The sequence below is a fragment of the Paraglaciecola sp. genome, from assembly GCF_039964565.1.
In the GTDB taxonomy this organism is placed as follows: Bacteria; Pseudomonadota; Gammaproteobacteria; order Enterobacterales; family Alteromonadaceae; genus Paraglaciecola.
On sequence record NZ_JBDVXF010000043.1, the window covers coordinates 230,686 to 288,356 of the forward strand.

The following is a 57,671-nucleotide window of genomic DNA, read 5'->3' on the forward strand; positions in this document are numbered from 1 at the left end:
TTAGGGTGCAACAACACTAAGTTACTCATTTCATCACTACCACCCTTTACCTTTTCAACAATATGGTGAATATTCCATTCTGTTGTCTTCGTAATTGGGTGGCGGCACATGGCACAACATTGCTGCTGTCTGAGCCAAAGCATTAACAAAATTCGTTTACCTTGCATTGAATCTCTCCAAATTCGCTCTTGGCGCTTTTCAAAGTATTCCTCAAATGCTAAATCATACGGATTTGCTTCTGCTTTCATCTTAATGTGTCGCTTTATCGGTATATCATTGGTGTACGTTAACCTAACAACTCTATCGTCAGGAACAATACCCGAAAACGTCCAGTTTCTTGGTCCCACTGATTTAAAGTACTTAGCTTTAATCCAGCGTTTCTGACGATTATTATGTCGTCGTCGGCACCATTGCCACAGAAGTTTCCACACCCGATAATCCACATAATTAAAAGTTTCCTTCGCCACAATATGACGATGGTAGTTAGCCCAACCCCGAAGAATTGGATTTAACTGACTAATAAGCAACCCTGCTGTAATAGTCTTTTGCCTTTTAACTATATCGCGAACCTTCCCAAGCACACTTTTTACGCTTTTACGGCTAGGCTTGATTAACATCTTGCCATTGCTGTATTTTCGTAAATTCTGCCCAAGAAAATCAAACCCATCATTGATATGCGTTATCACCGTTTTCTCTGGTGACAACGTAAGCCCACGTTCCGCCATAAAGGCTTCAACAATGGGCTTAACTTCATTTTCTAATATCTCTTTCGAGATACCTGTAATAATAAAGTCATCCGCGTACCTCACATAATTGACCTTGGTCTTGTAGGCGGCTTTAGTATTCTTCCTCCCAAAGTGGGAATACAACACCTCTTCCAAACCATCAAGCGCCAAATTAGCCAATACAGGAGAAATAATTCCCCCTTGTGGCGTACCTGCATTCGTTGGGTTTAACTTACCGAATTCAATAAATCCCGATTTCAGCCATTTACTAAGTACTTGTTTATCCAACATTACGTTGGCAAGTAACCAGTCGTGACTGATGTTATCAAAGCAGCCCTTGATATCTCCCTCTAACACCCACTCTGCCGAGCTTTTACGACTTAAATTGACAAAACATTGTTCTATCGCATCAGCCGTAGAGCGCATTGGTCGAAAGCCATAGCTATTTCGATCTGCGGTGGTTTCCGACACTGGTTCCAAAGCTAACAGAAATAACGCCTGCATAGCCCTATCTAACATTGTCGGTATTCCTAAAGGGCGACGTTTACCGTTACTCTTTGGAATGTAAATCCTTCGCAGCGGCTTAGGTTTATACCCATGCCGTTTTAACCGAAAAATAGCCTGCCATTTACAATTTGGCGTACCCCATAACTCCCTATCAACACCAGCAGTCCTTTTGCCTCGATTCTCAGTTACCCGTTTAACAGCTAAACATTTAGCCGCAAACGAGCGCACCAACATGCGTTGTAAGGCTTTCACCCTACGCCACTGTTGTTGCTTAGTCGCCTTCGCGATCCGTACTTGTAGCCCTCTCACCTGAAGCTCAACTGAGTACCAATTAATGGTATGCCAGCTTTGCGCCTGATGGGAGAACGCAGGTACAACAAATGCCGTACTCATCTTGCTTTTCTCCTGTTAGTTATAATCCAACAAGAACAAGACGTAATTATCCCCTAACGGGAAGAATTATTTCTTATCCCGTTAGGATCAAATTAAAGACGGCTTTACACGTCTATCTCACGATTAAAGACCAGTTGAAAGTCAGCACCATTTCTGGCTAGTGCATTTCGCACCTATCTAAATCATTACAATTTAGCATTCGCTTTTTCCAACCTCCTTTACCCACTTACTCAACAGTTCACCTTACGGATCCCCTGCTCAATAATGTTTAAACTACAAACATATTAAGCGAATAATTGGGCTTACCGAGTTCCATCAAAGTTACATAAACAACTTAGGCTCTGCCTGTCCACCGACGACTGTATGACGACGTATTTCCAGATGTAAAAGAAATAACCAGCCGCGCACCTTTTGGTTTAAGCGTATCAATAACATTTCGCTTATTGCGGTTGACGGTGTTTATCAGCAGTTCACGTACGTTAACCCTATTGTTTAGCCTAGCTCTCAGCCCGTTTATTATTAACAGACTATATTAACTCTCACGAGTTTAAATACTGCTTTCACAGAGATACATTGTTAGGAAGCTTCGCACAAAACCGTTACCAGTAATGCACTATCCCTAGGCTACAACCTGTCGTAAGGTTGGTCTCACTAACATATAAATGAATATGCTGAGACAATAACTCTAATGGCTTACGCCAGTAGGTCTACTTTAATCGAAACTGAAAACGTTTCTTTCAATAACAATAACGAATCAATACTCCTAAGGAGAAACTGATACAAATTGCTTTCAATTTTGACGCGAAAAATTACATATAAACCGATTTTCTACTTAGTAAACTGATGAAGATCAGTTATTTTACTCTATAGTTCGCTGATAGAAATCGCGATTTACTGACGGTAAAATCAGTTTGGCTTATACTAAACTCTTGCTTTTTTGATCGATGACTGAATGTCTCGTTTACAATTGTAAAACACAATTGCACGACCACTTCTAAAAGAAGTGTCCGGCATTTGGTCTTACCCCCGAATGCCGGAGTCGATTACTATATTTGCAGGTAGGTGAGTGAATGTGTTAGCATTCACTTACGGTGTAGCCTGCTAGGTTAGTGACCTACACGACTCTCGTCGCACTACATCATGCCGCCCATGCCACCCATTCCGCCCATGCCGCCCATATCAGGCATTGCAGGAGCAGCTGCTTCATCTTTAGGTGCGTCAGCAATCATCGCTTCTGTAGTAATCATCAAGCTTGCGATTGATGCAGCAAACTGAAGAGCTGAACGAGTCACCTTAGTTGGGTCAAGAATACCCATGTCTAACATGTCACCGTAGGTATCGTTGCCGGCATTGTAACCGTAGTTACCTTCACCATTTTTAACTGCGTTAGTCACTACAGATGCTTCTGCACCGGCGTTAGCAGCGATTTGACGAAGCGGTGCTTCCATCGCACGTAGTGCTAATTTGATACCGTGAGTTTGGTCTTCGTTGTCGCCTTCTAGATCGCCTACTTTAGCTGCAGCGCGAACCAATGCTACGCCACCACCTGCTACTACGCCTTCTTCAACGGCAGCGCGAGTTGCGTGAAGTGCATCTTCAACACGGTCTTTTTTCTCTTTCATTTCAACTTCAGTGGCAGCACCTACTTTGATGACTGCTACACCGCCAGCTAGTTTAGCTAGGCGCTCTTGAAGTTTTTCTTTGTCATAGTCAGAAGTAGACTCTTCGATTTGACCACGGATTTGCGCAACGCGACCTTTGATTGCGTCTTCGTCGCCAGCACCGTCAACAACAGTAGTGTTGTCTTTGTTGATAACAACACGTTTAGCCGTACCTAGGTCTTCTAGGGTCACTTTTTCAAGCTCAAGACCGATTTCTTCAGAAATCACTGTACCACCAGTTAGTGTAGCGATGTCTTGAAGCATAGCTTTACGACGGTCACCAAAACCAGGTGCTTTAACAGCAGCCACTTTAACTATGCCACGCATGTTGTTTACTACTAGTGTTGCTAGGGCTTCGCCTTCAACGTCTTCAGCAATAATTAACAAAGGCTTAGAGGCTTTTGCTACTGCTTCAAGAGTGGGCAACAATTCACGAATGTTAGAGACTTTTTTGTCTACTAAAAGCATGAAAGGGTTGTCTAGTTCAACCGTGCCATTTTCTTGGTTGTTCATGAAATAAGGTGATAAGTAACCACGGTCGAATTGCATACCTTCAACAACGTCTAATTCGTTTTGTAAAGATTGACCTTCTTCAACAGTGATAACGCCTTCTTTGCCTACTTTGTCCATTGCTTCAGCGATTAGGTCGCCTACTTCTGAATCAGAGTTAGCAGAGATAGTCCCTACTTGAGCGATAGCTTTGCTGTCGGCACAAGGTACAGAAAGGGCTTTTAGTTCTTCAACTGCAACAGTAACCGCTTTATCGATACCGCGCTTAAGATCCATTGGGTTCATGCCCGCAGCAACTGATTTTAAACCTTCAGCAACAATGGCTTGAGCTAGAACAGTTGCAGTAGTGGTTCCGTCACCGGCTTCGTCATTTGCTTTAGACGCCACTTCTTTCACCATTTGTGCGCCCATGTTTTCGAACTTATCTTCTAATTCGATTTCTTTGGCTACTGATACACCATCTTTAGTGATAGTTGGGGCACCAAATGATTTGTCTAGTACTACGTTGCGGCCTTTAGGACCTAGGGTAACTTTTACTGCGTTAGCAAGAACGTTAACGCCTGCTAACATTTTTACGCGAGCGTCATCAGAAAAACGTACTTCTTTAGCTGCCATGATAATTATTCCTCTAAAATTCTGTTAATGGATGGAGTTATTCAACTACTGCTAGAATGTCGCTTTCGCTAAGGATAAGCACTTCTTCGCCGTCTAACTTTTCAGTTTTCACGCCATATCCATCGTTAAAGATTACGATGTCGCCAATTTTTACGTCGACTGCTTTTACGTCGCCGTTGTCTAGCACACGACCATTACCCACAGCGATAACTTCACCGCGAGTTGATTTTTCTGCTGCAGAGCCTGTCAATACGATGCCACCTGCAGATTTGCTTTCTTGTTCGTGACGCTTAACGATAACGCGATCGTTTAAAGGACGAATTGCCATTTTCAAATCTCCTGAAAATTCCAATGTTAATGATATTTTATGCCTTCTATTTAAAGGCGCTGATTAAGCAGAAGACTCATCGTCTGCTTAGAATTCTGTTGTAATAGAACTTTGTTCTGCGTCCAGAGATGGGGTTGGTAGAAGTGATCTCAAGGCTTTTTTTATAAAAAAGTGAAATAAATGCGATGTTTTCTAGCATAAATTTGACATAGGATAGGAAGCCTATCCGTTTAGTATTAATAGCGCTTATTTTAAGGATTAATTTTGGCAGTAGAACATAGTCGACTTTGTTTAGTGAAATATTGGCTTGTTATAGCGATCGTTACCTTAAGTGGCAACGTCAAAGCACAACAAGAAATTTCTCTAGAAGATGATATGCGCCCTGTTTGGGAAGCGGGTATATTCGCAGCGGCGTTTAATGCGCCAGAATATCCAGGGGCAAATAAAAACCAGACGAACGTGATCCCTTCTCCATATTTTGTATACCGTGGCAAAACCTTACGCATTGGTGATGGTTCTATCGCTAGGGCTGTGGCCGTTGATAAAAGTTGGTATGAATTGGATTTGTCGTTGTCTGCGTCGTTTGGCGCTGACTCTGATGAAAACCTAGCGCGCAGCGGCATGCCAGACTTAGATTTTATTTTTGAACTTGGGCCGCAGCTTAAAATGCGTTTGTCCAAGTTTGATTTTGCGGATCACGGCCGAGGTGAGTTATTTGTTAATTTGCAAACTCGTGCAGCGTTTTCTACTGACTTTTCTAGTATTAACAAGCGAGGGTATGTATTTCAGCCAGAGTTTATTTATCGCCAAAAGGGCTGGTTAAGCGAAAAAACTGCTTTATCCATCGGTTTATCACCTACTTGGGCCAGCGAAAAATTACATGACTATTTCTATCAAGTTGACCAAGAGTTTGCGACTGAGCAACGCCCTGCCTATGATGCAAAAGGTGGCTACTTAGGTACACGTTTATTGCTTAGTGTATCTTTCAACGCCACAGAAAACATCAGGATGTTTGTTGGCACTAGTACATCAATGCATACAGGAGCGGCGAATGAAGATAGTCCATTATTTTTAGATAAAAACACTTACTCAGTGGGTGTTGGTTTGGTGTGGAGGTTGTTAGAAAGTGAAGAGAAGGTGTCGGGCAGATAGTTAAGGCGAGGCGTATTAAGGTTTTCAATATGCCTCACCGAAAATAATTGGGGGATGTTTTTAGTTTGTTTTAGAGTAACTCAAGATCACTCAATGTATAGTTTGCTGCATCACATGCCTCAGTACCCGCATCAATAAAGTATTGTTCAAACATCCCGGAATCATTAAAGGTTGGTAATTTAGTAGGCTCACCGCTACTTAAGCCCGCTGCCACTGGCATGAGTTTTAACCTTAGCTGCAAATCAGTGAACAGTTCATCTAAGGTATGATAATCCGCAATGTTACTTAAAAAAGTGTCGTTGTCTAAGTCGTAAACAGAATTAATTGCGTCATCTACTACCTTAATAGTGACCGTTGGAGTAGGGGCAAAAGTCGGGCAATCACTAAAATTCATGTGAAATCGAAATTGATAACTCGCAGTTTTATTGGCTTGCCAAATAGTCGACTGCTCATCCAGTTGGTTAAGTAGTCCATTCTTTTTTGAATCCGAAATCACATCATATTCGCAATGCTCGTCAAATTGAGCGTCTGGCAGAGTAGATAATCTTGAAAAGCCTAGCGATTCTGCCGAAGATAAATCCTTAAAATGAATGGTAAAGATATTTATAGAGCCTGTTTGCGCCCCGCACGACTGAATATAATTCATACCATCACTTCCCTTTTGGGCGCAGTGCAATTCGATGTCTTCATCAATTAACAATTTTCCGTGGGTTTTTACAGAAATTGCGCTGCTATCTTCGCAACTAATGGCTTGATCGTCTTGGAATACGCGTACGTGATGTTCGCCGTTAAGGAGAAAGATCTCGTCGTTACAGCCCGTTAAACTCGCACACATGAACGCGGCTGTTAATGCAGATAGTGCAGAAAATGCAGATTGTTTTGTCATTGGTATTCCTATTAGGTAAAAAGTAGCGACCTAAATAGTAATCACCCTAACTCAGTATTTCTGCTGCGATTTGATACCTATTGTAAACAAATGCAACTCGCTGCAGCTCGGTTGTTATAAAGCATGTAGTTATGCTTACAAGAATATCGATAGCGGTTCTATCTTAGTAGGCTGGTTTAAACTTTAGAATGGTTATGGCTGTCATTTCGGGTGAAAATCTCGCAGCGTGACTCGTTGATTAGTAGCCGTTTAAAAAATAACCAAAAGTAACAATGTAATGTTTGCCTTGGCTTTGCCAAGAAAACTAAGGAATTTATTTAATTTTATTTTGATTTAGGAATAGTGCTGGAACAAGACTAAAGTTATGCTAATATCCTTCGCTCATCTGCATAGCGCCTATAGCTCAGCTGGATAGAGTAACTGGCTTCGAACCAGTTGGTCGGGAGTTCGAATCTCTCTGGGCGCACCAGTTTTCCCTATATAACAACGATTTAACCTTTCTGTGTTTCAATCAATATTTACTTCTGAATGATCAAGGGTGTCTTGATTATCAGGTCTTTTGATTAAGTCGCGAATCATCACTATGCCTTTCAAGATCTCGATGCAAACAAAATCTAGCTGACTGGTTATTGTTGCGTTGACATATGAAATTCTAGTTTATCTTCATCATAAACTGTGAAACCCAAACGTTCATAAAGGTGTTTTGCGGGATTGGCTTTTAGTACGTGAAGTTCCACATGTTTTGAATTGGTATTGGCTAACTCAATAAGATATTCAACTACTTCTCGACCAATGCCTTGCCTTTGATATTTAGCTTGAATTTGCAATTGCATCACAAAAATTTTATCTACTTGGTTGAGGTATTTCACCATCCCAACTATTTCTTCGCCGACTTTGATCAGATGACAATCTTCAAAATGGATCAATACACGTTCTAAATGCCCAGAGTCGTCCATAAACCAGCCTGCCTCATCAAGGTGTTCGCTCATGGTTTGCTTTCGTAAACGCATTAGGAAATCTATGTCATCGTCGGTGGCGCTTCTTAATTTAAAAGTCATCGGAGTTCGTTATTGTTGGCTATGTTTTCATTCTATCGTAACGGGGTTAATAAACAAAAAAGCCAAGGTATTTCGATTTAAACACTTTGTAATCGATGATGCATAATGTGCCATGAAAATAGAATTAAGATGTGTGTCCTATTAAAGGTTTCCTTCATCCAATTATTTGCTCATTAATGGAATGCTAAATATGCGTTTGCATAATTAATTACAATTGAATGTCTGTACCAAAAATGGTACTTTTTTTTGTAATGAAGAAAAAAGCACTAGAGCGAGTTGAAGATAAATTTTACAAGAATAAGGTGGGTAATGAGCCTGTTCGCGATTGGCTACTTGGTTTAGATAAGAAAGATAGAGTGAGTATTGGAGCCGATATCCAGACAACTGAATATGGTTGGCCAATAGGAATGCCTACTTGTAGACCTATGGGAAATGGACTTCATGAAGTTAGAACCAGTTTAACGAACAATCGTATTGCTCGTGTTCTTTTTATTATTTATAGAAACAATTTAATTTTATTACACGGATTTATCAAGAAAACTGAAGCTACCTCAAAAGCAGATTTGGACTTGGCAAAAACGCGTAAGAAGGAAGTAGAAAAATGACAGTAAATAATCATGTAGGCTCAACGTTCGATGATTTTCTAGAAGAGACTGGTGAATTAGTCGAAGTTAATGCTATTGCTATAAAGCGTGTCATTGCTTGGGAAATCAGCGAAAAAATGCGAATAGAGCATATATCTAAAATAAAAATGGCTGAAAAATTAGAAACTAGTCGTTCTGCGCTTGATCGTTTATTAGATCCTACCAACACATCCATAACCTTGAATACTCTAGATAATGCTGCTAGAGCTATTGGTAAAAAAATCAATATTCAATTAGTGTCTGTATAAAATAGTTGAATGGTGCGTAGTCAGGGACTCTATAGAGACACGCACGTTAATTATTGTCGAAGCCATTCAAAACTCTTAGTCGGTAAAGCGCATGTCGCGCGGCCGGTGCTCTTGATCTACTCTCGACTGTATGTTCGCCAATTATCTGTTCACTTTTGACACATCATGAGGGCACTGATACTGACTGATGTAAATACTCCAAGTTGATCAATCACACGTCCTTGATGATAGGCACCCAAGCTCGACGTCCTTGTCGAGCTGTTCAACTGGACGAAGCTGTGCTTCTAAAAAGTCCAGTTTCACCCTAAAAAAGCGAACAACATATCTTGGAGAGAGGCCTCTTTCTTGGCTGTTGACCAAAAATTTAAAATTAACGTGCGTGTCCTGCTAATTTTCACTGCTAATTCTCAAAGGCATGCGCTAGCGCTTACTGACATCCTTGTCAGTTTTTGACTCGAATCCCTTCGAGCCAGTTACTCTTTTTATAAAGTGCATCCTTGCACTTTACCTTCAGGCCAGCTAAAGCTGTTCCCTATTTATCCCGTAAATAGGGTCAACAGCAAAAAAGAGTAACCAGACAAAATGGTCTGGAACCATTTTGAACATCTGCAAGATGGCCCGAAGGGCTAAGTACAGGACGTTCTTTGTAAAATGCCGCTCGCTACCAAAGTTCTTAACCGCACAAAAAGACTTATTTTAGGGCGCCAACCGCGTTGTCGCTACAAATGTGTCCATCCAACTTTCGCTCAAATGGCATCCCGCGCGGCGTCCGCATGCCATTTGCCCCTAAAATAAGCCTTTTTGTGCTGAAACTTTAAATGCGGGAGCCACAGCAGTGGCGGCGCCACCTAAGAAAAAAGCACCGGCTTTGCCGACAGAGAATTTTGGATGGCTTTGCCATTAATTAACATGCGTGTCCTGTTAATTTTCTGTTAATTTTCTGCTGTATAAAGATTGACTTGCCCTAAGTGATTATAAATTATCGTATCTTTTTGAGCGCTTGAATAAGTTGCAATAAATCATCAGCTCGATTGAATACTTGAGGGGTGATCCTTATGCATGCACCACTATATAAGCCTTTGCGTATTACTGTAAAAATACCAAAATCATGTTCAAGTTTTTGCTGAAGTTGTTGAACCTCGGCTATCGACGTTTTACCCGCGAGTCGAAATGAACTCATGCCAGTCGCAGACGCATTATCTTTTCCGCCAAGAACTTCTATATGTGACAAGTTTTGTGCTTCAGAAAACCAGATGTTACGCAGATATTTTAATCGTTCTTGTTTATTTTGTTCACCGATTGCTTGATGAAAATCAAGGGCAGCAGGTATAGCAAGCATGGCCGCAAAGTTAGATGTGGCCGTGTGAATGCGAGTATAGGCCTTATTATTATCAGGATCTTTTTCGCCTGGATACGGCGCTATTTTACCTAATGAACCTCGGCGCATGTATAAGGCCCCCACCCCAACAGGTGAACCTATCCACTTGTGTAAGTTAAAACCTGCCCAGTCAACATTTAAATCGTTGATTTTATAATCTATTAATCCCCATGATTGAGCACAGTCACAGATAACATCAATTCCACGCTTTTTAGCTTCGTTGACTACTTCTTTGACTGGTATGATTAAGCCATGTTGATTACTGACATGTGTGATAAGCATCAGTTTTAAATTAGGGTTAGCATCAAACGCATTGAAATATAGCTGTTTAATTTGCTGCTGATTAGCAAAAGTAGGTAATACTATTTCGACAGGTTGTACTGCTTGATCTTGCTCTAACCATTGCATGGCTGTTTTGAAACTCGGGTAATCGACATCAGCGATTAATATCGCATCGTTAGGTTTTAAGCCTTGATATTGTCTTATCAGATTGTGCACGGCTTCAGTTGCGTTTCGGGTTAATATAATCTCTCCATCTTCTGTCCCTAATGCCTGCGACACCCGCTCAATAGCATGTTTTACATCACCATAAAAGTCTTTACGGGCATAAAAAGAATTTTGCTGATTGACCATTTTTGTTGCTTTAATATAAGCATCTTGTACTGGTTTGGCCATTTTTCCCCAATAACCATGTTCTAAATTAATAATTCCTTGAGTGCGATCATAGTAATTGGCGATTTCCTGCCAAAACTTTTCATCACTTGCTAGAGAGTGGGCAGAGGTGTTTTCAGGAATACTCGGCATATTTTTTGTTGATTGAGCCAACCCTTTTGTAGAGATAACAGCGATGCCCGCAGCCAAACCTGTTAACACCGAACGACGAGAAACAATGGGCGAATGTGACATAATATGATTCCTAGAATGATCGAATAATTTAAGTAATCTGAACTCGGGTTAACAAGTGTCGTAGTAGTTAAATTTATACTTAAAATTCAATTTGTTACAAATAAACGTTTATTTTAATTTACTTTAACGCTTACTCGATGACGAAATTTCTCGTGGATAGCAAGGCAGTTTTTCGTACGCAATAGCTTGCTATTGTTAGAAAATCCAACGCCGCTAGGCGCAAAAAAAAGCGTTATTGAGAGGCTCGGCTTATCCCGAGCTCAGGTTAAGTATAAAGCTGACTATTAAATAACATTATGATGGATGGATATGATTGTTTAATGAATAAAATGTGTCATCTAAATTATCAGGTATGAATGTTTGATGATGTCTTAAATACTTCATTAACTTGTCATTTAGAACTGACAGAGTGCGCCCTCAATTTAAATATTTAATCTATTTTTAATAGGGTCGTATATGTTTGTTCCAAAAAATATTTCTCGTTTAGTACATTTATGCTGTGGGCTAACTACTGTTTTTCCGGCAGTGTCTTATGCTCAAGCAAATGAAGAGTCATTGGTTATGGAAAGCCTTATTGTAACAGGGACACGTAGAGCAGAAAGAACATTATTTGATTCAAGTGCGCCGATCGATGTACTTGAATCACAAGCTATAACGAATACAGTGTCAGAAGATTTAACCGATACGTTAGCACAGCTTATCCCTTCTTATAAAGTACAGCGGTTACCTATGGCTGATGGACAGGTTTTTGTACGCCCAGCTACGCTGCGTGGTTTATCTCCTGATCATACTTTAGTGATGATTAATGGTAAGCGTCGCCATCGTTCTGCTTTGTTAGGAGGTAACGGTGCCCAAGGACCAGATTTAGCTCAGATACCTAGTTCAGCAATTAAACGTATTGAAGTTTTACGTGACGGCGCCTCAGCACAATATGGTTCGGATGCTATTGCGGGGGTGATTAATATTATCTTAGATGACAGCGCTAACCTTAGTGGTTTTGGCCAATATTCACAGTACAGTGAAGGTGACGGAGAAAACACTCGATTAGGGATTAAAGGTGGAACAGCATTAGGTGATGATGGTTTTATGACCGCCACTTTTGAATATACTGATGCGAATAAAACGTCTCGTAGTCGTCAGCGCCCAGATGCCATTGAATTTGTAACTAATCATCCTGAAGTTGATGTACCTAACCCAGTGCAAAATTGGGGGCAACCTGAAAGCGAGTCTATTCGATTTATGTTTAACTCTGGCTTGGGGTTAACTAAATCAGTCTTAGCTTATTTGTTTGGCTCTTATGGCTCAGGTGAAGGTGTGTCAGATTTTAACTGGCGAAATCCTGACTCAACCAGTGCTTTTAATCTTACTGATGTTTTTCCTGATTTTGATCTTCGTGACACCTATCCTGCTGGTTTTTCTCCCCAATTTGGGCAAGAAGATACTGACAGCTCGTTAACCGGAGGCGTTAAAGGTGAATGGTCAAATGGCCTGCGCTGGGATTTGAGCGCAGGCTATGGCAGCAATGAGATAGCATACAATATGTCTAATAGTATTAATGCTTCATTAGGCCCAAACAGCCCAACCAGTTTTGATATTGGGACTTTAAGTCAAAGCGAATTAAATGTTAATTTGGACTTCAATTATGCATTTCAACTTGCTTCTATGTTTGACATGACAAGTGTGGGATTTGGCTTGGAGCGTCGTAAAGAAACCTATGAGGTTAAAGAAGGTGAATTGGCTTCTTATCAAATAGGTCCAGGTGCATCAGTAGGCTTGCCTTCTGGCTCTAATGGTTTTCCGGGCTTTAGCCCTGAACAATCGGGTGAGTCAAGTCAAAGCAGTTCGTCAATTTATATTGATGTGGAATTACCTTTCAGTGAAAGCTTTACTTTAGGTATGGCTGCACGTTATGAAAACTTCTCTGAATACGGCACCGGTACCACAACAGGTAAACTCTCTGGTCGCTATGAATTAAATGACAACCTTGCTTTAAGGGCTACTTTATCTACAGGCTTTAGAGCCCCAACTCCGGCGCAGTTATTTAGCGAACGCACTTATCAGGGATTAGATACCGTTACTTTAAATATTTTTACTAATGGACGTTTCTCCCCTGAAGGAGAGGTTGCTAACATAATATCAAACAGAGATGATGTAGATATCCAACAGCTTGATTCTGAAGACTCCACCAATTTTAGTGGTGGTATTGTTTATCGAAATGCCGGTGGGTTTAATTCTTCAATAGATTTTTACCAAATCGATGTTGATAATAGATTTGGTACGTCGCAAACCTTTACTTTGACTGCTGAAGAGAGACAAGAATTAATTGCATTAGGCGTACCTGGAGGAGAAGGTATAACTGGCGTGAGTTTCTTCCAGAATGACTTTGATACTCGTTCTCGTGGAATGGATTTGGTCGTGGGTTACACTTCATCTGTTGCCGATGGGCAAATCAATTTATCAGCTTCGTTTAATCATAATAAAACAGAAGTGTTAAACGGCTCTTTGGTTGGGAATGATACCACTCGTATTCGTTTCGAAGAAAATCTCCCCAAGAACACAGCTAACTTTACCGCTAATTATACTCTTGGCGAGTTAGCGTTTATGGCTAGAATTAGGTACTACGGAGAATGGACTGATTACTCTTTTAATTCCGATGGTGATATTCATCAGAAGTTTGGAGGGGAATTTTTCACCGATCTGTCTGCAAATTATCAGATAACACCAGTATTATCAGTTCGTTTGGGCGCTGAAAATATTTTTGATGCTTATCCAGATGAAGCTGATTATCAAGCTAATCGTGGTCTGATTTATTCACGTAATGCGCCATACGATACGGACGGCCGTAATGTTTATATAAGAATGAATTTCAGTTTGTAAAAATTTTTTATTATATTTACTTTTCATTAAAACGGTTCTATTTAGGACCGTTTTTTATTTATGTTGTAAGAGTTATAGTATTTTAATCATTGTTACTTTTATCAGGTTAACTATTTAACCTGAATACTGGATAAGCCGAACCTCTCGATAACGCTCTTTTTGTGCCTAGCGGCGTTGGATTGTCTAGCAATAACACGTTATTACGTACGACAATCCGCCTTGCTATACACGAAAAATTTCGTCACCGAGTAAGCATTCAGTTGGGGGATTTTGGCGAGTGTGGTTAAGTTATTGAATTATATTGTTAAATTTAGTTTGGACGATACTTCTTATCCAGAACTCAGGTTATTTAATTGTGCATTTCTACTATCTTCAAAATCAGCATCAATAATATCATCATCGTTGGCGCTATCATTTGCTTGTTGAGCTTGTGGCTGCTCAGCTTGTTGTGCTTCGGCCAAACTTGTCATTGAAGTTTGCACCGTATGAATTAATTGATCAGCCTGATTACGTTGTTCAACTAACTCACGTTTTTGCTTAATGTATCACTTTGTTTGGATACCCAAATATCGACATAAAGTGTTTATGGAGTCTTATCGCGAAGCGATGAAAGCGATTATTCGCAAGATAGGTTATGACTACGATATTGATATTCAAGAGCTAGAAATTCCAGATGATCCCATTCATATGGTGATAAAAGGAGATCCTAAGTTGGCTCCTAGCCAAGTAATGTAAGTGGTTAAAAGTATTTCAGCTAGAGAGTTTTTCAAATTGTACCCAGAGATAAAAAGAAAATATTTTTGGGGTGGCAAACTTTGGACACAAAGTTATTTTGTTGAAACGATTGGTAATGCTAATGAAGAAACAATTAGGAAGTATGTGCAGAACCAACTAGCCGAGCTTGATCTCAAAGAACAATACGCCAAACAGTTGGGTCTGTTTTAAACTCGGTCGCTTGCGGCCGATTCTTTTATTTTATATATCAGTAAGTGAAATATCCATGATTGATTTCTTGACTGCTAACAATTTAATGTCGTTTATTTGCCGAATATTGATTGGTTTGTAACTTCACTATATTAGTAACAAATATATTAAAGGCTTGCGACTATTGAATTATATTTAAGTTAACTCATTAATTCGATAAAACTGTTTGTATTGTTATTCCTGCATGTGTAGTTAGCAGAAATCTATTTTCAGCTGCTTGATGCTGCAACAATCTGGGCCACTCTGTTTATTCTGCTTTTGGTGTGCGAAGCACATGCTTTTGATTTTGTCGCGACTCAAAGCTCGCTATTTTTTATTAAAAACTCAATAGGACAATTGGCATGGATAGCCAATTGAGTGGTGTTTTGTCGGGAACAAATCAGCACGGCCTTTTGAGTTTATAAAAAATAGAATAAGAGCTTTGTTAGAGGCCGGCTTCTTTTGCTTACTTTTCTTAGCTGTTGAAGAAAAGTCAGTCGAGCCGCAGGGACGAGGCTTGAATAAAGTCATGGATGACGGTAAGCGAAGCGCATGCTCTATGGCGCAGCCATGCTTGGTTCGCGAAGCGAATAACTCCTGCGTACGCAGTACATGCCTTTCTCTTTTAAAAACACAAATAAACCTTGTACAAAAAGCCCAGTTTATATACAATCCGCGCCGCTTAAATCAGTCACTAATTTTAGTTCCTTGTCTCTATATAGTTTGACTGTGCTATCGAGGCTACAACCGTGAGGAGCAACATACATGCGTCATTATGAAATCGTATTTATGGTTCACCCTGACCAGAGTGAACAAGTTCCAGGTATGATCGAGCGTTATACTGGAATTCTTACCCAAGAAAGCGGGGTTATTCACCGCTTGGAAGATTGGGGCCGTCGTCAATTGGCTTACCCAATCGATAAACTTCATAAAGCACACTATGTTTTAATTAACGCTGAAGCAACTGCTGAAGCTGTTGAAGAACTAGAAACTGCTTTCCGTTTTAATGATGTTGTTTTGCGTAACCTAGTTATGCGTACTAAAGCTGCTGTGACTGAACAGTCTCCAATGGCTAAAGAAGAACGTCGTGAAAAACGTGAAGAAAAATCATATGACAAGCCAGCCGCTGCTCCTGCTACAGAAGCACCAGCTGAAGCTGCAGACGCACAAGAAGGAGACGAATAATGGCTCGTTTTTTCAGACGTCGTAAGTTCTGTCGTTTTTCTGCTGAAGGTGTTGCTGAGATTGATTACAAAGACATCGCAATGTTGAAAAACTACATCACTGAAAGTGGTAAAATTGTACCTAGCCGTATCACTGGAACTAGCGCGAAATATCAGCGTCAGTTGTCAACTGCAATTAAGCGTGCGCGCTTCTTGGCGTTGCTTCCATATACTGATTCTCACAAGTAATCGATAGGTAGCAAAGATGGAAATCATACTATTAGACAAGATCGCAAACCTAGGCGGCTTGGGTGACAAAGTCACTGTAAAATCAGGTTACGCGCGTAACTTCTTGTTCCCACAAGGTAAAGCAGTTCCCGCTACTAAAGTAAACGTTGAAAAATTTGAACAGCGCCGTGCTGAGTTGGAAGCAAAAATTGCTGACCAACTAGCTGCAGCACAGGCTCGTGCAGATAAAATTGCTGGTTTAGGTGAAGTAACTATTGCTTCTCCTGCGGGTGATGAAGGTAAGTTGTTTGGTTCTGTCGGTACTCGCGACATAGCTGCTGCAATTACTGCTGCTGGTGTTGAAGTTTCTAAATCTGAAGTTAAATTACCTGTTGGTACTTTACGTGAAACTGGCGAATTCGATATCGATTTGCAAATTCACTCAGAAGTGACTACCACTATCAAGTTGATTATCATTCAAGAAGCTTAATCGCCTTTTGAGTATTAATTAAAAAACACCGCTAATTTTAGCGGTGTTTTTTTATGTCTGTTGTTACCGTTATTTCACTACTTCGCTTGTTCATACGCGGCTTTAAGCCACTGCATCAATTCATCGTCGATTTGACCTATTTCGGTAATTTGTACTCTATGGCTGCACATAGTCCCAAACGGGCCAGATGATTCAAGTCTATCTGTAAAAGGAGTGTCATTTAGTTTCAAACCTAAATCGATACGCTTTTTAGTTGAAGGTTGAATAAGTGCGAATTGCCTTTTAACCCTTAAGCTTACTGCCGATTTTTTAGGGGCGACGTCGATATCTGCTCCCAATTGGGTGATGGCTGCCAGCATCTTATCAAATATAGGTTTCAGGTTCTCTTTACCTCTATACTGGTTAACAACTAAATCATCAGCGTCAAATGAAGCGGCATCGGCTTCTCGAAATTTCAAAGTAATGAAATTTGCGAAGCCATGGGTAATGCCATGTTCCTTTTTAAGAAAAGTCATATATTCGCCATGTTTACTAAAGGACTGTTGGGCCAATAACTGTTTCCACTGTTGTAATGTTCTACCTGTCTTTTCTAGTAAATTTTGTTCCATGATTTGTCTCTCTGTATTAAGCCAAATGGTATTTTTTTTGTAGTCGACTTTGCCATTGCGGGTCAAGTCCAACAGCGTGAATTGCGAGTTCAGTTGTTTGATTATCAGCCTGCCCATGAATAACCTTAAGCATAGTATCTATCGTAATATGTGGGTTAGGCTGTTGTTGCAGTTGAAATTCATCATGGATAGTGATCTCGCCGCTTTGTAAGACTCGGTAGTACCAACCATTTAGCCTTTTTTCGCTGATAAAGCGATTTAAATCGGGTTGTTTGAATTTTGCGTCTATTTTCCAACAAGGTATACGCGGTGAACTCACTTGTATTATGGCTGTGCCTAAGTTGTAGATATCGCCGATACATACGTTGTGTTCATTCATCTCTTGGGCACTGAGGTTTTCGCCTATCATTCCAGGTTTAGCTTTACGATGTAAAAGTGGATATCGTTTGATGATTTTTTCATAACTTCTTAAGGCATATTGATGCAGCGCTTTTTCTGGTCCGCCATGAAAACGTTTGTCTGCTTGAATGTCGCCTTTAATGCCTAGTTCATCCACAGAAACTTGGTTAACTGATTGCTTATAAATACCAGTCGCACTGCGTTTTTCACCAATGTGATTTAATTTTCCAGTATATAACCCAATGACTTTCATAATTATTCCCACTAATTATATTTTTTATTTTTGTGCTTTAAACCTTTGTGATTTACTCTGCGACTAATCTTTTAACACAACAAGAATAAGACGTTAGATTGACTACACAAGGAAATGTCGTTGCTGCCCAACATAAGTTTGCCTCTCAAAGTGAGTGGGACTTAATAAAAGCTGTGCAGGGCGGAGACAAACAAGCATATAACCGATTGTATCAAGAATATATAGGGCAAGTGTATGGACTGTGTTTTCGGCTGACAGGTGAAAAAATGCTAGCAGAAGATGCAACACAGGAAGTGTTTATTCAGTTATGGCTAAAAATCGGTAATTTTAAAGGTGACAGTAAGTTTTCCACTTGGCTGCATACCGTCACCTCAAACATCACTATTTCTTACATACGCAAGCAAAAAGGTTGGTTGCAGAAGATGTTTAATATTGAAGACTCTGTTGCCATGAATACAGAGGCAGATGTATCTAGCAGTAGTGTTGATATTGAGAGTTATGTTGTAAGACTGCCTGAAAGAGCGAGGATCGTTTTTGTTCTACATGCTATTGAAGGCTATCGACATGAAGAAATAGCGTCGATGACGGATATGGCAGTGGGTTCAAGCAAAGCGCAATTTCACCGCGCCAAACAGTTGTTGAAGGAGTGGATGGGATATGAGTAAAGGTAATTTTGACAAGGCGTTAGCGGATCAGTTGGCGGACTTAGAGAAAGATCAACAACCGGATAGAGACTTGTGGCCAGGCATAGAGTTGGCATTGTCGAGTGACATTGCAGAGTCATCTCCTACAGTGGCGGGTAAAAAATTGTATTTGGTTGCAGCAACAGTTGCAGTCTTTGGTTTAATTGGCTGGTTATCGATTAATCAGCAAGAGGTTTCGTTAACCGGTGATGAGTTAGTTGCGTCATTAAGTGCACAGCATCAAAAGCAAAAAAATGCACTTTTGGTCAGATTTCAAGACCAACCAGCGCTAACTCAAAATTGGCAGACGCAACTTACGGAATTAGATGATGCAGCAGAAGCCATAAAAATGGCTTTGGAAAATGAGCCAAACAACATGGCGTTATTAAAGATGCTGCAAAGTGTGCATCAACAACAAATTAATTTAATTGAGCGCGTGCATTCACCAAAATGGCAACAGATGTCACAAATTTAAGTGCTGAAGTTTTAGGAGTAGAGAAATGAAAAAATTACTAATTTTTGCTGGATTGTTAGGCTTGAGCTGGGCTGTGCTAGCAGAGGAAAAGATTGACCGATCATTGGAGGTGTCAACAAAACCTTATGTGCAAATCGAACATGTAAATGGTTCTGCCAAAGTGACTTCTTGGGATAAATCCGAAGTAAGAGTGACAGGTACGTTAAGTGATAGAACTGAGAAATTTATCTTCGAGCAAGACGACAACGAAGTGCTAATTAAAGTCAAAATTAAGAATAATAAAGGTTGGGGTAATTGGGGCTCAGATGATGGTGACGAGTTAGAAATATTCGTGCCCCGTCAAAGTAAAGTGTATTACAGCGCTGTTAATGCCGACGTTGAAATAGAGCAGGTGCTTGGTGGCGCAGTGGTAGAAACTGTTAATGGTGCAATAGAAGCGAAAGAGTTAGCGGGTCGTATTCGTTTAGAATCAGTTAATGGTCGAATCTCCGCCGATAGTTTAGAAGGGGATGTAAAAATAAACACAGTAAACGGCGCGATTGATTCTCGGAGTTCTAAAGGAAAAGAAGACTCCTACGAGTCTGTAAATGGCGATATAGAAGTGACTAGTGAAAGTGGAGATATTAGGGTAGAAACCGTTAATGGTGATATTGAATTGGATCTTGGACAGGTTAACCAGTTGGATATGGATACGGTTAATGGTTCAATTGAAGCGCATCTAGAACTAGATAAAAACGGTGAGATTGAAGCGTCGTCTGTAGGTGGCTCGGTTTATCTATTTTTACAACGGGATGTTTCGGCAAGGTTTGATATTGAAGGTCATGCAGGTGGAAGAATTACCAATAATTTATCTGATGATAAAATGCAGAAAGCCAAATACGGACCGAATCGCTGGTTAAAGTTTTCTTTAAACGGTGGCAGCGCCAAAGTAAATGTATCCACTGTCAGTGGCAGAATTAAGTTAGATAAAAAATAATCACCTAAAAATGAAGTTCGAATTGGTTTTATCCTACTTCGAACTTTAGGGTAATCAATAAATGTTGTTGGGTGTGTTTGAATTAAATAACTTAAGCCGCACGCTCAACTGCAATTTGTGCTAACCCAATTAGTGCGGTTTTATAGTCAGAATCTGGTACAGCGTCTAAAGACTTGATCGCTTTCTCTGAAGCTTCGAGCGCAAGCTTTTTGGTATAATTTAATGCGCCTGTCTGCGCCATGGCCGCCATTATTTCAGTAAAGTGCTCTAAGCCATTTCCTGTTTCGATCGCTTCTTTTATCAAAGCTTGTTGCTGCTCAGTGCCATTCCACATTGCATACAATAGTGGTAGCGTGGGTTTGCCTTCGGCTAAGTCATCACCAACATTTTTCCCCATTTCTTCTGGATCTGCTGCATAGTCGAGGATGTCATCCACTAACTGAAATGCTGTACCTAAATATTTGCCATAGGCTTGCATGGCAAATTCAATTTCTTCATTTTGTTCAGTGAGCACGGCGGCGAGCAAAGTAGCGGCTTCAAATAGGCGAGCCGTTTTACTATAAATAACCTGCATATAACTTTCTTCGCTGGTCTCAGGGTCGTTGCAGTTCATTAATTGTAGAACCTCGCCCTCAGCTATCACATTAGTTGCGTTCGATAAAATTTCCATGACACGCATGCGTTGTAAACTCACCATCATTTGAAATGAGCGGGTATACAGAAAGTCACCGACTAAAACGCTGGCTTGATTGCCAAATACGGCATTGGCGGTTTCTTTACCGCGGCGCATAGTCGATTCGTCAACTACGTCGTCATGGAGTAGGGTGGCGGTATGAATAAATTCTATTATCGCCGCGAGAGTATGATGCTGAGTTGTCTTAATGTTAAGTGCTCTAGCAGCGAGTACAGTTAACAAAGGCCTTAAACGTTTGCCGCCACTATTAACAATATAAAAACCTAATTGATTAATTAAGGATACATCTGAATCAACTTGTTGTTGAATGAGGCCATTTACTGCCAGCATATCGTCATGAGCAAGTTGATTAATTGTTTCTAATTTCATACTGCCGTAATTACCTATTTCTAAATCTAATTCAGTTATGTGATGTTGTTCAGCACGTGGATTTTACAGATATTTATGGGGGTATCCAGTGCCACTTTGGCCCTGTAGAGCGAAAAACTTAGGACTAAACTAAAACGTTTGATATTTAACCAAATTAATTCAGGAATGTGCTTGATCGGTGGTATGTGTTCACGTACAATCCGCCGCCTGTTTTATGAATATAAGTGTCAAGTGACACAGTGCGGAGTTTAATTATGTACGCGGTTTTCCAAAGTGGTGGCAAACAACACCGTGTGGCTGAAGGTCAAACCCTTCGCCTAGAAAAAATCGAAGTGGCTCCAGGTGAGTCAATAGAATTTGATGACATCTTAATGGTTAGCAATGGTGATGATATTAAAATTGGTACCCCTTTTGTAAGTGGTAGCAAAGTTACAGCTGAAGTTGTAACTCATGGACGTGGCGATAAAGTTAAAATCGTTAAGTTCCGTCGTCGTAAACATTCACGTACCCAAATGGGTCATCGTCAGTGGTTCACAGAAGTGAAAATCACTGGTATTAGCGCTTAATAGGAGTAGTTACAAATGGCACATAAAAAAGCTGGTGGTAGTACTAACAACGGCCGTGATTCAGAAAGTAAACGCCTAGGTGTTAAGCGTTACGGTGGTGAATCAGTTCTAGCTGGTAACATTATTGTTCGTCAACGTGGTACTAAATTCCACGCTGGTAACAACATGGGTATCGGTAAAGACCATACTTTGTTTGCTTTATCTGATGGTAAAGTTCAGTTTGAAGTAAAAGGTCCAAAAAATCGTAAATTTGTGAGCATTGTTGCTTAATAAGTAATAGTTCATAGATTTTATAAAAGCCCCGCTTTATGCGGGGCTTTTTGTTGAAAAGCTAAAAAGTGAATCCAATTAAGAATGCAACAGACTATACTGGATTCAAATAAGTAACATTCAAGGTGTCATTGAGTAATGAAATTTGTAGATGAAGCTGATATCCGTGTTGATGCAGGAAATGGCGGTAATGGCGTAGTCGGTTTTCGCCGTGAAAAATACGTACCTGATGGTGGCCCTGACGGCGGCGATGGTGGTGATGGCGGTAGTGTCTATTTGGTCGCAGATGAAAACTTAAACACTTTGATTGATTACCGTTTTGAAAGATTTCACCGTGCTGAACATGGTAAAAAAGGTCAGAGTGCTAATTGTACTGGCAGAGGTGGCGCAGACTTAGAAATAAAAGTGCCAGTTGGAACCCGTGCAACTGATAGCGATACCGGCGAAGTGTTGGGTGATTTGACTAAACACAAGCAGCGCATGAAGGTGGCTCAAGGTGGTTATCATGGTTTAGGCAATGCACGTTTCAAAACCAGTACTAATCGCGCTCCAAGACAAAAAACTGATGGTACTCCTGGTGAAGTCAGAAATCTAAAACTAGAACTGATGTTGCTTGCCGATGTTGGTTTACTTGGTATGCCTAATGCCGGTAAATCTACTTTTATACGCAGTGTATCTGCTGCTAAACCTAAAGTTGCTGATTATCCGTTTACGACACTCGTACCCAACCTAGGTGTGGTGCGACTAGACTCAATGCGTAGCTTTGTTATTGCTGATATTCCAGGTTTGATTGAAGGTGCTGCAGAGGGAGCGGGTCTTGGGATCCAATTTCTAAAACATTTAGAGCGCTGTCGCGTGTTATTACATTTGGTCGATTTGATGCCTGCAGACGGATCAGACCCGGTCGAAAATGCTAAAGCGATCGTTGCTGAGCTGGAGAAATACAGCCCTAAGCTAGCGGCTAAACCACGTTGGTTAGTTTTCAACAAAGTCGATTTGTTACTTGAAGAAGAAGTCGATGAATTATGTGAAAAGATAGCCAACGCTCTTGAGTGGCAAGGTGAGTATTTCCAGATTTCTGCATACCAAAAAGTTGGGACGCAAGCTTTGTGCATGAAAACTATGGACTTTATTGAGGAAATGCCTGAAGAGGAAGAGGCTGAGGTTGAGGAAGAAACAGGTTTTAAATGGGATACTTATCACAAAGATACCATTGAAGATGCCTATGATAATGACGACTTCGACGATGATGATGACGACGACTCTGGTGTAGAAGTTATTTATACTAAGGGGTAGTTTAATTCTCAATAAAATACAAACGAGCCAGAAACGTATTTCTGGCTCGCTGTAATTCTTATATACTTCAAGTCATTCCTTTTCTTAAAAAGATCTCCCCCGATATGATGCAAATTTCAATGATTGCGGCAATGGCTAACAACAGAGTTATCGGCGCTAACAATGCTATGCCTTGGCACTTACCCGCAGATTTAAAACATTTTAAGAAAGTAACATTAGGCAAACCTATTATTATGGGCCGCAAAACTTACGCTTCAATTGGTAAAGCTTTGCCTGGTCGACTAAACATAGTGGTGAGTTCTGATCGCACTTTCAAATTGAGCGATGCGACAGTAGTTAATAGTTGTGAACAAGCTATTGAGGTGGCAGCTAATTATTGCGATGAGCAACAAATAGCATCTCCAGAAGTTATGATAATAGGTGGTGGCACCATTTATCAGCACTTTCTAGCCTTTTGTCATAGATTATACTTGACCGAAATAGATTTAGATGTAGAAGGTGATACTTACTTCCCTAACTACAAACTTGACTATTCATGGCAAGAACTAGCAAGTGAATCTTATCAATCAGAGCCATTAAATCCCTATGGTTACCGTTTTGTTACTCTTGTAAAACAGGCTGTTTAGGTTTCGATAATAAAGCGAAAGTATAAACATATCCGTAAATAGCTGTAATAAAAATGCTTGGCGCAACGGTTAGCCATAAGTTGGGAGTTTGGTTGAGCCAATTCACTCCAATTGCGATGCTAGTTTGTATCGAAATAGGCAATAAAGGCGCCAGCAAAGTACCAGGCACTACATTGTTGTTAAGGTATTTGGCAGAATTGTCTAGGGCATTTTTAAAGGTCTTAAAAATAGCAATATTTTGAGAGGTTTTAGAATGTACAGTACAGATAATGGGAACAACAAATACTAGGGATAAGTAACTTTCGCCGAATTTAGCAACCGATTTTTCCAAGATAAAAGTAAACAAAATGGTAATAGTCGCGCTTAGTGTGCCTTGTACTAATGCAGATCTAAGTACTAATGCCTGATTATCGGTTGCCATGCTGTTTGCCCAGTATGACCATGCAAAGTAAAAACTAAAGGAGACTATCGCTGAGATGATTAATCGTAAATTAGAATTCATAGAGTACATCTTTTAAAATTTAGATTAATCATACTTTGATAAATACTATCTCGCGAATGTTATGTGATTATGCGCTGAGTATTTTTGAGCTACAATACCTCTTCTTATTACTTCGATACCTTAGGAATAGAACATGGCTACAGTAACATTGCAAGGCAACGCCTTTAATACAGTAGGAGAGTTACCTGAAGTTGGAACTCAAGCTCCAGACTTTACGTTAGTAGAAACTGATTTATCAGAAACAACATTAGCAGACTATGCTGGTTCAAAACTCATCTTGAATATTTTTCCATCGGTTGACACTGGAGTATGCGCTACTTCAATCCGAACGTTTAATCAAAAAGCCAGCGATTTAAGTGATACAAAAATATTGTGTGTGTCTGCAGATTTACCTTTTGCTGCAGCAAGGTTTTGTGGTGCAGAAGGCATAAAAAATGTCGCCACTGGTTCAAGTTTCAGAGGCAGCTTTGGTAACGATTATGGTGTTAACTTTAGCGACGGCCCCTTGGCTGGTTTATTATCTCGTAGCATAGTTGTGATTGATGAAAAGGGAACAGTTATCCACACTGAGCAAGTTGCTGAGACTACACAAGAGCCAGATTACGCAGCAGCCATTGCTGTATTGTAGTTATTTAGAAAGTGAATCTTGTAATTAAAAAGCCTCAATTGAGGCTTTTTTAAGTTTTACGTTTTGAAGTTAGTCTAGAAAACAAAAGAGTGATTAAGTTAGCTTATTAAACAAAGCCTCTAAGTCTAAACCTTTATGACCTAACATATCTCTTAGTCTTCGTAGTGCCTCAACTTGAATTTGGCGCACTCTTTCTCGCGTCAGACCAATTTCAATACCCACATTTTCTAAGGTCGATGGTTCGTAACCTAATAGTCCAAAACGTCTTGCTAATACTTCTCGCTGTTTAGGATTCAAGTCTTCTAGCCATCTGATAATATTTAGTTTTATATCTGAATCTTGTAAATCTTCTTCAGGCCCATGACCCCTATCGTCAGCGATAACATCTAACAAAACTTTGTCATTTTCTCCACCAATAGGGGTGTCTACTGAGGTGATCCGTTCATTCAATCTCAACATTTTAGTGACGTCGTGAACTGGCTTATCTAGTGATTCAGCAATTTCATCTGCGGTAGGTTCATGATCGAGTTTTTGTGCCAACTCTCTCGCTGCGCGAAGGTAAACGTTTAATTCTTTCACTACATGGATAGGTAAACGAATCGTACGAGTCTGGTTCATGATGGCGCGTTCTATAGTTTGCCTAATCCACCAAGTGGCATAGGTTGAAAATCTGAACCCTCGCTCTGGATCAAACTTTTCAACGGCTCTAATTAGGCCTAAGTTGCCTTCTTCTATTAAATCAAGTAATGCCAAACCACGATTATTATAACGTCTGGCTATTTTTACGACTAAGCGCAAATTGCTTACGATCATACGTTTTCGTGATGCTTCATCGCCTTTCAAGGCTCTTCGTGAAAAGTAGACTTCTTCTTCTGCGGATAAAAGTGGGGAAAATCCTATTTCGCCTAAATACAATTGGGTTGCATCGAGATTCTTAGGTTTGTCTTCTGAATTGGCTAAAATATCTTCTAACTGTTCTTCGGCTTTTTTTTCAGCCTTGGCAAGTTCTCTTTCTACGGCATCTTCAATATCGCTGAAAGCATCTACTTCCACTAAAACTGTTTTATCTTGACCCATAATGATCACTCCTCAACGGTGGTGTTTTTTTAACTTCTCCTCATATATTTTTCTTATTTATTGTTATTATCTGTTTGGTAGAAAGCGCAAAGGGTTAATTGATTTCCCTTTGTATCTGACTTCAAAATGAAGCTTAACCTTATCGGTCCCACTACTACCCATAGTGGCAATTTTTTGGCCTGCCGTGACCCACTGCTGTTCTTTTACTAATATCTTGTCATTGTGAGCATAGGCCGTTAAATAGGCGTCAGAATGCTTGATAATGACTAATTTTCCAAAACCACGTAATGCATCGCCCGTGTATACTACTTTCCCATCGGCGGCTGCCAAAATTGGCATCCCAAGTTTTCCTGAAAAATCTAAGCCTTTGTTGCCTTGCTCTTTGGCCGAAAAACCACGTGAAACTCGTTCAGATGTAGGCCAATGCCAACGTTTAACTCGATCAGGAAATTGACCGGTAGCAGATCCAATTGGATCCTTGTTTACATTGTGTTCACTTTCACCATACGCCTGCTTTTTGGGAGGGTCAACAGATTGATTTATAATTATTTTTGAAGTCTGACCAGTATTAGTCTTCGACTTTAGTGGTATTGACTTAGGTAATTCAACAAGAGTCAAAATTTGCCCGGGTTGTATTTGGTATGGAGGAGAGATCCTATTTATTCTTGCTAGATCTCGATAGTCGTTACCTGAATACCAAGCAATTGAATATAAGGTTTCACCCGATTTGACTCGGTATGTGTTAGCTGAATAAGCTTGTGCTTCAAAATCTCTAAAGGTTTTCCCTTGGTAGAGCTCAGAAACTGGAGCGGGTCGACTGCGGTTTGAACAACTTGTATTGATTAAGCAGCAAAGCAACGTCCCGATAATTATCGAATTTTTGTTAAGTAAAAGACTGTTTTGCGTGCGGATTTCCATTAATTATCTGCTGGCTTTTGTCCCATTTTTTCGAGCACAACCACCATTAGCATGCCAACTATCATTAATGCAATGGCATACCACATATACGCTGGTTGTGAATGAAGCGATTCAAATGAGTGCGGCAAGATATTGTGTTGAACCAAAGGAATTTCTTTTCCGTGACGGTCAATCACTGATTCGATAGTTTGTTTCCAAGGCCAAACTTTGTTTAATGAACCCAACATAAATCCACCCAACAAGGCTAATGTCATGACTTTGTAGTGCTTAAACATCCAACTTAGTACATGGGAAAAGCTTAATAAACCGGCTGCACAACCTGCGGCAAATATGCATAAAGTGATTAGCTGTAACTCTTTGACTGCGGTTAACATAGGGGCGTACATTCCTAATAGTAGCAATATAAAACTGCCAGAAATTCCCGGTAAAATCATGGCGCAGATCGCAATCATTCCAGAGAGAAAAACAACAAATCCCGATGTTTCTATCGTGGTTGGGCTAATGGTAGTAACGAAATATGCCGCTGCCGTACCTACGACGAAAGTAGTAATAACGCCAATATCCCATTTTTGTATATGTCGAACGACAGACCATACCGCTGCCAATATTAATCCAAAAAAGAAAGACCACAATAAAATTGGGTGAGTATTCAGAAGATATAAAACCACACGTGACAAGGTTAGAATACTGATAATAACGCCACCAAATAACGCCAGCAGAAACCCCCCATTAATATGTTGCCAAGTAGACTTTATGCCTTCTTGGAACAATTTTTTCACTGCGCTGACACCACATTGTTTAAGTGAAAAGATGAGCTCTTCATAAATGCCAGTCATAAACGCGATGGTGCCGCCTGATACACCTGGTACTGAATCTGCTGCACCCATTAAAATACCTTTGGCTGCGATCCCCAAATAACTAGACATTGTTTTAGATGTTTTCAAATAATATCTCCGGCCACCAAAGGCACAAATCTGACAGCTTCAATAATTTTTGATTCAAATTCATCATTTCGTTTGGTAATACAATGTAACTGCTGACTTGCCTCACCAACTGGAATAATCAAACGGCCCCCTTCGTTGAGCTGCTGCAATAACTCTTCTGGCATTGAGCGAGCGGCAGCGGTGACTATGATTGCATCGTAGGGACCTTTACTGTTCCAACCTAACCAACCGTCACCGTGTTTCATTTTAACGTTATGTAAGTCCAATTGATTCATTCGTCGTTTGGCTTGAAATTGCAATGTCTTAATTCTTTCTACGGAATAAACACTAGCGAATAATTGCGCCAGGATTGCTGTTTGATAGCCAGACCCTGTTCCTATTTCCAACACGCTTTGTACTGGGTTGTCTGACTCTAATAATAACTCAGTCATGCGAGCTACTATGTAGGGTTGAGATATAGTTTGACCTTGTCCTATAGGTAAAGCTGTATTTTGATAGGCTTTGTGTTTCAGGGCGTCAGGCAAAAAAAGTTCTCTTGGGATTTTGGCTATAGCGGTCAGTACTTTAGTATTGCTAATGCCTTCTTTATGTAATAGTTGAGCAAGGCTTTCACCTTTACGTGATGTTATTCTCATTTAATGCCTATTCTTATTATTATTTGCTGCAAAACGGTATGATCCATATCTGGAATTTAAACAAGGTTGTTTTCTTGCACATCAAGTAACTCTCGCAGAACTGAAGTCGCAAAGGTACCTGCTGGAAGTGAGAAACTTAGGTTTAATGTATCATTTGTTATTGACCATTCAAGATCATTTGGAAATAAGTTTATGGCCCTTCTTTCTTGCTTTAACCCTAAATCTTCAAGTGTTTTGGTAATACTGAGATGTTGTTGTGCAAATTCACTTTCAAACTGTAGCGCTTCGCCTTCGCTTGCTAATTGTCCTTGTCCCCACAACGGCGCTGATAAGTATATATCTCTTTGAGCAATTCTTTGTTTAATACTGTCGTCTATATGAGTTGCACAGAAAAAACTATGACTACCAGCCAATTGCATCACATCACCATTCAATGCGTGACTAAAATAATCATTTTGTAGTCTGCGGTGTAGTACTTCATTAAATAGCCAAGAGCGCAGCGCAGAAATAGCCATTGAACGTTTGTTTCTATTACGAATGGCTTCGCCGTTGAGCATCTTATCAGCTAAAACTAAATTTCCCCCTCTGGGGTCGTGCTGTGTGCTTCCAAATCGCTGTGAACCATAATAATTAGGTACGCCGCTGCGCTTTATCTGCTCTAGTCGTGCATCAATGCCGGCAGTTTTAGATAGCTGTCTAAGTGTGATATTAAATCGATTGCCTTTTAATACCCCGGTTCGTAGCTTTTTATTATGGCGTATCGATTTCAATATTTCAGCGCCAGGCTCGTTAAATTCCGCCCAGTCAAATTCACCTTTACCAGGCAGATGCACGCTAAACCATTGTTCTGTTTGGGCGTGTTTGTCTTTACGGCCAGCATAAGTCACAGCCCGCAGTGGTAATTGAGTGAATTTGGCAATTTGCTCTGCTAAATAAGCCGTGTTCAATCCCGTTTTACGTACCCATAAGTAGATATGCTCTCCTTCACCAATGGGTTCATAACCTAAAACTTCGGTCACTTTAAAGTCTTCAGGAACAGACTTAAATTGTCCTGAAATGTCGAGTTTAGGATATAGGTGTTGCCAGTGATCAATTTGCATTACATGTTGTCTGATTGTTGAGTTAATAGCACCACCGCATAAGCTGCAATGCCTTCTTTGCGGCCAGCAAATCCTAGTTTTTCGGTGGTGGTGGCTTTAACATTTATCTGGTTAACATCAGCGCTTAAGTCAGCGGCGATATTTGAGCGCATAGCTTCAATGTGAGGTGCCATTTTGGGGGTTTGAGCCACAATAGTGAGATCCAAGTTTCCCAGCTGATAGTGTTTTTCTGTCACGAGCTTGTAGACATGACGAAGTAACTCGCGGCTGTTTATTCCTGCTAGTTGCGGATCGGTATCTGGGAAATGTTTACCAATGTCTCCTAAAGCTAAAGCACCTAACAAAGCATCACATAGGGCATGTAGTACAACATCGCCATCAGAGTGGGCAAGTAACCCCATCTCGTGATCAATTGAAACGCCAGCAATAACGATAGGACCCGAACCTCCAAATTTATGCACATCATAACCGTGGCCAATTCTTATACTCATACTTCGCTCAACTTCCTTTCATTACTTTGCTTGTTGTTGAGTCAGATAAAATTCTGCCAATAACAAATCTTCAGGTTGGGTTATTTTGATATTTGAGGCTCGACCTTCAACCAATATCACTTTTTCGCCAAGATATTCAATGGCTGATGCTTCATCAGTAGTAGAGACGTTTTGGTGACGTGTCTCGTTTAGTGCTCGGCGTAATGTGCCACAATTAAAAAACTGTGGAGTTAATGCGTGCCACAAGTTTTCTCTGGGTTCAGTATGTTTGACATAACTCTGTTGGCTTGTTTTGCATTCAGCTGAACGTTTCATTGTATCGCGAACAGGAGTAGCTAAAATCCCGCCGATATTACCTTGGTTTGCCAATTGCAATAATGCAGTTAAATCTGATTGAGCTAAACAGGGGCGTGCAGCATCATGCACCAGCACCCAATCTTTATCTTCAGACAAATAATTAAGTCCAGCTAATACCGAATCACTGCGTTCTTGACCACCTTCAACTACTTTAATATCAATATGATTCGCAATAGGCAACTGCGCGAATAACGTGTCATTTGCATTGAGCACCACAACAACTTGTTTTATTTGTTCGTGGGCTAACAAATTCGCCAGAGTATGTTCAATGATAGTTTTACCGGCAATATGCAAATATTGTTTCGGGCATTCGGCTTGCATACGTTTGCCTATGCCTGCAGCGGGTACAACAGCAGAGTATTGGGGAAGTGAAGCCATAGAAACTAATCGACTGAAGGCAAAATACGATAAAATGTTTCGCCTTGTTTTATCAGGCCTAACTCATTTCTTGCACGTTCTTCTGCCGCTTCCAAGCCAATTTTCAAGTCATGAATATCTGCTTTCAACAAGCTATTTCGTTGCCTTAAATTAGCGTTTTGAGTAACTTGTAAGGCGACTTCTTTTTTTAAAATGATAAAATCAGGAATGCTATTTTTACCGAACCACAGACGATATTGGAGCAAACAAAATAGTGTGAACAATAGCGCCACCACCCATTTCATCGTTTTTGCCTCCAATTCATCGTCATCGCCTTATTATGTAGAGGTTTGATAGAGAGGACTCGTGGTATCCAATATCTGCGTAGTCCTTCTACATTTTGACCTTATTAAGGTTCACTTATTTTAATAACTAGATACTACATCCAATTATCGTTTCTGCGTCTCTTCTTGGGTAAATAGGTAAGCACAATTCCTAACAGTAAACTAATAACTGCAACAATTCCCCCTCGAGTAAACCATTCCATTTGTGCAGTTTGGTCATAATCGGCAAGGGTTTGCGTGATTGTTAAATTTTCTTTTTCAGCTTCACTTAGCTTCTTCTTCAAGTTGCTATTTTGTGAAGTGAGATCAGCAATTTGCTGGTTAAGTAAGTCATTACTTTGGCGTTGTTGTTGGATAGTTTGTTCAGCACTTTGAACTTGTTGTTGAAGACCGGGCACTAATTCCCTAACACTGCTGCTGACACTAATAAAATCAGCATCAACCCAACCTGTGCGTTGTTTGTCATCGATTATTTCAACAAAATTTTTCTCTGTGTCTTCTTGTAGTAAAGTTACCCGAGTTCCCGCTACTACTGAGCCCAAAATCCTGAAATTTCGTCCTGGCCCTGCATGTAGATAAGTAAACAAATCATCTGAAATAAAACGAATTTCACCTTCGCTATCATTCGGCTCCTGCGCCAGTGTCTGTGCACCCAATAAACTACAAGTTATGAATAAAAAAAGTAAAACTATTTGTTTGCGTATAATCAAAAAAACGTACTCCTAAAAATATGCTGTAAATGGTATTGCCTGACTAAAAGAAAGGCAAGGGACTATTTGCGTTTAGAGCAATACAGTTAACGCACTGATGCGCTTTTGCGACACTTCTTATATTGTATAGTAGGATTTGAACCGCTAAGGTAAGTCCATCACTCAGAGACTGACGTTTATCTGCCCAAAAGGTTTTATGGAATACGAAATTGAACTCAAGTTGCTCACCAGTCAAGATGCTGGTGATATTATAGAAAAAAAACTACTTCCACAGCTCAATGCTAGCATCACTCAACAAACGCTAGTGTTAACTAACCACTATTTTGACACGCCCGATAGAAAATTGCGCCAAAACGATATAGGCCTGAGAATAAGGGGGTTTAATCAAAAATATGAACAAACGCTAAAAACCGCAGGTAAGTCTATCGGTGGTTTGCATCAACGTCCCGAATATAATGTGGATTTAGACGAATCAAAACAGCAAAGTGTTAAAGTCCCCAATCTTCGATTGTTTCCACGTTCAGCTTGGCCAGAAAGTATTGAGGTTGACGATATACAGTCTGAAATAGAAACGCTGTTCACCACCCATTTTCATCGAAGTGTATACTTGCTGGAATACTCACAGGGGGACGTTGTAGAGCTAGTTTGGGATTTAGGCGAAATAGAGTCAGGGGGTAAGAGTATCCCCATTTGTGAGCTTGAACTGGAACTCAAACAAGGCGATACCAAGATCCTTTTTGATTTAGCTGAATCTATTGTTGCAATAATGCCAACGTCTATAGGTACGCAAAGCAAAGCCGCTCGAGGCTATAGACTGCTGGATGGATTTCCCGCTAAAACTTTCAGGCAATATCAACCACAAACTAAAGATAATACACCAAACTCAGCCCAAGAGTTTTCCCTCGTGTTGACTGAAAACTTACAATTTTTTCAAATGCTTAGTGTTGAAATACAACGCCAGTATAGCGAGCAATTAGCGAACGATATCACTTTGGTACTTGGCGAACTAAGCAACAGTTTATTTAAATTTACGCAGCATTTTCCTTGTGAACAATTAGATACTATTCTCAGCAAAGTCAGAAAGTTGCGCGATGACTGGTTGTTAGGGATACAGCAAAAAAACAAAGTTGCAGCCAATAATATACTGACTAATGCCCAAACAACTCAATTACAGTTAGACATTGTGCAATATTTAGTTGAACAGCCTTGGGTCTCAACGGTTGTGGAATAAGTGAAATAAATTTAGTGAATGGGTTGCAGAAGGTTTATTTTTAACGATGAAACAATTGTAAAGTTTTGTTCCATATAAAAAAATGATTTAACTAATCGGTTTTTTATACTTTACCAGTACTACTAACATACGGATTATGTATCAGATACAAACTAAGGTTTTACTTTTTTTGTTAACCCTACAGTCTTGATTAGGAGCGTCCATGAAAGCGTCAGATTTATTTGTCAAAGCCCTTGAAGCAGAAGGTGTCGAGTATATATTTGGGATCCCAGGGGAAGAAAACCTAGACTTATTGGAATCACTTCGAGAGTCACCTATTAAATTAATTTTAACTCGACATGAGCAGGGAGCGGGGTTCATGGCGGCAACTTATGGTCGATTAACTGGGAAAGTGGGAGTCTGTTTATCGACCCTCGGTCCTGGAGCGACTAATTTGGTGACCCCAGCCGCTTATGCGCAACTAGGTGCGATGCCAATGATGATGATCACTGGACAAAAACCTGTGAAAACGAGTAAGCAAGGACGATTTCAAGTTATTGATGCCGTAGACATGATGCGTCCAATTACTAAATACACCACCCAGTTGGTGAGCGGAGACCGGATTCCCTCTGCTATCCGTGAGGCCTTCAGGTTAGCTCATGATGAACGCCCGGGTGCAACACACATTGAATTACCTGAAGATATCGCTGCTGAAGAAACTCATGCACACTTGCTTACGCCGAGCATCAGTCGACGCCCAATTGCTGAATATAAAGCGATCAATAAAGCGGTTGAAATGATTGAAGCGGCTAAGTCTCCGCTATTATTAATCGGTGCGGCAGCCAACCGTAAATTGACCTCTAAAATGTTGAAAGAATTGGTTGATAAAACGGGTATTCCCTATGTGACGACACAAATGGGTAAAGGCGTGTTAGATGAAAGTGATGACCTGTTTATGGGTAACACTGCGTTATCTGCAGGGGACTTTGTGCATCGCGTTATCGACAGTGCCGACCTAATCATAAACGTTGGTCACGATGTTGTAGAAAAGCCACCATTTTTTATGAAACATGGTGGTCGGCAGGTTATTCACGTTAACTTTGAACCAGCTGCAGTTGATCCAGTTTATTTTCCACAACTAGAAGTAGTAGGTGATATTGCTAATACGATTTGGCAGCTTAAAGAACAGATAAACTCACAACCTAATTGGGACTTTAGTTTCTTCAGAAAGGCCCATAACGCCTACTTAGAGCATAAAGCTGAAAGCGAAAATGATGATCGTTTTCCAATATTGCCCGAGCGCTTTGTTCGAGACATACGCGAAGCTATGCCCAAAGACGGCATAGTGACCTTAGATAACGGCGTATACAAAATTTGGTTTGCTCGAAATTATCCAGCTGCCTTGCCTAACACATTATTGTTAGATAATGCCTTGGCCACAATGGGGGCCGGCCTACCGTCAGCAATGGCTGCGAAAATGGTCTACCCAAATAAGCCAGTTATTACCGTGTGTGGCGATGGCGGTTTTATGATGAATAGCCAAGAATTAGAAACCGCAGTGCGCCTCAAGTTGCATATAGTGGTAATCATCTTACGTGATGATGCCTACGGTATGATTAAGTGGAAACAAGCCAATATGGAGTTTGAGAACTTTGGTTTGGATTACGGTAACCCTGACTTTGTCAAATATGTAGAAAGTTATGGAGGTTTCGGCTGGAGAGTTGATTCAGCTGCTGGTTTGTTACCACAAGTTAAAAAATGTTTAGCCGAACCTGGTGTCCATTTAATTGATGTACCTGTTGATTACACGTTAAATGATGAAACACTTAATCAAACACTTCGTATTCGAAGTGAAGCCGTTTAAGGAGTCAACATGTTAGAGAAAGCTTACCCCTATTATTTGGCAAATGAAGCCGTTTTTGCCAACCAAGATTTGGAAATCACTAACAAATATACCAATGAGGTGGCAACACATGTGGCTATGGCCGATGCGACAGTCATAGATCAAGCCATTGCTGCTGCGCAAGCCAGTCAACCTTTGTTAAATAAGATGGCACCTTATGAGCGTCAAAATATTATTAACCATTGTGTTAAACGTTTTGAAGAACGTTTTGATGAGTTGGCCCATGCTTTGTGTATCGAAGCTGGAAAACCCATTAAAGACGCTCGCGGAGAAGTGACGCGTTTAATTGATACCTTTCGTATTGCTGCAGAAGAATCGGTTCGAATGCATGGCGAGGTGTTGAACCTCGAAATTACCCCTCGCGCTAAAGGCTACACCGGTATGTACAAACGTGTACCGATTGGCCCTTGTTCTTTTATTTCGCCTTTTAATTTCCCGTTAAACTTAGCTGCACACAAAATTGCTCCCGCCTTGGCCACTGGTTGTGCGTTTGTACTTAAGCCAGCTAGCCGCACTCCCTTAGGGGCGATTATCATTGGTGAAATTTTAGCAGAAACTGATTTACCTAAAGGCGCGTTTTCAATCTTACCTTGTAGTCGAGATGGTGCGGATTTATTCACTACTGACGACAGATTTAAATTGCTTAGTTTTACTGGCTCACCGCAAGTAGGTTGGGACTTAAAAGCAAAAGCCGGTAAAAAACCAGTGATCTTAGAATTAGGTGGCAACGCTGCTTGTGTGGTTGACCACGACTCTGATTTAGATGATGCCATCGAACGTATAGTATTTGGTGCTTATTACCAATCAGGCCAAAGTTGTATCAGTGTGCAGCGGGTAATTGTACATGAATCTATTTATGATGATTTCAAAAAACGTTATACCGATCGAGTCGCTAACTTAGTACATGGTGATCCATTAAAAGAAGATACCTTTATTGGTCCGATGATTTCTGAATCTGAAGCATCACGTTTAGACACTTGGGTTCAAGAAGCGGTCGCAGCGGGTGCCAAACTATTATGTGGCGGTAAACGTGACGGAAACATGTTGCAAGCGACTTTGCTTGAAAACGTACCCGCTGATGCCGCTATCAATACCGAAGAAGCCTTTGGTCCAGTATCAGTATTAAGCTCATTCAGTGATTTTGATGAAGCGCTAAAAGAGGTAAACAACAGTCAGTTTGGTTTACAAGCCGGTGTATTCACTCGTGATATCTATAAAGCTCACAAAGCTTGGGACGAACTAGATGTAGGCGGTGTGGTGATTGGTGACGTACCTAGCTGGCGCGTAGACAACATGCCCTACGGCGGCGTGAAAGAATCAGGGTTAGGACGTGAAGGGATCACTTTTGCAATGGAAGATATGACGGAGATTAGATTGATGGTCTTAAGGACACCAAGTTAATCCCTGAAATACACGCCACATAGCGATAAGTGTGAGTGACAAATTCATGCTTATCGCTATTATGGGACATTATTGAAAAAAGCCTGCAGAATTTTTCCAGTGAACTCTTTTCTTAAGTAAAATCCTCGTGGTCTAGTTTCAATTATCTGTCCATTACTTCCCACTGCTTTTGTTAATGCATTACCGTTGGCGGCCTTGGGTCTTAATTGCAAGTATTGTCCGTGCCTAGCAGTAATTTTTTCTATCTGACCTAGGGCAATCATTTCCATTAACTCTTCCCAGTCAGTGCGTAATTGCTCGTCTTGTTGTTTATCGGGCGACCATAAAAAGGGGGTGGCTATACATCTATCTCGTGGCGCGACTTCTCTTCTTCCATCGATAGGGATCCAAAGTACTTGTTGGATCTTGTTTTTAACGCTGCTGGTTTGCCATTCTATGCCAGCAATGTTTGTCAGAGGTGCAAAACAAACGTAAGTCGTTTCTAAAGGTTTACCCTGCTCATCAATAGGAATTGTTTTTAACTCTACACCTAAACCGGCAAAATCTTGTTGGGATTTAGAGCCTGCACTGGCTCCGAGGCACAGCTCCAGCAGTTGCCCAGTCCAGCCTTTTTCACGCTTGAAGTCATTGGGAACTTTTACGCGAGCCAACTCTGCTACCTCACCTAAGGTGAGTCCTGCCAACGCTGACGCTCTTTGCATTAACTCTAGCTTAGATTTAGGTTCGGTATTTGGCATGCTAAATAGTTTCATTTGGATACTTTTACTTATTGAATACTTTTTTTATTCCTTTGAATGCACGGTAGTTTATGGAAGAATGCATGACATTAAAAGAATTGAGTTCTCGGGAGTCTAAGTGATTGATGCCGAAGGATTCCGCGCCAATGTTGGTATAGTGATTTGCAATACGTTAGGCCAGGTTTTTTGGGCTAGACGTTATGGGCAACATTCTTGGCAGTTTCCGCAAGGCGGAATCGATGAAGGTGAAACTGCTGAACAAACAATGTATCGCGAACTCCATGAAGAAGTAGGGTTAAAGCCGGAACATGTAAAAATTCTGGGGGTCACCAAAAATTGGTTGCGTTACAAATTGCCTAAGCGATTGGTTAGGCAAGGGAGTAATCCTGTTTGTATCGGACAAAAACAGAAATGGTTTTTACTGCAACTTGTCTGTAAAGAAGAGGATGTAGACTTATTACAATCAGGCCATCCTGAATTTGACGACTGGCGCTGGGTCAGCTTCTGGTACCCAGTTCGCAATGTGGTGTCTTTCAAACGGGATGTTTACCGTCGCGTGATGAAGGAGTTTTCGGCAACCGCAATGCCAGATACGGTAGTGCAAAACCAAGGTGGCTATCAAAAGTCAAAACGGCGCAGAAAGGCTTAGAAATTGTTGACCATTTATTTGTATGGAAATGAATGGTCATGTCCGAAGGGTTTTCCTCAAAACGCACTCAGTCGGCGTTAAAACCCGTTTACTTGGACGACTAAACTTCATAGATTTCGCCTTGATAGTGTACATTTTAAGGAAATCTTGGCGACATTTGAATGGTCACTAGGTCCTAATTAACCAGATATTCATGAGAGATAAACAAGTTTTATGCTAACTACGCTTAAACGTATCGTTCAAGAAGTGAATCAAATTCCCGTATTTGATGATGCCTTGAGCTGTTTGGCAAATAGGTTAATAGAAGCGTTAAAAGTTGACTCATGTAGTATTTATTTAGCTGACTATGAGCAGCAACACTTTATGTTGGTTGCGACTAAAGGCTTAGCAAAGACCGCTGTTGGTCAAGTATCAGTTGGCTTTTCAGAAGGGCTAGTGGGCCTAATTGGGCAGCGTGAAGAACCACTCAATATAAGTGATGCGCAAAGACACCCTCGCTTTAAGTTCTATCCAGAAGTTCAAGAAGACAATTACCATGCTTTTTTAGGTGCCCCAATCATCCATCAGCGCAAAGTGTTGGGGGTGTTAACGCTACAGCAAAAACGCAAAAGACGCTTTAGTGAAAACGAAGAAGCCTTTTTGGTAACTTTAGCGATGCAACTGGCTGTTGAAATAGCTAACGCAAAAGCCCGTGGGTCAATTAACTTATTACAAGAAAATGTTCCCAAAGACTGGCAAAAATCTTTAAAGGGTGTGCCTGGCTCTTCAGGATTGGCAAGTGGCGTGGGTTATCTACAAAACATGATGGTCAGCATTCACAGCCATGTGCCTAAGCGCAGTGACGATCATGAAGTACAAGTACAGAACTACCGACATGCAGTAAAGCAAACGCAAGCCGATATGGCAGTGTTGTCAGAGCGTATGCAAGGAGAAGTGCCTGACGATGTGCGCGCGATTTTTCAGTTGTATTATCACTTACTCGATGCAAATAGTTTAGGTCGGGACGTAGAAAAAGAAATCAAATCTGGGTGGGATGCGGCCACATCTTTGAAAATGGTTGTCGAGAACTATATTCGTCAATTTCAAGCTATGAATGACCCCTACATGCGCGAACGAGCTGTAGATGTTGAAGATATGGGCAATAGGGTGCTGGCCAATATTTTGGGATTTACTGCGGTAAAAAATGAAAAGCGCGAGATCCCTGAACAGGCTATCTTAATTGCCGAAGAAGTCACTGCCGTGATGTTGGCTGAGTTCCCTAAGGAAAAGCTCGTGGCCATTGTTTCTATGCGGGGGTCAAACAATTCCCACGCAGCTATTATGGCTCGAGCCATGGGAGTGCCTGCTGTTATGGGGCTGAGCAATATACCCATTGCTTTGCTGCACGATAAAGAAATTTTACTCGACGGTTACACCGGTGACGTGATTGTTTCACCGAATACCACGATAAGACGGGAATTTGAGCAGTTATTGCTTGAAGAGCAATTATTATCAGAGCGTATTCATTCTGAAGATTCGTTACCGGCTATTACTACGGATAATTGTGAAATCCGCTTGTTTACCAATGCCGGATTATCACTAGAAGCCGAAGCAAATGATAATCCTTTCTCCGATGGCGTAGGACTGTTCCGTACCGAAATTCCTTTTATGATGCGAGAACGATTTCCTACCGAATTAGAACAAGTAGAGCTCTACCGAGGCTTGCTTGAAGCTGAACCCAATAAACCCTTTACTATGCGTACCTTAGATGTGGGGGGAGACAAACCTTTACCATATTTTCCTATATCAGAAGAAAATCCTTTTCTTGGCTGGCGTGGGATCCGTCTAACCTTAGATCACCCTGAAATTTTATTGGTACAAATCAGAGCAATGCTCCGTGCTAGTATTGGTTTGGAGAACTTAGGTATCATGTTGCCGATGATCACCTCCGTAAGTGAAGTAAGTGAGGCAAAACGCCTTATTCGCCAAGCGTTCCATGAGGTTGAAGAAGAAGCCCAAGAGCAAGGGCAAACGCTTCATATGCCTAAAATTGGGGTGATGTTGGAAGTGCCAGCGGTTCTCTATCAATTACCACAACTTTCCAAAATTGTAGATTTTTTCTCGGTAGGCAGTAATGATTTAACTCAATATCTGTTAGCTGTAGACCGCAATAATGCACGGGTAGCTGATTTATACGACAGTTATCACCCAGCGGTGTTAAGCGCTTTACATACTATTGCTAAACATTCTGACCTATTACAAGTACCGGTCACTGTATGTGGTGAATTGGCAGGGGAGCCTGGTGGGGTGGTATTATTGCTGGCAATGGGCTACAGAAAACTTAGCATGAATAATCATAATCTACTTAAAGTAAAGTGGATTATTCGCAATATTCACCGTGGTAGTGCCGAACAATTATTGGCTAAGGTACTGACCTTAAATAATCCTATAGATGTACGTGAAGAAATAAACCTTTATCTTGAATCAGTTGGGTTGGGCGGATTGATGCGCGCCGGTATATAAATAATAAATTTTAACCTATTAAGAGATTAAGCAGAATGCAACAATATTTACAGCTAATGCAACATGTATTAGACACAGGTGTAAAAAAAGAAGACCGCACTGGAACCGGAACATTAAGTGTATTTGGTTATCAAATGCGCTTCGACCTAAACGCCGGCTTTCCTTTGGTTACCACTAAAAAGTGCCACTTACGTTCCATCATTCACGAATTATTATGGTTTTTGAAAGGCGAAACAAATATCGCTTATCTAACCGAAAATAATGTAAAAATTTGGGATGAATGGGCCACAGACGATGGTGAATTAGGACCTGTATACGGAAAACAGTGGCGCAGCTGGGAAGGTGCAGACGGACAGGTTATTGATCAAATCAGCGAGTTAGTGGAACAAATCAAAAACAACCCTGATTCAAGGCGATTAATAGTTAGCGCTTGGAACCCCGCTGTTTTGCCCGATACCCGTTTTTCTCCCAAGGAAAACGCAGAGCAAGGTAGGCAAGCTTTGCCACCTTGTCACACAATGTTCCAATTTTATGTGTTGGAAGGGAAGTTATCTTGTCAATTATATCAACGTAGTGGTGACATATTTTTGGGCGTTCCCTTCAATATTGCAAGTTACGCATTGTTGACTATGATGTTAGCGCAAGTTTGCGATTTAGAGGTGGGAGACTTTATTCATACCTTAGGAGACGCACATTTATATTTGAATCATTTGGAGCAAGCAAAATTACAACTCACTCGGCAACCTTACGCCTTGCCGAAAATGAAAATCAATCCTAGTATTAGCGATATCTTTGCTTTTGAAATCAAAGATTTCGAATTACAAGACTATCAGGCACATGACCACATCAAAGCGCCAATTGCTATATAAAATTGGCGTTAGGCTGACTAAAATCAGGTGACAATTTTCATATGACTACTCCTGTACTTATTTGTGATGATTCAAGTTTCGCTCGTAAACAAATGCAAAGATCTATTCCTGACGGCTGGGATGTCGAAATAAATTTTGCCGAACACGGGCAAGAAGCGTTGGAGTTGATCAGAGCAGGAAAAGCGGACGTGATGTTTCTGGATTTAAACATGCCTGTAATGGATGGTTATCAGACCATGCAAGCAATCAAGGATGAAGACTTACCTACTATGGTGATAGTGGTGTCTGGAGACGTACAACCCGAGGCACGCAAGCGAATGTTAGCGCTGGGTGCCCTCGAATTTATCCGTAAGCCAACTGACAACGCAAAGTTGGCAGAAATTCTTAATCAATTTGGACTATATACTGGAAAGGCTTCTGCGAATAAGCGTGTTACAGACGTTAAACCAGCATCGGAAAACTCCCAAGTAGAAAAGTTAGATGCTTACCGAGAAATGGCCAATGTGGCTATGGGGCAAGCTGGAGAAAGCCTTGCTAAGTTGCTTGGTGAGTTTATTGATTTGCCGATCCCAAATGTTAATTTGATCACCAATACTGAACTGCATATGGCAATAGCTGATATTCAACGCAATGAGAGTGTATCAGCCGTTTCACAAGGTTTTATAAGTGCAGGTATTAATGGGGAAGCCTTGGTGATTTTCAACGATTCTAACTTTGGTAATATGGTTAAGTTGTTGAAATATTCAGGGGATAATAATAGCAGTTCTTTAGAGCTTGAAGCGCTGATGGATGTTTCAAACATATTAATTGGCGCCTGCTTAAGGGCATTGTCGGAGCAATTGCACTCGGTATTTAGTCATAACCATCCAATCATTTTGGGGCGACACTGCGATTTGGATGATATTTTAAAAAACACCACCCGTAGAAAAGAAGATATGTTAGCTATCGAAATTGCATATTCGATCAAGAGTCAGGACATAAGCTTTGATTTATTGTTGTTATTTCCTAATAAATCTATCGACTTAGTATTCGATAAACTTGTCACATTTCAAAATTAAGGTCTGATTTTATGGCGGTAGACAGTAGTCTGGAAGAAATGCATTGGAAACATGATCTCCTCGGATCGATTGAGGTAGGGATCGTGGTTTTGGATAAGAATTATAATGTACAAGTGTGGAATCAGTTCATGGAGAACCATAGCAGCATAGTGCCTGGGATGATCCAAGACAAAAATTTATTCGAGTTTTTCCCTGAAATTGATCAACATTGGTTTACTAGTAAGGCCGCACCAGCGTTTTCTTTAAAAAGTCCGGTGTTTATTATTTGGGAACAACGACCCTATTTATTTCATTTCGACTGCAATCGGCCTATCACCTCGCAAGCTAATTTTATGTACCAGAATATTACGATCTTTCCTTTAGCTTCGTTGACTGGAAAAGTAGAACAGGTGTGTTTGGTTATATATGATGTCACCGACGAAGCAGTGACTCGATTGGATATGCAATCTCTCAATAGTCAGTTAGAAGAACTTGGTCGGGTAGATGGCTTAACGGGGCTTTATAATAGACGTTTCTGGGAAGAACAGTTCGTTATGGAATACAAAAGAAGTATTCGAAGTGATAATCCATCAACACTTATTATGTTAGATATCGATCATTTTAAGAAGGTTAATGATACGTACGGTCATCCTGCCGGCGATGAAGTGATCAAGGCTTTGTCCAATATTATTACAAAAGCTATCCGTGAAACCGATATAGCTGGCCGCTATGGTGGTGAAGAATTTGCGATTCTTTTGCCAGATACGCCTGTTGCCAATGTGGAGTTCGTTTCAGAACGTATTCGCCGTTTAGTTGAGAAATGCACAGTGAAATATGATGAGATTGATATTACATTTACAATCAGTATTGGAATTGCTGCTTTTACGAAAACTTACAACAACAGTACTCAATGGTTAGACTCAGCCGACAAAGCTTTGTATCAAGCAAAAGAGTCAGGTAGGAACCGAGTCGTTCTTGCTGTATAAATCTATTTCATGTCTGCAATTCGCAAGCGTCTTAAATAAAACTAATAACAATAGCGTGTCTTAATGTCTAACAAAACCTTCAAAGAAGCGATCTTGAATAAGCGCATGTTAATATGCATTACAACAGGATTTTCTTCTGGCTTACCCCTTTATTTACTTATTCAATTTGTACCAGCTTGGTTGCGTTCTGCTGAAGTAGATTTATCAACTATTGGGCTAATCAATCTCGTATTGTTTCCGTATACGTGGAAGTTTTTGTGGTCACCAGTAATGGATAGGTTTGTGTTGCCCTTTTTTGGACGACGTCGAGGGTGGATGTTTGTAACACAAATCATGTTAATCGCATTAATGAGTGCGTTGTCTTTGTTTAATCCAGCTACTCAGCTTAGTCAGATTATACTGATTGTTTCGGCAATTTCTTTTTTCAGCGCCAGCCAAGACATTGTGATTGATGCTTACCGGAGAGAAATATTGCCGGATGATGAACTGGGAGCAGGTAATGCTTTTTATGCGCAAGCCTATAGATTGTCGTCATTTATCCCCGGTTCACTGGCGATGATCTTAGCAGGGTTTTTCCCTTGGTCAGTGGCCCACTTGAGTATTGCGGTTTTTATGTTAGTTGGCTTAGTCACTACTCTTTTAATCAAAGAGTCATCTAAACCTGGAGACGAACCACAAACAATGCGTATTGCAGTTATCGAGCCTTTTAAGGAGTTTTTTCAACGAGATGGTTGGCAGCAAGCTGTTTGGATGTTGCTGTTTTTGGTTTTGTATAAACTAGGCGATAGTATGGCTACTGCCTTAGAAACGCCATTTTTCATGGACATGGGGTTTTCAACAGTAGAAATTGGTTCAATCGCAAAAATATCCAAAACAATTGGCGCTACCGTTGGGACGGTTCTGGGCGGTTTAGCGATGGTTAAGTTGGGTATCAATCGAAGTTTATGGATTTTTGGCGTATTCCAATTGGTTTCCATCTTGGGGTATGTATTACTTTCCGTCATTGGATACAATCATCTTATGCTCGCGATTGCTAGCGGCTTTGAATACTTAGGTGTTGGCTTAGGTTCAGTTGCACTTATTGCCTATATGGCAAAGTCTACCAATAAAAACTTTACGGCTACTCAGTTTGCGTTATTTTCTAGTATCGCGGTCATCCCCCGCACTTTCGTGAGTGCGACTACTGGTTTCATAATAGAGTCCGTAGGTTACACACAGTTTTTTATTATTTGTTTTGTTTGCGCCTTACCGGGAATGTTGATGTTGCTTAAAATCGCACCTTGGAATAGTAAGCAAGGCGAAGAGGCAGACAAAGAGCAAGCTATCTAGGGTCTTATACCGATGCAGTCTAGGGGCATCGGATAATCACCATCACTTTCTAGGCAGCATAAACAGGTTTCTAGTTCACCTCTTAAATAGAGATCTTCGGTGAGCGCCTTTTTAGGCCAGTAGTGTACTTGATGCAACAAGTGCCAAAATACTTGTTCAGTGTTTTCGTAAGGTAAATTCTTTCCTTTTTTTATTTGTGCCCACTCCTCCATAGTATCCCAAAAAAACAAATCTAACTCAGAATAGGGGATCTTGTGTTGTAAGAATCCACGGACAAAATATGCCAGCTGTTTGGACTTACTATGTACAAAATGACTCACGGTAGACACTAACTTAACCTTTGCAATAAGATGGTGACAATTGTGATTAAGTATAGCTAGAATTTTTATTTTTACAGACAATAGAAAGGATTCTTAAAGCTCGCTGCATTTGATGAAGTGATCGGGAGTGACATTAATTAGGGTTAATTACCAGCCCATACGGCTGACCCAACCATAAATTTCTTTACTAACGTAGCCGCTATGATACGAAGAGGTATTAAAGCCCAACAATTTTCTTTGTCGGTACTGCAGCTTGAGTGCTTTGATTGCAGCAATTTGACGTTCTGCCACTGTCATTTGTGCCCATCCATTGTCTCCGCCACTAAACAGATCCAATACTGGCATTGTAGTGTTTGCAATCCAAATTGGTAGACGCTGATTGTGTTTTCTATCAGGCCAAAAAGGGCTGATAGCAACAAACGCATCGGGACTTTCGACGGTTTTTTCTGCGTAAATTTTACTTAACCATGCTGCACTTGTACCTTTGCTGATAACTAAAAAGAAACCGGGATATTCTTTGGCTTTTTCGATAACAGCCTGCAAAAGAGCAACCAATTGTTGCTCGTGTTTGATAAAAGCGACATTATCGATCACCGATACAGCTGCTTGACTGATATCCATATTCGTTGCCGTTTCGGTGGGGGCTAGTTCTTGTGGGTCGGTTGCCGCAACGGGCTCTGCCCCCTCAGCAATGATTTCATTCTCGACTGAGTTAGGCGCCTGTTCTCTATAGATAGTTGGCGTAAATCCAGCATCTGGTGCGGGAAGTAAAATAGTGACCCAGCCAATTTTATTGAGTTCGTCAGCTAATCCTGAAAATCCTGCTTCACTCGTGATGGGCACTCCTGTGTCTGCAATCATAACCGCTACTCCACGAGCAATGGCTGTGGTATGTTCTCGTAATACATAGATGACTTGCTGTTCATCTATTTCAAAACTTTGATAAGTGTCAGAAAATAACCCACGCTGAATATCCAATCTTCTTAGTAATTGTTTATCTGGTGCCCCATAACTTTGGGAGCACAACGTGACTAGAATGAATAAAAGCAGAAATTTAATAACGGTAATAACTCTGATTAAGTAACCCAACTAGGTTATCGGAAAGACATAAGTAGTTCTTTAGTTTTGCACTCGACATTATTTAGTTAATAATGGGCTCACAGTCATTTTTAAACTAGAGATTTGGTGACCATTCTGAAATTTCCAATCATTGAGACTCAGCGATTGTTACTCAATAAACTCACAGTAGAGGATCGCGATACCATATTCGCTATTTTTTCAGATCCTAAAACTGTTGAGCACTATGATGTAGAACGCTTTAAAAGCGTCGAAGAAGCCGACCAATTGATGGCATACTTTGACGCAAGGTTTGCCAGTAATACTGGGATTAGATGGGCAATACGTGATAAATCCAGCGGAAAATGTATAGGTACGTGTGGCTATACCAATTGGAACGAATTTGATCACAGTGCCGTTGTGGGCTACGAGTTATCTAAAGAATATTGGGGAAAGGGATTTGCCACTGAAGCAGTCGCGAGTATTTTGGATTTTATTTTTGCAGACAATTTTCATTTCTACGTACATCGTGTAGAAGCACTCATTTTGCCAACCAATAAACCGTCGCAACAATTGGTAAAACGTTTAGGGTTTCATTTCGAAGGTAAGCTACGGGGAAAATGTTACTGGAACAATGATTTTCATGACATGGATATGTTTGGAATATTACGCCATGAACATCGCAAAGAAAATTTTTAGTTAATCAATTAAAACGGCACCGGTGTCTCAAAATGTAACAGCTGCTCGCTGCTTGGATGGCGAAAACTAAGGCGCATAGCGTGTAAGTTTAGCCTACTCGCCATACTTAACGCTTCTTCATGGGCGTATAGCCGATCTCCTATAATGGGATGCTGCATACTTAACATGTGTACTCTTAGTTGATGTGAGCGGCCAGTAACTGGTGTCAGTTCCATTCTGGTTGAGTGATTGTTTCGTTCAAGCACTTGCCAACGTGTGAGTGCCTTTTTACCGCGTTCATGGTCTACCATTTGTTTTGGACGGTTTGGCCAATCACAAATAAGAGGTAAATTTATCTCTCCTGCATCTTGCTGTACTTTTCCAAATACAATGGCTTGATAGGTTTTGGATGTTTCACGTAGCTCAAATTGTTTGGAAATATGCCTATGGGCGGGCTTATTCAATGCCATGATCATCAATCCTGAGGTGGCCATGTCTAAGCGATGAACCACTGTTGCACAAGGAAATACTCTTTGTACACGAGTTTGTAAACTATCAGCATGTTCTTTAGCCTTGCCAGGAACGCTCAATAGACCACTCGGTTTATTGAGCACTAGAATATCGTCATCTTGTGCGATGATTTGCAAATACGGATTGGTTGGAGGGGTATAGTTAAGAAGAGCCATCAGATAGTACCTATTTAGGGTTATTTACAATTAACCTGACCGCTTCAAGGTTTAACTTCGCTTCGCTCATGATATTTTTTAGGCTATTGATTTGGTTCGCAATGTGTTCAATTTCTTCATCACGAATAGAAGGGTTCACTTTTTGTAAGCGTTGCAGTCTATCGTGCTCTGTAACTAACATTTCCTGCATCTGGTCTATTCGTTTAGTTCTCACTATTTGTGATTGTTGTTCAGCTTGCTGTTGCGCGGTATCCAAGCACTTTTCTAATTGTGCTTTTAAGGCGCTGATTAACTGATTCCCCATTTTGGGTAATACCGGTTCTAACTGAATAAATTGGCCATTCACCAAAGTTAGATTGGCATCAATGCATATTTTAATGGGGGTAGGTGGTAAAAAACGTGACAGTTGAAGGCCGTGAGCCGCTTTGGCTGAAAGTACAAAAAGGCATTCTAACCAATAAGCGCCAGCGGGTTTGCTTTTGTCACTACAAAAAGCGACAGAGCTTTTGCCTATGATATCTGTGGTCAACATATCCATGGCATGATGAATCATTGGATGATCCCAGCTTAAGAAAGTGACATGTTCTAAAAGTGTTGCTGTGGTGCGTTCATAGGTAACAGTCATGCCTTCTTCGTCCAACCCAGGAAGAGGACTAATCATGGTTTCTGTCGGGCGCAACAAATAACAACTCTCACCATGGTCTTCCTGTAATAAACCAATAGCATCAAATAACCGTGTCATAAATAGTTCTAGTTTGGGAGATTGCTCGGCTTGCAAAATTTCGTCTAAGAGGCCATCAATTCGGCCTTTACCAGATGAATTAAGTTCAAGTAATTTATCTCTGCCTTGCTCCAGTTTTTGTTTGAGCTGCCGGTGCAAACTCGCCGTTTGGTTGATTAGCTGTTGTGATTTTGGGATATCGTTGGGATCTTGAATACAGGCATGCAGTAATTCTTGGGTTTCTTCGTAAACAGTCATGCCGGTCGGACAGGTATGCTCGAATGCTCCTAAACCCTGATGATACCAATCGAGCAACACTTGTTGAGCCGACATATCAAAATAAGGCACATGAATACACACATCGTGTTTTTGTCCGATTCGGTCAAGGCGGCCAATTCGTTGTTCTAGAAGATCGGGTACTAAAGGTAAATCGAACAAAATTAGATGATGTGCAAACTGGAAATTGCGGCCTTCACTGCCAATTTCACTGCAAATCAATACTTGAGCTCCTTCTTCAGACTGAGCAAAATAATTGGCAGCTCTGTCGCGTTCAACTATTCCCATTCCTTCATGGAAAACAGTGGAACGAGTACCCGCTTTGATACGTAAAGCCTCAGACAGTTGCAAAGCGGTACTGGCATTGGCACAAATGGTTAGGACTTTTTCACCTTTTAGTGATTTTAACTGCTGAATAAACCACTCAACTCTAGGATCAAAATTAACCCAAGTATTAACGACATCCGGGTGTCTTTCTGGAGTCAACTGTAATTGCAAGTTGTTAGGATCTTCGGCGAGCAACAAAGAATATTCAATTGGCTGCTGCAAAGAGTAGCCAAATAACTTTCTCGTTGGAAAACCACTGACACCTGCTCGACTGTTTCTAAATAACAAACGACCAGTGCCATGTTGGTCCAATAAAGTATGCAACAGTTTGGTTTTCGCGCTCATTCCTGACGTGTTGATATCCTTTAACATCTCAGGCGCTGCAAACTGACCAATTGCGTGAATATTATCATCGTTAAGTTTTGCACCACTAAGCAAGGGGCCAATAGCGGTGGCAAGTTGACTATATTGTTTTTCTTCGGTTACAAAACTGTGATAGTCATGAAAACGTGCAGGATCGAGTAATCTAAGCCTAGCAAAGTGGCTTTCGTGGCCCAGTTGATCGGGTGTTGCTGTGAGTAGTAAAACACCTTTAATGACATCAGCTAAACCTTCTATGATTTGGTATTGTTGAGAGGGCTGACCCTCAGACCAAGTTAGATGATGTGCCTCATCTACTACCATTAAATCCCACTGAGCTTCTAATGCTTGTTGGTAATAACGACTGTTGTGAGTTAAAAAGTCAAGACTACAAATGATCAGTTGTTCTGCTTCAAACGGATTGCCAGAGTCATCAGACATGGCTTCGCAGCGCTCTTCATCGAATACAGAAAAGGCTAAGTTCACTCGGCGTAACATTTCTACTAACCATTGGTGTACTAAGCTTGAGGGAACCACTATTAATACTCGCTGGGCTCTGGCTGTTAATAGTTGCTGGTGGATAATGAGTGCTGCTTCGATGGTTTTACCGAGTCCAACTTCATCAGCTAATAATACTCTCGGGGCGTGACGTCGTCCCACTTCCGACGCGATATGTAACTGGTGAGGTATGAGGTCGACGCGGGCGCCCACAAAGCCTAATAAAGATGAGGTGTTGTGCTCGAATTGATGAGATAGGCACTGCTCTCTCAAGTCAAACCACTTGGGATCGTCGAACTGACCATTCAATAATCGTTGTTCAGGTTGATTGAGCTGAAAATGGTGGTCAATGAAAGTTTCTTTTAAGGTGACAGTTTCGCCATTATCAATTCGATTCCCGATATACATAAGTTGACCGCTTTCTTGTTTTACTTGCTCAACCAATAACTCCCAACCTTCGTGACTTTTTACCGTGTCGCCCATTAAAAATTCAATTCGAGTTAATGGGGCCGTTTGCGCGGCATAAACACGGCTTTCTCCTGTAGCAGGGAATAACACTGTCACTGTACGTGATTCAATTTGTACAATAGTTCCCAGACCTAAATCAGTCTCGGTGTCACTGAGCCAGCGTTGCCCTAAGGCAAATATTTGTTGCTTAGCCATGGTCTAGTCCTTACTTATCGAATTACTACTTTTGATGCTCGCCTCACGAGGGGCGCGCATTGTAGCAAAAAATTAACTGGTAACAGTTTAAAAGTAGATGATTGTCGGAAGAAAGTGTTTTATTGTGGGTTGGTAAACCTGTAGTTAAATTTGTTTGAGCACAAGTGTTTACTACTAGAGCGACAGCATGATTTAACTGACAGGCACTTTATCTAAGTCCTTCAGGAGCGCCGGATGCCAAGAAAAAAAGCATTAAGTTCAAAGATTTACGTTTTAGATACCAATATTCTCCTCCATGAACCACTCGCCTTTTTGTCCTTCAAAGAAAACGACGTTGTTGTTCCTATGACTGTGCTAGAAGAGCTGGATTATATTAAAGACAGTAAAAAAGATGTGGCTAGAGATGCCAGGGTATCTATTCGCGCAATGGAGGATTTACTCCATGAAGCCACACCTGAAGAGTTAATGCAGGGCGTATCAATGCAAGGGATGGGAGCGGGGGATTCAGCCCCTTCTGGTAGCCTTTCTATTTTTGTCGATCATGGAATGCCTGTATCGCAGCAAGTGTTCACTAGCAACGAAAACGATAACCGCATTATCAATAGCGCGTTGTATTTACAAAAAACACAACATTCAAAGCAGGTAGTTCTGGTTACTAAAGATATCAACATGCGACTAAAAGCGAAGGGAGCAGGATTAGCCCACGTTGAAGATTATCGTACCGATCAGATGGTTACCGACATCAAATATCTGTCCAAAGGTTTTCACCAGTTTGCTGGAGATTTTTGGGATGAAGTGAAGTCTGTCGATAGTCGTACCGAAGGTCGAGACACGATTCACACTATTGAGCGTAAAGTGTTACCAGAAGCTTATGTAAACGAATATTTATTAGATGAAAGTCAACACTTTGCTGGGTTAGTCGAATCGGTCACTAGTGAACATTTAGAGGTGTTAGATCTTGGTTACGAACGCCTTATGGGTCGCAAAGCTTGGGGCATTTCGCCAAAAAATATCGGACAAGCCATTGGATTGCATTCGTTACTTGATCCGCATATTGATTTAGTCATATTAACCGGGCCTGCAGGCAGTGGTAAGACTCTATTGGCATTGGCTGCTGCACTAGAAATGGTGGTAGAAAGAAATATGTACGATAAAATTATCGTTACTAGAAGTACCCCAGAAATAGCTGAATCTATTGGCTTTTTACCCGGAACCGAAGAAGAAAAAATGGCACCTTGGCTAGCGGCCATTACCGATAGTTTAGAGGTGCTACATAAAAATGATGAAAACGCCAAAGGCTCCATGAGTTACATTATGGAGAAAGCTAACATTCAGTTTAAATCAGTCAATTTTATGCGTGGTCGCAGTATTCAAAACGCCATAGTCATTCTAGATGAGTCACAAAATCTTACGGCATCGCAACTTAAAACTATCATTACTCGATGTGGAGAAGGGACTAAGTTAATTTGCAGCGGCAATTTGGCGCAAATCGACAGTAATTATTTAAGTGCTGTCACGTCAGGTTTAACCTACATAGTTGAGAAATTCAAAAACTTCTCTGGTAGCGCAACAATTAATCTAGACGGTGTAGTGCGCAGTCGACTAGCTGAATTTGCTGAAGAGCAGCTCTAAGGCTCGGCTAATATCGGTTGCGTTATTCCATCTGTTTTAAGTCAAACGACTATGGGGTGGTATAGACTCGCCTGAACTCAGAATAACAAAACGTAAGTCATTCTGAGTTCAGTCAACATTATGTTTGGGTGTTGCATCACAAATAACGCTTTCTCAAATTGGTAAGGCCACTTGACACTTTTGTCTTTGAGGTTGTACCATCCTGTGTAATCACTGAGCAATTCTCAACGCTCCTTTTATAAACTCGTGAATAGCAGGCAGACTATGCGCCAAAATCTCAGACAGTTAAGTCAAACCTGTTTGCAATCTAAGGATTGTGTCAATCATGCTTCGGATGTTATCTACCCTTCGTACCAGCGAGAAAATGTGAATATTGGTATTGTGCATTTAGGTTTGGGGGCTTTTCATCGGTCTCATCAGGCGATGTACACCGAACAATTATTAAATCTGCAAGGTGGAGGAGATTGGGGAATATGTGCTGTTAGTTTTAATAATCAAACATTACAACAGCAGCTAAATAAGCAAGATTGTTTGTACACTACTGCCATTCTAGATGTGGAAGATAGCTATCAAGTGGTAGCGGCAATTAAGCAAGTATTAGTGGTTAAGACACAGGCCGCGGCTGTTATAGAGCGTATGGCTGATAAAGCAACGAAGATTGTTTCCCTTACTGTCACAGAGAAAGGTTACTGTTTGAATGCCGAAGGCGTATTGGACCAAACTCTACCTGAGATCATTAGTGATTTAGGTGCACTCGAACAACCTAGGTCGACGATAGGATTGATAGTTGCAGCACTTAAGTTACGCTTTGAACAAGGTATTCCGCCTTTTAACGTCATCGCTTGCGATAATTTGCCTGAAAACGGCCAAAAGCTAAAATCCGCAGTGATTCAATTTGCGACTAAAATATCTGACAATTTGGCGCATTGGATAGATCAAGAAACCCAGTTCCCGAATACCATGGTCGACAGTATTACACCTAAAACCGAACCCTCTACTGTTGAGCTGATTAAAAATAAACTGGGTTATATTGACGAAGCACCGGTGCAACGAGAATTGTTTTCTCAGTGGGTAATTGAAGACTGCCCGGGTATGGTGCGACCCGAATGGGAAAAAGTAGGTGTGGTTTTTACTGATAATGTTGAGTCTTTTGAAAATGCAAAACTCAGAATTTTAAACGGGCTACATTCGGCACTTGCTTATTTGGGTCTACTAATGGGTTATGAAACCGTATATCAAGCAGTTTCCGATAACAACGTTAAGGCGTTTCTAGTCGCTCTGGTTGATGATGAGGTAATTCCCACAATTGAAGCACCGTTAGGTCTCGATTTACACCAGTATTCTCGGGCTATTTTGGCGCGATTTGAAAACCCTAAAATTAAACATTTACTCAGTCAAATAGCTTGTGATGGCTCAATTAAAATTCCAGTGCGTACCTTAGCGGCAATCCAAAATAATATTGCACACGATAGAAGTTTTAAAATGTTATCTAGGGTTGTGGCCGCGTGGATACACTTTATACGAGTCAGTGTTGCCAAAAATCAAGGGTTACATGATCCAAGAGCAACAGAATTAATCGATGCAGTGAATAAGTTTCAAGGCAATAGCAGTGAAGATGTGAAAATATTATTAGGTATCAATGGGTTACTGCCAGATTCTTTGGAAAATAACCTTAGTTTTATTTCCCATGTACAAGACGCGTATGCCGACATTGCGGTCACATTAAAATAAAATTTTCGCTGCAAGTAACGGCATGAATAATGAGGATGTTTGAATGATATTTATTGTAATGGGGGTAAGTGGTTGTGGTAAATCCACAGTAGGACAGTTGCTAGCCGAAAAGCTATCTTTACCCTTTTATGATGCCGATGATTTTCATTTTCCTGAGAATGTAAAAAAAATGCAAAGTGGTATCCCATTAACCGATGTAGACCGAAAGCCATGGTTAACATTGTTAGCAGATAATATTAAGCTATGGGAGTCATCTGGCGGAGCGGTATTGGCGTGCTCCGCATTGAAACAGATTTATCGAGACTGTTTGTCATCAACAACCAATCCAGGTGTGGTCAGGTATATCTATCTTCAAGGAGATAAAGCGTTATTGCATTCTCGATTAACCAGCAGAGAAGCGCACTTCATGCCAGATACTTTGCTCGATAGCCAATTGCAAACATTGGAAACTCCTGCGGACGCCACACATGTTTCAATCGCACAGCCTTTAGATGACATGCTGTCGCAAATTCTAAAGGACGTTAATTTATGACCTATCCAATTCATTGTGTTGACACCCAGAACACGTTTTCTAATGATGACTTGACAAAAATCATCGATGATTTTATTGCCCAAAAGGCAACCCATGCTAAGCGTATTTTGATTCTTCCTCCTGACATTACCAGGTTTTACTCAAAAGCAGGCTTTATTACTGCTTATCTGTATCAGCAACTAAAAGACCAAGCAGAAATCTATTTTTTACCGGCTCTAGGTACCCATGAGCCTATGTCCGAAAAAGAAATTGATGCCATGTTTGGCACTGAAATTCCTAAAGCGTTATTTCTTCCACATTTTTGGCGCAGTGATGTGGTTAAGCTAGGTGAAATATCAGCAGCTCGAATTTCTGAGTTATCTGAGGGTAAACTTGATTGTTCAATGGAAGTGGCGGTCAATAAACTGTTATTAGATGAAAAGTGGGATCTAATCATCTCGGTTGGGCAAATAGTGCCTCACGAGGTTATTGGTATGGCTAATTACACCAAAAACGTATTAGTCGGTACAGGTGGCGCAGACACTATTCATAAATCCCATTATTTAGGTGCGGTGTATGGAATGGAGCGCATTATGGGGCGCACCTACACCCCAGTTCGTCAAGCCTTAAATGAGGGATTTGACAGCTACCTGCGCCACTTACCCGTTGAGTTTATCCTCACTGTATTAGGCAAAAAAAATGGTTCGTTAGCGCTGCAGGGGGTGTTTTGTGGCAACCAAGATGAAACCTATGAAGAGGCCTGTCAGTTAAGTCAGCAGTTAAACTTAAACTTATTAGATAAACCAATTAAAAAAGCCATAGTATTTTTAGAGCCCGCTGAATTTAAAACTACTTGGTTAGGAAACAAAGCTATTTATCGAACCCGCATGGCGATGGCTGATGATGGCGAACTGATAATATTGGCGCCAGGGCTACATCGTTTTGGAGAAGATATTGAAATTGATCAACTCATACGAAAGTACGGTTATAAAACCACAGATGAAACTTTAGCGGCAGTCAATCAAAATGCGGAACTAGAGAACAATTTGTCGGCTGCAGCACATTTGATTCATGGTACGGCAGATAATCGTTTTAAGGTGACTTATTGCCCTGATGGTGGGGTATCTAAGGAAGAAATTGAATCCGTCAATTATCAATATTGTCATTACAAAGACATGCTTGCGCGTTATCCCCTTGAAAAGATGGTTAACGGCTGGAATACCCTTGAAGATGGTGAAGAAGTATTTTACGTCAGTAATCCCGCCTTGGGTTTATGGGCCACTAAACAAAACTTTGAACATCAATAACTTCCTTGTTTTAAATTAATTCTCAGCGGTAACTACATATGGTTTTTGATCCTAAATATTTGCATATCCATCTTGATTTAGTGGGAGGTATCGCAGGAGATATGTTTATTGCTGCGATGCTAGATACCTTTGATGGGTTGCAAGCCGATGTACTCAAGTCAGTTGCAACAGTGTTACCGCCAGAACAAGGTTCAGCTGTTCTATCTCAGGGTATTAACTCAGGCATAAGTGGTTTGCGTTTTCAACTGCGACCACTTCCAGCTGAGAAAACCGATGCTGACTCTCATCCTCACTCTCATGCTAAAGACTCTCATCATCACACAACCTATAAGTATCTTTGCGAGTATCTGCAAAAAAGTGCACTAGACCCAGAGGTGGTTCGAGTGGCAACCGAGTTATTGACCATTGTGGCCAAAGCAGAAGCCAAAATACATGGAACCACATTAGAAGAAGTGCATTTTCATGAGTTAGCGGATTGGGACTCTTTGATGGATGTTGTCGCAAGTGCCAGCATTTTAGTGGCACTTTCACTCAGTTCTTGGAGTATTTCAAAATTGCCTTTGGGTGGAGGCTTAGTGCAAACCCAACATGGGCTTATTCCTGTGCCTGCGCCCGCCACTTCTGAAATTTTGATAGGATTCGATTTTTTTGATGACGGCATTCAGGGGGAGCGTATTACCCCAACAGGGGCGGCAATTTTACGTTATTTGTGGAATAACGAATTAATCACTCAACCGCAACAAGGTGTGTTACAAGCAACTGGTTATGGCTTGGGCACTAAGGTATTTTCCGGTATGCCTAATATACTGCGTGGCATGGCATTTGATAAACAAACCACTACAAGTGAACAACAAGATACTGTGGTGTTGATTGAGTTTGACGTGGACGATATGACTTCAGAAGAGTTGGCATTATCAGTGGATTTATTGAGAACCTATCAAGGCGTTGTCGACGTGGTCGTGCAAACTGCTAGGGGCAAAAAAAATAGGACGGTAGAAGTAGTTCGTATTTTAGCTAGCCCTGAACACTATCAAAATGTTATTGACTATTGTTTCCTACAAACCACCACTATTGGTTTACGTTATCGTTTTGAAACAAGACGTTTTCTGAAAAGAGACTTGTTAGAAATTGATGGTGATAATTATAAAAGTGTCACCCGCCCAGATGGCAGTCAAACCCTTAAAATTGAGCATGACCAATTAAGCTCAATCGCTACGTTACAAAAGCGTCGCATTAAACAAAACAAGATAGCGCCGTTTTAGCCAGCGAACTATTATTAGGTACTCATATGACACCCAGTAACGTCAAAAAGCTTGTTGCATACTTTAACCAATTTGAACGCTTTTCAATTGCAGTAAGTGGCGGTATCGACAGTATGATATTGGCTTACATTGCGAATCGTTTTTCCAAAGCAAAAGTAAAAGTTGTGCATGCGTTCTCTCCAGCTGTACCTGAAGCAGCGTTACAACGAGTGAAAGCACATGCCAAGCGTTATCAATGGGATGTACAGATTGTGAATGCACGAGAATTTGCAGATCCCAACTACATCAATAATCCGCTTAACCGCTGTTATTTTTGTAAGAGTAATTTGTACACCAGAATTGCTGAATGCAGCCAAGGTGTGATTTTTTCGGGTACTAACTTAGATGACCTTAGCGACTATCGGCCTGGTTTAGAAGCCGCCAAAGAACAAAACGTGAAACACCCTTATGTCGAAGTGGGCATAGATAAAGTCGGTATTTACGAAATTGCTGATCACTTTGGTCTGGCCGAATTACATGCCTTGCCCGCACAACCCTGTCTCGCAAGCCGTGTTGAAACAGGTATAAAAATTAACGCAGGTGATCTGGGTTTTATTAATAAAATTGAAGAAAAGACACGGCTACTATTGCCCAAGCAAAAAAACATCCGTTGCCGAATAACCCTCAAAGGCGCCTTTCTAGAAGTAGATAAGTTACCAGAAAGTCGTCTTTTTGATGAGCTATCAAATGTATTAGGTCAAATGTGTGAACAAGAAGGACACATATTTTCAGGCATTAGAACTTACCAGAAAGGTTCAGCCTTTATAAACGGAGTTGCCCATGTCTAACTTTGTGTGGGATAAAAACAGAGCGTCACGCACCGCAGTTGCGGAAGCAATATTTTGCGAGAATAAAAATCCCGTTGATTTATGTAATATCATTGAGTTTAATCTAAAAAACAACACGACTGTGTTGTTGACTCGCTTAGCAGCAGCACAATGGTTGGCCCTGCCTAAAGCGCTCGGACAACA

Annotated in this window: 57 protein-coding genes, 1 tRNA gene and 1 pseudogene (2 of these 59 only partly in view); 34 read left to right on the forward strand and 25 right to left on the reverse strand. The window is 40.8% G+C overall.

Going from position 1 to position 57,671, the window contains the following annotated elements; translation table 11 throughout:
* The 3 genes from ltrA to ABJK37_RS19280 all read right to left on the reverse strand — a co-directional run.
* Window positions 1-1,625, reverse strand: partial view of a group II intron reverse transcriptase/maturase gene (gene ltrA, locus ABJK37_RS19270; protein ID WP_348357278.1) — the 5' portion only. Its footprint begins 40 nt before the window's first position; only the first 1,625 of its 1,665 coding nucleotides appear in the window; its start codon is at window positions 1,623-1,625; its stop codon lies beyond the left edge, outside the window.
* A gap of 1,133 nt (window positions 1,626-2,758) precedes the next feature.
* Window positions 2,759-4,411 carry a chaperonin GroEL gene (gene groL / locus ABJK37_RS19275; protein ID WP_348357280.1) on the reverse strand — a complete coding sequence of 551 codons (1,653 nt, stop codon included), beginning with the start codon at window positions 4,409-4,411 and terminating at the stop codon, window positions 2,759-2,761.
* A 37-nt stretch (window positions 4,412-4,448) separates the two neighbouring features.
* Complete coding sequence (locus ABJK37_RS19280) at window positions 4,449-4,739, reverse strand: co-chaperone GroES (RefSeq protein WP_007622844.1); 291 nt, start codon at window positions 4,737-4,739, stop codon at window positions 4,449-4,451.
* A 264-nt stretch (window positions 4,740-5,003) separates the two neighbouring features.
* Between ABJK37_RS19280 and ABJK37_RS19285 the strand changes: the two genes are divergently transcribed.
* Window positions 5,004-5,891, forward strand: coding sequence for a MipA/OmpV family protein (locus tag ABJK37_RS19285; RefSeq protein WP_348357283.1), 888 nt, complete (start codon window positions 5,004-5,006; stop codon window positions 5,889-5,891).
* 70 nt (window positions 5,892-5,961) lie between these two features.
* Here the strand turns inward: ABJK37_RS19285 and ABJK37_RS19290 are convergent, their stop codons facing one another.
* The gene (locus ABJK37_RS19290; protein WP_348357285.1) at window positions 5,962-6,777 is read right to left on the reverse strand and encodes a hypothetical protein; all 816 of its coding nucleotides are present in this window, start codon (window positions 6,775-6,777) and stop codon (window positions 5,962-5,964) included.
* A gap of 392 nt (window positions 6,778-7,169) precedes the next feature.
* On the opposite strand from ABJK37_RS19290, the gene ABJK37_RS19295 reads away from it, so the two are divergent.
* Window positions 7,170-7,246, forward strand: a tRNA-Arg gene (locus ABJK37_RS19295).
* 157 nt (window positions 7,247-7,403) lie between these two features.
* Here ABJK37_RS19295 and ABJK37_RS19300 read toward each other — a convergent pair.
* Window positions 7,404-7,835: a GNAT family N-acetyltransferase gene (locus ABJK37_RS19300; RefSeq protein WP_348357287.1), complete on the reverse strand. Its 432-nt coding sequence runs from the start codon at window positions 7,833-7,835 to the stop codon at window positions 7,404-7,406.
* Between the two features lie 251 nt (window positions 7,836-8,086).
* On the opposite strand from ABJK37_RS19300, the gene ABJK37_RS19305 reads away from it, so the two are divergent.
* Together ABJK37_RS19305 and ABJK37_RS19310 are read left to right on the forward strand one after the other, a co-directional pair.
* Window positions 8,087-8,440 (forward strand): type II toxin-antitoxin system RelE/ParE family toxin, encoded by a 354-nt coding sequence (locus ABJK37_RS19305; protein WP_348357289.1) that lies wholly within the window; start codon window positions 8,087-8,089, stop codon window positions 8,438-8,440.
* Entirely contained in the window at window positions 8,437-8,727 is a 291-nt protein-coding gene (locus ABJK37_RS19310) for a Fis family transcriptional regulator (RefSeq protein WP_348357291.1), read from the forward strand. The genes ABJK37_RS19305 and ABJK37_RS19310 overlap by 4 nt, the downstream gene beginning before the upstream one ends.
* A 979-nt stretch (window positions 8,728-9,706) precedes the next feature.
* On the opposite strand, the gene ABJK37_RS19315 is transcribed toward ABJK37_RS19310, so the two are convergent.
* Window positions 9,707-11,011, reverse strand: a complete 1,305-nt coding sequence (locus ABJK37_RS19315; RefSeq protein WP_348357293.1) for an aminotransferase class V-fold PLP-dependent enzyme — start codon at window positions 11,009-11,011, stop codon at window positions 9,707-9,709.
* A 456-nt stretch (window positions 11,012-11,467) separates the two neighbouring features.
* Between ABJK37_RS19315 and ABJK37_RS19320 the strand changes: the two genes are divergently transcribed.
* Entirely contained in the window at window positions 11,468-13,888 is a 2,421-nt protein-coding gene (locus tag ABJK37_RS19320; RefSeq protein ID WP_348357295.1) for a TonB-dependent receptor, read from the forward strand.
* Window positions 13,889-14,217: 329 nt separating this feature from the next.
* Here ABJK37_RS19320 and ABJK37_RS19325 read toward each other — a convergent pair whose 3' ends face one another.
* Window positions 14,218-14,358, reverse strand: a complete 141-nt coding sequence (locus ABJK37_RS19325; RefSeq protein ID WP_348357297.1) for a hypothetical protein — start codon at window positions 14,356-14,358, stop codon at window positions 14,218-14,220.
* Window positions 14,359-14,428: 70 nt separating this feature from the next.
* On the opposite strand from ABJK37_RS19325, the pseudogene tnpA reads away from it, so the two are divergent.
* The 4 genes and pseudogenes from tnpA to rplI all read left to right on the forward strand — a co-directional run bounded on the left by tnpA (window position 14,429) and on the right by rplI (window position 16,732).
* Window positions 14,429-14,833 (forward strand): annotated as a pseudogene (tnpA, locus tag ABJK37_RS19330) (IS200/IS605 family transposase).
* Between the two features lie 783 nt (window positions 14,834-15,616).
* Window positions 15,617-16,036 (forward strand): 30S ribosomal protein S6, encoded by a 420-nt coding sequence (gene rpsF / locus ABJK37_RS19335; protein WP_348357300.1) that lies wholly within the window; start codon window positions 15,617-15,619, stop codon window positions 16,034-16,036.
* Window positions 16,036-16,263, forward strand: coding sequence for a 30S ribosomal protein S18 (gene rpsR / locus ABJK37_RS19340; RefSeq protein WP_215927140.1), 228 nt, complete (start codon window positions 16,036-16,038; stop codon window positions 16,261-16,263). Before rpsF ends, rpsR begins: the two co-directional genes overlap by 1 nt.
* 16 nt (window positions 16,264-16,279) lie before the next feature.
* On the forward strand, window positions 16,280-16,732 hold the full coding sequence (rplI, locus tag ABJK37_RS19345) for a 50S ribosomal protein L9 (RefSeq protein ID WP_215927142.1): 453 nt from the start codon (window positions 16,280-16,282) through the stop codon (window positions 16,730-16,732).
* A gap of 77 nt (window positions 16,733-16,809) precedes the next feature.
* Here the strand turns inward: rplI and ABJK37_RS19350 are convergent, their stop codons facing one another.
* Together ABJK37_RS19350 and ABJK37_RS19355 are read right to left on the reverse strand one after the other, a co-directional pair.
* Window positions 16,810-17,340 (reverse strand): DUF5655 domain-containing protein, encoded by a 531-nt coding sequence (locus tag ABJK37_RS19350; protein ID WP_348357303.1) that lies wholly within the window; start codon window positions 17,338-17,340, stop codon window positions 16,810-16,812.
* 16 nt (window positions 17,341-17,356) lie between these two features.
* The gene (locus ABJK37_RS19355; RefSeq protein ID WP_348357305.1) at window positions 17,357-17,992 is read right to left on the reverse strand and encodes an MOSC domain-containing protein; all 636 of its coding nucleotides are present in this window, start codon (window positions 17,990-17,992) and stop codon (window positions 17,357-17,359) included.
* Between the two features lie 98 nt (window positions 17,993-18,090).
* Between ABJK37_RS19355 and ABJK37_RS19360 the strand changes: the two genes are divergently transcribed.
* The 3 genes from ABJK37_RS19360 to ABJK37_RS19370 are packed head-to-tail and all read left to right on the forward strand — an operon-like array spanning window position 18,091 to window position 20,126.
* On the forward strand, window positions 18,091-18,657 hold the full coding sequence (locus ABJK37_RS19360; protein WP_348357307.1) for a sigma-70 family RNA polymerase sigma factor: 567 nt from the start codon (window positions 18,091-18,093) through the stop codon (window positions 18,655-18,657).
* The gene (locus tag ABJK37_RS19365; protein ID WP_348357309.1) at window positions 18,650-19,150 is read left to right on the forward strand and encodes a hypothetical protein; all 501 of its coding nucleotides are present in this window, start codon (window positions 18,650-18,652) and stop codon (window positions 19,148-19,150) included. The genes ABJK37_RS19360 and ABJK37_RS19365 overlap by 8 nt, the downstream gene beginning before the upstream one ends.
* Before the next feature lie 25 nt (window positions 19,151-19,175).
* Window positions 19,176-20,126 carry a DUF4097 family beta strand repeat-containing protein gene (locus tag ABJK37_RS19370; RefSeq protein ID WP_348357311.1) on the forward strand — a complete coding sequence of 317 codons (951 nt, stop codon included), beginning with the start codon at window positions 19,176-19,178 and terminating at the stop codon, window positions 20,124-20,126.
* A gap of 91 nt (window positions 20,127-20,217) precedes the next feature.
* Here the strand turns inward: ABJK37_RS19370 and ispB are convergent, their stop codons facing one another.
* On the reverse strand, window positions 20,218-21,189 hold the full coding sequence (ispB, locus tag ABJK37_RS19375) for an octaprenyl diphosphate synthase (protein WP_348357313.1): 972 nt from the start codon (window positions 21,187-21,189) through the stop codon (window positions 20,218-20,220).
* A 254-nt stretch (window positions 21,190-21,443) separates the two neighbouring features.
* On the opposite strand from ispB, the gene rplU reads away from it, so the two are divergent.
* From rplU to folA, 4 genes are all read left to right on the forward strand, one after another.
* Window positions 21,444-21,755 (forward strand): 50S ribosomal protein L21, encoded by a 312-nt coding sequence (rplU, locus tag ABJK37_RS19380; protein WP_215927157.1) that lies wholly within the window; start codon window positions 21,444-21,446, stop codon window positions 21,753-21,755.
* Window positions 21,756-21,770: 15 nt separating this feature from the next.
* Window positions 21,771-22,025: a 50S ribosomal protein L27 gene (gene rpmA, locus ABJK37_RS19385; RefSeq protein ID WP_007622901.1), complete on the forward strand. Its 255-nt coding sequence runs from the start codon at window positions 21,771-21,773 to the stop codon at window positions 22,023-22,025.
* A 138-nt stretch (window positions 22,026-22,163) separates the two neighbouring features.
* The gene (gene cgtA, locus ABJK37_RS19390) at window positions 22,164-23,321 is read left to right on the forward strand and encodes an Obg family GTPase CgtA (RefSeq protein WP_348357316.1); all 1,158 of its coding nucleotides are present in this window, start codon (window positions 22,164-22,166) and stop codon (window positions 23,319-23,321) included.
* Between the two features lie 104 nt (window positions 23,322-23,425).
* Window positions 23,426-23,947 carry a type 3 dihydrofolate reductase gene (folA, locus tag ABJK37_RS19395; protein ID WP_348357318.1) on the forward strand — a complete coding sequence of 174 codons (522 nt, stop codon included), beginning with the start codon at window positions 23,426-23,428 and terminating at the stop codon, window positions 23,945-23,947.
* Here folA and ABJK37_RS19400 read toward each other — a convergent pair.
* On the reverse strand, window positions 23,922-24,449 hold the full coding sequence (locus ABJK37_RS19400; protein ID WP_348357320.1) for a hypothetical protein: 528 nt from the start codon (window positions 24,447-24,449) through the stop codon (window positions 23,922-23,924). The genes folA and ABJK37_RS19400 overlap by 26 nt on opposite strands.
* A 133-nt stretch (window positions 24,450-24,582) precedes the next feature.
* On the opposite strand from ABJK37_RS19400, the gene tpx reads away from it, so the two are divergent.
* Complete coding sequence (gene tpx / locus ABJK37_RS19405) at window positions 24,583-25,077, forward strand: thiol peroxidase (protein ID WP_348357322.1); 495 nt, start codon at window positions 24,583-24,585, stop codon at window positions 25,075-25,077.
* A gap of 93 nt (window positions 25,078-25,170) precedes the next feature.
* Here tpx and rpoS read toward each other — a convergent pair whose 3' ends face one another.
* The 9 genes from rpoS to ABJK37_RS19450 all read right to left on the reverse strand — a co-directional run bounded on the left by rpoS (window position 25,171) and on the right by ABJK37_RS19450 (window position 32,010).
* Window positions 25,171-26,154: an RNA polymerase sigma factor RpoS gene (rpoS, locus tag ABJK37_RS19410; protein WP_215927167.1), complete on the reverse strand. Its 984-nt coding sequence runs from the start codon at window positions 26,152-26,154 to the stop codon at window positions 25,171-25,173.
* A 66-nt stretch (window positions 26,155-26,220) separates the two neighbouring features.
* Window positions 26,221-27,072, reverse strand: a complete 852-nt coding sequence (locus tag ABJK37_RS19415) for a peptidoglycan DD-metalloendopeptidase family protein (protein WP_348357325.1) — start codon at window positions 27,070-27,072, stop codon at window positions 26,221-26,223.
* Window positions 27,072-28,016 carry a DUF368 domain-containing protein gene (locus ABJK37_RS19420; RefSeq protein WP_348357327.1) on the reverse strand — a complete coding sequence of 315 codons (945 nt, stop codon included), beginning with the start codon at window positions 28,014-28,016 and terminating at the stop codon, window positions 27,072-27,074. Before ABJK37_RS19420 ends, ABJK37_RS19415 begins: the two co-directional genes overlap by 1 nt.
* Window positions 28,013-28,651 (reverse strand): protein-L-isoaspartate(D-aspartate) O-methyltransferase, encoded by a 639-nt coding sequence (locus ABJK37_RS19425; protein WP_348357329.1) that lies wholly within the window; start codon window positions 28,649-28,651, stop codon window positions 28,013-28,015. The genes ABJK37_RS19420 and ABJK37_RS19425 overlap by 4 nt, the downstream gene beginning before the upstream one ends.
* Window positions 28,652-28,707: 56 nt before the next feature.
* Window positions 28,708-29,751: a tRNA pseudouridine(13) synthase TruD gene (gene truD / locus ABJK37_RS19430; RefSeq protein ID WP_348357331.1), complete on the reverse strand. Its 1,044-nt coding sequence runs from the start codon at window positions 29,749-29,751 to the stop codon at window positions 28,708-28,710.
* Window positions 29,751-30,242 carry a 2-C-methyl-D-erythritol 2,4-cyclodiphosphate synthase gene (gene ispF / locus ABJK37_RS19435; protein WP_348357333.1) on the reverse strand — a complete coding sequence of 164 codons (492 nt, stop codon included), beginning with the start codon at window positions 30,240-30,242 and terminating at the stop codon, window positions 29,751-29,753. Before ispF ends, truD begins: the two co-directional genes overlap by 1 nt.
* A 21-nt stretch (window positions 30,243-30,263) precedes the next feature.
* Window positions 30,264-30,977, reverse strand: coding sequence for a 2-C-methyl-D-erythritol 4-phosphate cytidylyltransferase (gene ispD, locus ABJK37_RS19440; RefSeq protein WP_348357335.1), 714 nt, complete (start codon window positions 30,975-30,977; stop codon window positions 30,264-30,266).
* Window positions 30,978-30,982: 5 nt separating this feature from the next.
* Window positions 30,983-31,261: a cell division protein FtsB gene (gene ftsB, locus ABJK37_RS19445; RefSeq protein WP_215927179.1), complete on the reverse strand. Its 279-nt coding sequence runs from the start codon at window positions 31,259-31,261 to the stop codon at window positions 30,983-30,985.
* Between the two features lie 134 nt (window positions 31,262-31,395).
* Window positions 31,396-32,010, reverse strand: a complete 615-nt coding sequence (locus ABJK37_RS19450; RefSeq protein ID WP_348357337.1) for a TIGR04211 family SH3 domain-containing protein — start codon at window positions 32,008-32,010, stop codon at window positions 31,396-31,398.
* A gap of 196 nt (window positions 32,011-32,206) precedes the next feature.
* Between ABJK37_RS19450 and ABJK37_RS19455 the strand changes: the two genes are divergently transcribed.
* The 3 genes from ABJK37_RS19455 (at window position 32,207) to ABJK37_RS19465 (ending at window position 36,524) form a co-directional block, all read left to right on the forward strand.
* A complete protein-coding gene (locus ABJK37_RS19455; protein WP_348357339.1) occupies window positions 32,207-33,241 on the forward strand; it encodes a CYTH domain-containing protein in 1,035 nt (344 codons plus the stop codon).
* A gap of 202 nt (window positions 33,242-33,443) precedes the next feature.
* The gene (locus ABJK37_RS19460) at window positions 33,444-35,084 is read left to right on the forward strand and encodes an acetolactate synthase large subunit (RefSeq protein WP_348357341.1); all 1,641 of its coding nucleotides are present in this window, start codon (window positions 33,444-33,446) and stop codon (window positions 35,082-35,084) included.
* A 9-nt stretch (window positions 35,085-35,093) separates the two neighbouring features.
* On the forward strand, window positions 35,094-36,524 hold the full coding sequence (locus ABJK37_RS19465) for an aldehyde dehydrogenase family protein (protein ID WP_348357343.1): 1,431 nt from the start codon (window positions 35,094-35,096) through the stop codon (window positions 36,522-36,524).
* 59 nt (window positions 36,525-36,583) lie between these two features.
* Here the strand turns inward: ABJK37_RS19465 and mutH are convergent, their stop codons facing one another.
* Window positions 36,584-37,276, reverse strand: coding sequence for a DNA mismatch repair endonuclease MutH (gene mutH / locus ABJK37_RS19470; RefSeq protein WP_348357345.1), 693 nt, complete (start codon window positions 37,274-37,276; stop codon window positions 36,584-36,586).
* Window positions 37,277-37,379: 103 nt separating this feature from the next.
* Here mutH and rppH point away from each other — a divergent pair, with 103 nt between their 5' ends.
* The 6 genes from rppH to ABJK37_RS19500 all read left to right on the forward strand — a co-directional run bounded on the left by rppH (window position 37,380) and on the right by ABJK37_RS19500 (window position 44,633).
* A complete protein-coding gene (gene rppH / locus ABJK37_RS19475; RefSeq protein WP_348357347.1) occupies window positions 37,380-37,910 on the forward strand; it encodes an RNA pyrophosphohydrolase in 531 nt (176 codons plus the stop codon).
* Window positions 37,911-38,123: 213 nt separating this feature from the next.
* Window positions 38,124-40,412 (forward strand): phosphoenolpyruvate--protein phosphotransferase, encoded by a 2,289-nt coding sequence (ptsP, locus tag ABJK37_RS19480; protein ID WP_348357349.1) that lies wholly within the window; start codon window positions 38,124-38,126, stop codon window positions 40,410-40,412.
* Window positions 40,413-40,447: 35 nt separating this feature from the next.
* A complete protein-coding gene (locus ABJK37_RS19485; protein WP_348357351.1) occupies window positions 40,448-41,281 on the forward strand; it encodes a thymidylate synthase in 834 nt (277 codons plus the stop codon).
* Between the two features lie 41 nt (window positions 41,282-41,322).
* Window positions 41,323-42,339 (forward strand): response regulator, encoded by a 1,017-nt coding sequence (locus ABJK37_RS19490; RefSeq protein WP_348357353.1) that lies wholly within the window; start codon window positions 41,323-41,325, stop codon window positions 42,337-42,339.
* Window positions 42,340-42,350: 11 nt separating this feature from the next.
* Complete coding sequence (locus tag ABJK37_RS19495; RefSeq protein ID WP_348357355.1) at window positions 42,351-43,304, forward strand: GGDEF domain-containing protein; 954 nt, start codon at window positions 42,351-42,353, stop codon at window positions 43,302-43,304.
* Window positions 43,305-43,367: 63 nt separating this feature from the next.
* Window positions 43,368-44,633: an AmpG family muropeptide MFS transporter gene (locus ABJK37_RS19500; RefSeq protein WP_348357357.1), complete on the forward strand. Its 1,266-nt coding sequence runs from the start codon at window positions 43,368-43,370 to the stop codon at window positions 44,631-44,633.
* Here the strand turns inward: ABJK37_RS19500 and ABJK37_RS19505 are convergent.
* Window positions 44,630-44,962, reverse strand: a complete 333-nt coding sequence (locus ABJK37_RS19505) for a hypothetical protein (RefSeq protein ID WP_348357359.1) — start codon at window positions 44,960-44,962, stop codon at window positions 44,630-44,632. The genes ABJK37_RS19500 and ABJK37_RS19505 overlap by 4 nt on opposite strands.
* A 138-nt stretch (window positions 44,963-45,100) precedes the next feature.
* Window positions 45,101-46,042 (reverse strand): DUF3530 family protein, encoded by a 942-nt coding sequence (locus ABJK37_RS19510; RefSeq protein ID WP_348357361.1) that lies wholly within the window; start codon window positions 46,040-46,042, stop codon window positions 45,101-45,103.
* 96 nt (window positions 46,043-46,138) lie between these two features.
* Here ABJK37_RS19510 and ABJK37_RS19515 point away from each other — a divergent pair, with 96 nt between their 5' ends.
* Window positions 46,139-46,708, forward strand: a complete 570-nt coding sequence (locus ABJK37_RS19515) for a GNAT family N-acetyltransferase (RefSeq protein ID WP_348357363.1) — start codon at window positions 46,139-46,141, stop codon at window positions 46,706-46,708.
* 8 nt (window positions 46,709-46,716) lie between these two features.
* On the opposite strand, the gene ABJK37_RS19520 is transcribed toward ABJK37_RS19515, so the two are convergent.
* Window positions 46,717-47,373 carry an RluA family pseudouridine synthase gene (locus ABJK37_RS19520; RefSeq protein ID WP_348357365.1) on the reverse strand — a complete coding sequence of 219 codons (657 nt, stop codon included), beginning with the start codon at window positions 47,371-47,373 and terminating at the stop codon, window positions 46,717-46,719.
* Between the two features lie 10 nt (window positions 47,374-47,383).
* The gene (gene rapA, locus ABJK37_RS19525; RefSeq protein WP_348357366.1) at window positions 47,384-50,218 is read right to left on the reverse strand and encodes an RNA polymerase-associated protein RapA; all 2,835 of its coding nucleotides are present in this window, start codon (window positions 50,216-50,218) and stop codon (window positions 47,384-47,386) included.
* 234 nt (window positions 50,219-50,452) lie between these two features.
* Here rapA and ABJK37_RS19530 point away from each other — a divergent pair, with 234 nt between their 5' ends.
* The 7 genes from ABJK37_RS19530 to larB form a co-directional block, all read left to right on the forward strand.
* Window positions 50,453-51,850, forward strand: coding sequence for a PhoH family protein (locus tag ABJK37_RS19530; RefSeq protein WP_348357368.1), 1,398 nt, complete (start codon window positions 50,453-50,455; stop codon window positions 51,848-51,850).
* Window positions 51,851-52,114: 264 nt separating this feature from the next.
* Entirely contained in the window at window positions 52,115-53,581 is a 1,467-nt protein-coding gene (locus tag ABJK37_RS19535) for a mannitol dehydrogenase family protein (protein ID WP_348357370.1), read from the forward strand.
* 43 nt (window positions 53,582-53,624) lie between these two features.
* Window positions 53,625-54,113, forward strand: coding sequence for a gluconokinase (locus ABJK37_RS19540; protein WP_348357372.1), 489 nt, complete (start codon window positions 53,625-53,627; stop codon window positions 54,111-54,113).
* Complete coding sequence (locus tag ABJK37_RS19545) at window positions 54,110-55,399, forward strand: lactate racemase domain-containing protein (RefSeq protein WP_348357374.1); 1,290 nt, start codon at window positions 54,110-54,112, stop codon at window positions 55,397-55,399. The genes ABJK37_RS19540 and ABJK37_RS19545 overlap by 4 nt, the downstream gene beginning before the upstream one ends.
* 38 nt (window positions 55,400-55,437) lie before the next feature.
* Window positions 55,438-56,661 carry a LarC family nickel insertion protein gene (locus ABJK37_RS19550; RefSeq protein ID WP_348357376.1) on the forward strand — a complete coding sequence of 408 codons (1,224 nt, stop codon included), beginning with the start codon at window positions 55,438-55,440 and terminating at the stop codon, window positions 56,659-56,661.
* A 26-nt stretch (window positions 56,662-56,687) separates the two neighbouring features.
* Window positions 56,688-57,488, forward strand: a complete 801-nt coding sequence (locus ABJK37_RS19555; RefSeq protein WP_348357378.1) for a hypothetical protein — start codon at window positions 56,688-56,690, stop codon at window positions 57,486-57,488.
* Window positions 57,481-57,671, forward strand: partial view of a nickel pincer cofactor biosynthesis protein LarB gene (larB, locus tag ABJK37_RS19560; protein ID WP_348357380.1) — the start only. It continues 481 nt past the right edge of the window; only the first 191 of its 672 coding nucleotides appear in the window; the start codon lies at window positions 57,481-57,483; the stop codon falls past the right edge of the window. The genes ABJK37_RS19555 and larB overlap by 8 nt, the downstream gene beginning before the upstream one ends.

Coding starts and splice junctions, on each gene's coding strand:
- ptsP (WP_348357349.1), top strand. CDS start 38,124: ATGCTAACTACGCTTAAACGTATCGTTCAAGAAGTGAATCAAATTCCC.
- rpsF (WP_348357300.1), top strand. CDS start 15,617: ATGCGTCATTATGAAATCGTATTTATGGTTCACCCTGACCAGAGTGAA.
- ABJK37_RS19535 (WP_348357370.1), top strand. CDS start 52,115: ATGCGCCAAAATCTCAGACAGTTAAGTCAAACCTGTTTGCAATCTAAG.
- ABJK37_RS19400 (WP_348357320.1), bottom strand. CDS start 24,449: ATGAATTCTAATTTACGATTAATCATCTCAGCGATAGTCTCCTTTAGT.
- ABJK37_RS19280 (WP_007622844.1), bottom strand. CDS start 4,739: ATGGCAATTCGTCCTTTAAACGATCGCGTTATCGTTAAGCGTCACGAA.
- ABJK37_RS19555 (WP_348357378.1), top strand. CDS start 56,688: ATGACACCCAGTAACGTCAAAAAGCTTGTTGCATACTTTAACCAATTT.
- ABJK37_RS19540 (WP_348357372.1), top strand. CDS start 53,625: ATGATATTTATTGTAATGGGGGTAAGTGGTTGTGGTAAATCCACAGTA.
- ABJK37_RS19415 (WP_348357325.1), bottom strand. CDS start 27,072: ATGGAAATCCGCACGCAAAACAGTCTTTTACTTAACAAAAATTCGATA.
- ABJK37_RS19485 (WP_348357351.1), top strand. CDS start 40,448: ATGCAACAATATTTACAGCTAATGCAACATGTATTAGACACAGGTGTA.
- truD (WP_348357331.1), bottom strand. CDS start 29,751: ATGCAAATTGATCACTGGCAACACCTATATCCTAAACTCGACATTTCA.
- ispF (WP_348357333.1), bottom strand. CDS start 30,242: ATGAGTATAAGAATTGGCCACGGTTATGATGTGCATAAATTTGGAGGT.
- ABJK37_RS19370 (WP_348357311.1), top strand. CDS start 19,176: ATGAAAAAATTACTAATTTTTGCTGGATTGTTAGGCTTGAGCTGGGCT.
- folA (WP_348357318.1), top strand. CDS start 23,426: ATGATGCAAATTTCAATGATTGCGGCAATGGCTAACAACAGAGTTATC.
- ABJK37_RS19460 (WP_348357341.1), top strand. CDS start 33,444: ATGAAAGCGTCAGATTTATTTGTCAAAGCCCTTGAAGCAGAAGGTGTC.
- cgtA (WP_348357316.1), top strand. CDS start 22,164: ATGAAATTTGTAGATGAAGCTGATATCCGTGTTGATGCAGGAAATGGC.
- ABJK37_RS19300 (WP_348357287.1), bottom strand. CDS start 7,835: ATGACTTTTAAATTAAGAAGCGCCACCGACGATGACATAGATTTCCTA.
- rpsR (WP_215927140.1), top strand. CDS start 16,036: ATGGCTCGTTTTTTCAGACGTCGTAAGTTCTGTCGTTTTTCTGCTGAA.
- rplU (WP_215927157.1), top strand. CDS start 21,444: ATGTACGCGGTTTTCCAAAGTGGTGGCAAACAACACCGTGTGGCTGAA.
- rpoS (WP_215927167.1), bottom strand. CDS start 26,154: ATGGGTCAAGATAAAACAGTTTTAGTGGAAGTAGATGCTTTCAGCGAT.
- ABJK37_RS19355 (WP_348357305.1), bottom strand. CDS start 17,992: ATGAAAGTCATTGGGTTATATACTGGAAAATTAAATCACATTGGTGAA.
- ABJK37_RS19545 (WP_348357374.1), top strand. CDS start 54,110: ATGACCTATCCAATTCATTGTGTTGACACCCAGAACACGTTTTCTAAT.
- tpx (WP_348357322.1), top strand. CDS start 24,583: ATGGCTACAGTAACATTGCAAGGCAACGCCTTTAATACAGTAGGAGAG.
- ABJK37_RS19350 (WP_348357303.1), bottom strand. CDS start 17,340: ATGGAACAAAATTTACTAGAAAAGACAGGTAGAACATTACAACAGTGG.
- ABJK37_RS19530 (WP_348357368.1), top strand. CDS start 50,453: ATGCCAAGAAAAAAAGCATTAAGTTCAAAGATTTACGTTTTAGATACC.
- ABJK37_RS19550 (WP_348357376.1), top strand. CDS start 55,438: ATGGTTTTTGATCCTAAATATTTGCATATCCATCTTGATTTAGTGGGA.
- ABJK37_RS19315 (WP_348357293.1), bottom strand. CDS start 11,011: ATGTCACATTCGCCCATTGTTTCTCGTCGTTCGGTGTTAACAGGTTTG.
- ABJK37_RS19290 (WP_348357285.1), bottom strand. CDS start 6,777: ATGACAAAACAATCTGCATTTTCTGCACTATCTGCATTAACAGCCGCG.
- ABJK37_RS19325 (WP_348357297.1), bottom strand. CDS start 14,358: ATGACAAGTTTGGCCGAAGCACAACAAGCTGAGCAGCCACAAGCTCAA.
- ABJK37_RS19495 (WP_348357355.1), top strand. CDS start 42,351: ATGGCGGTAGACAGTAGTCTGGAAGAAATGCATTGGAAACATGATCTC.
- rpmA (WP_007622901.1), top strand. CDS start 21,771: ATGGCACATAAAAAAGCTGGTGGTAGTACTAACAACGGCCGTGATTCA.
- ABJK37_RS19365 (WP_348357309.1), top strand. CDS start 18,650: ATGAGTAAAGGTAATTTTGACAAGGCGTTAGCGGATCAGTTGGCGGAC.
- mutH (WP_348357345.1), bottom strand. CDS start 37,276: ATGAAACTATTTAGCATGCCAAATACCGAACCTAAATCTAAGCTAGAG.
- ABJK37_RS19425 (WP_348357329.1), bottom strand. CDS start 28,651: ATGAGAATAACATCACGTAAAGGTGAAAGCCTTGCTCAACTATTACAT.
- ABJK37_RS19305 (WP_348357289.1), top strand. CDS start 8,087: ATGAAGAAAAAAGCACTAGAGCGAGTTGAAGATAAATTTTACAAGAAT.
- rplI (WP_215927142.1), top strand. CDS start 16,280: ATGGAAATCATACTATTAGACAAGATCGCAAACCTAGGCGGCTTGGGT.
- rapA (WP_348357366.1), bottom strand. CDS start 50,218: ATGGCTAAGCAACAAATATTTGCCTTAGGGCAACGCTGGCTCAGTGAC.
- ABJK37_RS19320 (WP_348357295.1), top strand. CDS start 11,468: ATGTTTGTTCCAAAAAATATTTCTCGTTTAGTACATTTATGCTGTGGG.
- ABJK37_RS19500 (WP_348357357.1), top strand. CDS start 43,368: ATGTCTAACAAAACCTTCAAAGAAGCGATCTTGAATAAGCGCATGTTA.
- groL (WP_348357280.1), bottom strand. CDS start 4,411: ATGGCAGCTAAAGAAGTACGTTTTTCTGATGACGCTCGCGTAAAAATG.
- ABJK37_RS19520 (WP_348357365.1), bottom strand. CDS start 47,373: ATGGCTCTTCTTAACTATACCCCTCCAACCAATCCGTATTTGCAAATC.
- ftsB (WP_215927179.1), bottom strand. CDS start 31,261: ATGAAATGGGTGGTGGCGCTATTGTTCACACTATTTTGTTTGCTCCAA.
- ispD (WP_348357335.1), bottom strand. CDS start 30,977: ATGGCTTCACTTCCCCAATACTCTGCTGTTGTACCCGCTGCAGGCATA.
- ABJK37_RS19455 (WP_348357339.1), top strand. CDS start 32,207: ATGGAATACGAAATTGAACTCAAGTTGCTCACCAGTCAAGATGCTGGT.
- ABJK37_RS19310 (WP_348357291.1), top strand. CDS start 8,437: ATGACAGTAAATAATCATGTAGGCTCAACGTTCGATGATTTTCTAGAA.
- ABJK37_RS19490 (WP_348357353.1), top strand. CDS start 41,323: ATGACTACTCCTGTACTTATTTGTGATGATTCAAGTTTCGCTCGTAAA.
- ABJK37_RS19465 (WP_348357343.1), top strand. CDS start 35,094: ATGTTAGAGAAAGCTTACCCCTATTATTTGGCAAATGAAGCCGTTTTT.
- ispB (WP_348357313.1), bottom strand. CDS start 21,189: ATGAAATTAGAAACAATTAATCAACTTGCTCATGACGATATGCTGGCA.